This window comes from Arsenicicoccus bolidensis DSM 15745 (assembly GCF_000426385.1).
Taxonomy (GTDB): domain Bacteria; phylum Actinomycetota; class Actinomycetes; order Actinomycetales; family Dermatophilaceae; genus Arsenicicoccus; species Arsenicicoccus bolidensis.
Genome location: NZ_AUFG01000016.1, coordinates 1 through 57,671, shown reverse-complemented (window position 1 = coordinate 57,671; position 57,671 = coordinate 1). Strand labels below are relative to the sequence as shown.

52 protein-coding genes (1 of these 52 running past the window's edge) are annotated in these 57,671 nt (G+C 72.6%); 39 read left to right on the top strand and 13 right to left on the bottom strand.

Annotation, left to right across the window (positions count from 1 at the left end; genetic code table 11):
* From K313_RS0110515 to secA, 12 genes are all read left to right on the top strand, one after another.
* Window positions 1–1,321 carry the 3' portion of a phosphomannomutase/phosphoglucomutase gene (locus tag K313_RS0110515; RefSeq protein WP_029211586.1) on the top strand. 140 nt of this gene lie to the left of the window's left edge, so the window shows 1,321 of its 1,461 coding nt (coding positions 141–1,461); its start codon lies beyond the left edge, outside the window; the stop codon is at window positions 1,319–1,321.
* Window positions 1,322–1,326: 5 nt separating this feature from the next.
* Window positions 1,327–1,521: a Trm112 family protein gene (locus tag K313_RS0110510; protein WP_029211585.1), complete on the top strand. Its 195-nt coding sequence runs from the start codon at window positions 1,327–1,329 to the stop codon at window positions 1,519–1,521.
* 47 nt (window positions 1,522–1,568) lie between these two features.
* Window positions 1,569–2,765, top strand: a complete 1,197-nt coding sequence (locus K313_RS0110505) for an SIS domain-containing protein (protein ID WP_029211584.1) — start codon at window positions 1,569–1,571, stop codon at window positions 2,763–2,765.
* Between the two features lie 106 nt (window positions 2,766–2,871).
* A complete protein-coding gene (gene ahcY / locus K313_RS0110500) occupies window positions 2,872–4,344 on the top strand; it encodes an adenosylhomocysteinase (RefSeq protein WP_029211583.1) in 1,473 nt (490 codons plus the stop codon).
* 191 nt (window positions 4,345–4,535) lie between these two features.
* Complete coding sequence (gene mtrA / locus K313_RS0110495) at window positions 4,536–5,216, top strand: MtrAB system response regulator MtrA (RefSeq protein ID WP_029211582.1); 681 nt, start codon at window positions 4,536–4,538, stop codon at window positions 5,214–5,216.
* 3 nt (window positions 5,217–5,219) lie between these two features.
* Window positions 5,220–7,016, top strand: coding sequence for an MtrAB system histidine kinase MtrB (gene mtrB, locus K313_RS24220; protein WP_029211581.1), 1,797 nt, complete (start codon window positions 5,220–5,222; stop codon window positions 7,014–7,016).
* Window positions 7,013–8,785 (top strand): LpqB family beta-propeller domain-containing protein, encoded by a 1,773-nt coding sequence (locus tag K313_RS0110485; protein WP_156911302.1) that lies wholly within the window; start codon window positions 7,013–7,015, stop codon window positions 8,783–8,785. The genes mtrB and K313_RS0110485 overlap by 4 nt, the downstream gene beginning before the upstream one ends.
* 97 nt (window positions 8,786–8,882) lie before the next feature.
* Entirely contained in the window at window positions 8,883–9,734 is an 852-nt protein-coding gene (locus tag K313_RS20800) for a ComF family protein (protein ID WP_156911300.1), read from the top strand.
* Between the two features lie 10 nt (window positions 9,735–9,744).
* The gene (hpf, locus tag K313_RS0110475; RefSeq protein ID WP_019287651.1) at window positions 9,745–10,446 is read left to right on the top strand and encodes a ribosome hibernation-promoting factor, HPF/YfiA family; all 702 of its coding nucleotides are present in this window, start codon (window positions 9,745–9,747) and stop codon (window positions 10,444–10,446) included.
* A gap of 117 nt (window positions 10,447–10,563) precedes the next feature.
* Window positions 10,564–11,286, top strand: coding sequence for a response regulator (locus K313_RS0110470; protein WP_029211578.1), 723 nt, complete (start codon window positions 10,564–10,566; stop codon window positions 11,284–11,286).
* Complete coding sequence (locus K313_RS0110465) at window positions 11,283–12,638, top strand: winged helix-turn-helix domain-containing protein (RefSeq protein ID WP_029211577.1); 1,356 nt, start codon at window positions 11,283–11,285, stop codon at window positions 12,636–12,638. The genes K313_RS0110470 and K313_RS0110465 overlap by 4 nt, the downstream gene beginning before the upstream one ends.
* A 105-nt stretch (window positions 12,639–12,743) precedes the next feature.
* Window positions 12,744–15,476: a preprotein translocase subunit SecA gene (secA, locus tag K313_RS0110460; protein ID WP_029211576.1), complete on the top strand. Its 2,733-nt coding sequence runs from the start codon at window positions 12,744–12,746 to the stop codon at window positions 15,474–15,476.
* Between the two features lie 65 nt (window positions 15,477–15,541).
* Here secA and K313_RS20795 read toward each other — a convergent pair whose 3' ends face one another.
* Together K313_RS20795 and K313_RS24215 are read right to left on the bottom strand one after the other, a co-directional pair.
* Window positions 15,542–16,057 carry an Rv3235 family protein gene (locus tag K313_RS20795; protein ID WP_019287655.1) on the bottom strand — a complete coding sequence of 172 codons (516 nt, stop codon included), beginning with the start codon at window positions 16,055–16,057 and terminating at the stop codon, window positions 15,542–15,544.
* Complete coding sequence (locus K313_RS24215; protein WP_029211575.1) at window positions 16,054–16,920, bottom strand: LysM peptidoglycan-binding domain-containing protein; 867 nt, start codon at window positions 16,918–16,920, stop codon at window positions 16,054–16,056. The genes K313_RS20795 and K313_RS24215 overlap by 4 nt, the downstream gene beginning before the upstream one ends.
* A gap of 161 nt (window positions 16,921–17,081) precedes the next feature.
* Between K313_RS24215 and K313_RS0110445 the strand changes: the two genes are divergently transcribed.
* On the top strand, window positions 17,082–17,624 hold the full coding sequence (locus K313_RS0110445; RefSeq protein ID WP_019287657.1) for a hypothetical protein: 543 nt from the start codon (window positions 17,082–17,084) through the stop codon (window positions 17,622–17,624).
* Here K313_RS0110445 and K313_RS0110440 read toward each other — a convergent pair.
* Complete coding sequence (locus tag K313_RS0110440) at window positions 17,615–17,857, bottom strand: helix-turn-helix domain-containing protein (protein ID WP_019287658.1); 243 nt, start codon at window positions 17,855–17,857, stop codon at window positions 17,615–17,617. The genes K313_RS0110445 and K313_RS0110440 overlap by 10 nt on opposite strands.
* A gap of 220 nt (window positions 17,858–18,077) precedes the next feature.
* On the opposite strand from K313_RS0110440, the gene K313_RS0110435 reads away from it, so the two are divergent.
* The 5 genes from K313_RS0110435 to K313_RS20780 all read left to right on the top strand — a co-directional run bounded on the left by K313_RS0110435 (window position 18,078) and on the right by K313_RS20780 (window position 23,720).
* Complete coding sequence (locus tag K313_RS0110435) at window positions 18,078–18,806, top strand: SAF domain-containing protein (protein ID WP_029211574.1); 729 nt, start codon at window positions 18,078–18,080, stop codon at window positions 18,804–18,806.
* Window positions 18,807–18,889: 83 nt separating this feature from the next.
* Entirely contained in the window at window positions 18,890–20,008 is a 1,119-nt protein-coding gene (locus K313_RS20790; protein ID WP_239265318.1) for a CpaE/TadZ family protein, read from the top strand.
* A 182-nt stretch (window positions 20,009–20,190) separates the two neighbouring features.
* Entirely contained in the window at window positions 20,191–21,795 is a 1,605-nt protein-coding gene (locus tag K313_RS20785; protein ID WP_029211573.1) for a sugar transferase, read from the top strand.
* A gap of 58 nt (window positions 21,796–21,853) precedes the next feature.
* Window positions 21,854–23,272, top strand: a complete 1,419-nt coding sequence (locus K313_RS0110420; RefSeq protein ID WP_029211572.1) for a WS/DGAT/MGAT family O-acyltransferase — start codon at window positions 21,854–21,856, stop codon at window positions 23,270–23,272.
* A gap of 31 nt (window positions 23,273–23,303) precedes the next feature.
* Entirely contained in the window at window positions 23,304–23,720 is a 417-nt protein-coding gene (locus K313_RS20780) for a DUF6912 family protein (RefSeq protein WP_029211571.1), read from the top strand.
* Window positions 23,721–23,735: 15 nt separating this feature from the next.
* Here K313_RS20780 and K313_RS23495 read toward each other — a convergent pair whose 3' ends face one another.
* Together K313_RS23495 and K313_RS0110405 are read right to left on the bottom strand one after the other, a co-directional pair.
* On the bottom strand, window positions 23,736–24,074 hold the full coding sequence (locus K313_RS23495; RefSeq protein WP_029211570.1) for a hypothetical protein: 339 nt from the start codon (window positions 24,072–24,074) through the stop codon (window positions 23,736–23,738).
* Window positions 24,071–24,280, bottom strand: a complete 210-nt coding sequence (locus tag K313_RS0110405) for a hypothetical protein (RefSeq protein ID WP_156911297.1) — start codon at window positions 24,278–24,280, stop codon at window positions 24,071–24,073. The genes K313_RS23495 and K313_RS0110405 overlap by 4 nt, the downstream gene beginning before the upstream one ends.
* A 254-nt stretch (window positions 24,281–24,534) precedes the next feature.
* Between K313_RS0110405 and K313_RS0110400 the strand changes: the two genes are divergently transcribed.
* Entirely contained in the window at window positions 24,535–29,409 is a 4,875-nt protein-coding gene (locus K313_RS0110400; RefSeq protein WP_029211569.1) for an NAD-glutamate dehydrogenase, read from the top strand.
* Window positions 29,410–29,495: 86 nt separating this feature from the next.
* Complete coding sequence (locus tag K313_RS0110395) at window positions 29,496–31,007, top strand: sensor histidine kinase (RefSeq protein WP_029211568.1); 1,512 nt, start codon at window positions 29,496–29,498, stop codon at window positions 31,005–31,007.
* Between the two features lie 199 nt (window positions 31,008–31,206).
* Here K313_RS0110395 and K313_RS0110390 read toward each other — a convergent pair whose 3' ends face one another.
* The gene (locus K313_RS0110390; RefSeq protein ID WP_029211567.1) at window positions 31,207–31,455 is read right to left on the bottom strand and encodes a WhiB family transcriptional regulator; all 249 of its coding nucleotides are present in this window, start codon (window positions 31,453–31,455) and stop codon (window positions 31,207–31,209) included.
* Between the two features lie 346 nt (window positions 31,456–31,801).
* On the opposite strand from K313_RS0110390, the gene K313_RS23490 reads away from it, so the two are divergent.
* Window positions 31,802–32,206, top strand: coding sequence for a hypothetical protein (locus tag K313_RS23490; protein ID WP_156911295.1), 405 nt, complete (start codon window positions 31,802–31,804; stop codon window positions 32,204–32,206).
* Window positions 32,207–32,314: 108 nt separating this feature from the next.
* On the opposite strand, the gene K313_RS0110380 is transcribed toward K313_RS23490, so the two are convergent.
* Genes K313_RS0110380 through K313_RS0110370 form a run of 3 tightly spaced genes read right to left on the bottom strand, consistent with a single transcriptional unit; the run spans window position 32,315 to window position 37,379 of the window.
* The gene (locus K313_RS0110380; RefSeq protein WP_029211565.1) at window positions 32,315–32,692 is read right to left on the bottom strand and encodes a fluoride efflux transporter FluC; all 378 of its coding nucleotides are present in this window, start codon (window positions 32,690–32,692) and stop codon (window positions 32,315–32,317) included.
* Complete coding sequence (locus K313_RS23940; protein WP_029211564.1) at window positions 32,689–33,225, bottom strand: fluoride efflux transporter FluC; 537 nt, start codon at window positions 33,223–33,225, stop codon at window positions 32,689–32,691. The genes K313_RS0110380 and K313_RS23940 overlap by 4 nt, the downstream gene beginning before the upstream one ends.
* Window positions 33,222–37,379: an FtsK/SpoIIIE domain-containing protein gene (locus K313_RS0110370; protein WP_169516835.1), complete on the bottom strand. Its 4,158-nt coding sequence runs from the start codon at window positions 37,377–37,379 to the stop codon at window positions 33,222–33,224. The genes K313_RS23940 and K313_RS0110370 overlap by 4 nt, the downstream gene beginning before the upstream one ends.
* 177 nt (window positions 37,380–37,556) lie before the next feature.
* Between K313_RS0110370 and K313_RS0110365 the strand changes: the two genes are divergently transcribed.
* Genes K313_RS0110365 through K313_RS0110335 form a run of 7 tightly spaced genes read left to right on the top strand, consistent with a single transcriptional unit; the run spans window position 37,557 to window position 42,298 of the window.
* Window positions 37,557–38,789 (top strand): TadA family conjugal transfer-associated ATPase, encoded by a 1,233-nt coding sequence (locus K313_RS0110365; RefSeq protein ID WP_029211562.1) that lies wholly within the window; start codon window positions 37,557–37,559, stop codon window positions 38,787–38,789.
* Entirely contained in the window at window positions 38,786–39,652 is an 867-nt protein-coding gene (locus K313_RS0110360; RefSeq protein ID WP_029211561.1) for a type II secretion system F family protein, read from the top strand. Before K313_RS0110365 ends, K313_RS0110360 begins: the two co-directional genes overlap by 4 nt.
* Window positions 39,649–40,587 carry a type II secretion system F family protein gene (locus tag K313_RS0110355; RefSeq protein ID WP_034252781.1) on the top strand — a complete coding sequence of 313 codons (939 nt, stop codon included), beginning with the start codon at window positions 39,649–39,651 and terminating at the stop codon, window positions 40,585–40,587. The genes K313_RS0110360 and K313_RS0110355 overlap by 4 nt, the downstream gene beginning before the upstream one ends.
* Before the next feature lie 27 nt (window positions 40,588–40,614).
* Window positions 40,615–40,842: a hypothetical protein gene (locus K313_RS0110350; RefSeq protein WP_019287675.1), complete on the top strand. Its 228-nt coding sequence runs from the start codon at window positions 40,615–40,617 to the stop codon at window positions 40,840–40,842.
* 3 nt (window positions 40,843–40,845) lie between these two features.
* Window positions 40,846–41,292, top strand: coding sequence for a TadE/TadG family type IV pilus assembly protein (locus K313_RS0110345; protein ID WP_019287676.1), 447 nt, complete (start codon window positions 40,846–40,848; stop codon window positions 41,290–41,292).
* Window positions 41,289–41,795, top strand: a complete 507-nt coding sequence (locus K313_RS0110340) for a hypothetical protein (protein WP_029211558.1) — start codon at window positions 41,289–41,291, stop codon at window positions 41,793–41,795. The genes K313_RS0110345 and K313_RS0110340 overlap by 4 nt, the downstream gene beginning before the upstream one ends.
* A gap of 53 nt (window positions 41,796–41,848) precedes the next feature.
* On the top strand, window positions 41,849–42,298 hold the full coding sequence (locus K313_RS0110335; protein WP_034252802.1) for a pilus assembly protein TadG-related protein: 450 nt from the start codon (window positions 41,849–41,851) through the stop codon (window positions 42,296–42,298).
* Window positions 42,299–42,305: 7 nt separating this feature from the next.
* Here the strand turns inward: K313_RS0110335 and K313_RS0110330 are convergent, their stop codons facing one another.
* Window positions 42,306–42,632, bottom strand: coding sequence for an MFS transporter (locus tag K313_RS0110330; protein WP_240483969.1), 327 nt, complete (start codon window positions 42,630–42,632; stop codon window positions 42,306–42,308).
* Window positions 42,633–42,802: 170 nt separating this feature from the next.
* Window positions 42,803–43,519: a FadR/GntR family transcriptional regulator gene (locus K313_RS0110325; RefSeq protein WP_029211555.1), complete on the bottom strand. Its 717-nt coding sequence runs from the start codon at window positions 43,517–43,519 to the stop codon at window positions 42,803–42,805.
* A gap of 155 nt (window positions 43,520–43,674) precedes the next feature.
* Here K313_RS0110325 and K313_RS20765 point away from each other — a divergent pair, with 155 nt between their 5' ends.
* Both K313_RS20765 and K313_RS0110315 read left to right on the top strand, forming a co-directional pair.
* The gene (locus K313_RS20765) at window positions 43,675–44,247 is read left to right on the top strand and encodes a gluconokinase (RefSeq protein ID WP_051274095.1); all 573 of its coding nucleotides are present in this window, start codon (window positions 43,675–43,677) and stop codon (window positions 44,245–44,247) included.
* Between the two features lie 151 nt (window positions 44,248–44,398).
* Window positions 44,399–45,784, top strand: a complete 1,386-nt coding sequence (locus K313_RS0110315) for a GntP family permease (protein ID WP_029211553.1) — start codon at window positions 44,399–44,401, stop codon at window positions 45,782–45,784.
* Window positions 45,785–45,942: 158 nt separating this feature from the next.
* Here K313_RS0110315 and K313_RS0110310 read toward each other — a convergent pair whose 3' ends face one another.
* Window positions 45,943–46,914, bottom strand: coding sequence for an NAD-dependent epimerase/dehydratase family protein (locus K313_RS0110310; protein WP_029211552.1), 972 nt, complete (start codon window positions 46,912–46,914; stop codon window positions 45,943–45,945).
* 60 nt (window positions 46,915–46,974) lie between these two features.
* On the opposite strand from K313_RS0110310, the gene K313_RS20760 reads away from it, so the two are divergent.
* The 9 genes from K313_RS20760 to K313_RS20755 all read left to right on the top strand — a co-directional run bounded on the left by K313_RS20760 (window position 46,975) and on the right by K313_RS20755 (window position 57,019).
* Window positions 46,975–47,733, top strand: coding sequence for an AAA family ATPase (locus K313_RS20760; RefSeq protein WP_051274094.1), 759 nt, complete (start codon window positions 46,975–46,977; stop codon window positions 47,731–47,733).
* 37 nt (window positions 47,734–47,770) lie between these two features.
* The gene (gene prfB, locus K313_RS0110300) at window positions 47,771–48,886 is read left to right on the top strand and encodes a peptide chain release factor 2 (RefSeq protein WP_019287684.1); all 1,116 of its coding nucleotides are present in this window, start codon (window positions 47,771–47,773) and stop codon (window positions 48,884–48,886) included.
* Between the two features lie 121 nt (window positions 48,887–49,007).
* Window positions 49,008–49,298: a hypothetical protein gene (locus tag K313_RS0110295; RefSeq protein ID WP_019287685.1), complete on the top strand. Its 291-nt coding sequence runs from the start codon at window positions 49,008–49,010 to the stop codon at window positions 49,296–49,298.
* Between the two features lie 173 nt (window positions 49,299–49,471).
* The gene (gene ftsE / locus K313_RS0110290; RefSeq protein WP_029211550.1) at window positions 49,472–50,251 is read left to right on the top strand and encodes a cell division ATP-binding protein FtsE; all 780 of its coding nucleotides are present in this window, start codon (window positions 49,472–49,474) and stop codon (window positions 50,249–50,251) included.
* Window positions 50,248–51,159 (top strand): permease-like cell division protein FtsX, encoded by a 912-nt coding sequence (gene ftsX, locus K313_RS0110285; protein WP_019287687.1) that lies wholly within the window; start codon window positions 50,248–50,250, stop codon window positions 51,157–51,159. The genes ftsE and ftsX overlap by 4 nt, the downstream gene beginning before the upstream one ends.
* 201 nt (window positions 51,160–51,360) lie before the next feature.
* Window positions 51,361–52,767, top strand: a complete 1,407-nt coding sequence (locus tag K313_RS24705) for a peptidoglycan DD-metalloendopeptidase family protein (protein WP_029211549.1) — start codon at window positions 51,361–51,363, stop codon at window positions 52,765–52,767.
* Between the two features lie 131 nt (window positions 52,768–52,898).
* Window positions 52,899–53,378 carry an SsrA-binding protein SmpB gene (smpB, locus tag K313_RS0110270; RefSeq protein ID WP_019287690.1) on the top strand — a complete coding sequence of 160 codons (480 nt, stop codon included), beginning with the start codon at window positions 52,899–52,901 and terminating at the stop codon, window positions 53,376–53,378.
* Between the two features lie 91 nt (window positions 53,379–53,469).
* A complete protein-coding gene (locus tag K313_RS24210) occupies window positions 53,470–55,518 on the top strand; it encodes a DUF2207 domain-containing protein (protein WP_205621849.1) in 2,049 nt (682 codons plus the stop codon).
* Window positions 55,519–55,678: 160 nt separating this feature from the next.
* Complete coding sequence (locus K313_RS20755; protein ID WP_029211547.1) at window positions 55,679–57,019, top strand: DUF2207 domain-containing protein; 1,341 nt, start codon at window positions 55,679–55,681, stop codon at window positions 57,017–57,019.
* Between the two features lie 88 nt (window positions 57,020–57,107).
* On the opposite strand, the gene K313_RS0110255 is transcribed toward K313_RS20755, so the two are convergent.
* The coding region (locus K313_RS0110255; protein WP_029211546.1) for a DDE-type integrase/transposase/recombinase at window positions 57,108–57,671 on the bottom strand (564 nt) is incomplete at its 5' end.

Below are 57,671 nucleotides of genomic sequence, written 5' to 3'. Positions count from 1 at the left end.
CAGCCTGGTGATCGGCTATGACATGCGCCCGTCGTCGCCGGAGCTGTCGCGGGCCTTCGCGGAGGGGGCCGCCCAGCACGGCGTGGACGTGACCATCATCGGCCTGTGCTCCACGGACGGGCTCTACTTCGCCGCCGGGCACCTCGACGTGCCGGGGGCGATGTTCACCGCGAGCCACAACCCCGCGGCCTACAACGGCATCAAGCTGTGCCGGGCAGGGGCGCGCCCGGTGGGCCAGGAGTCCGGTCTCGCGGAGGTGCGCGACCTGGCGCAGGCGATCCTCGACGGCGACGACGCCTCGGACGACAGGGAGGGCGAGCAGCGGACCGGTGCCATCGTCGAGCGTGACCTGCTGGGCGAGTACGCCGCGTTCCTGCGCTCTCTCGTGGACCTCTCGTCGCCGCGCCGCAGCCGCCCCATCAAGGTCGTGGTCGACGCCGGCAACGGCATGGGTGGCCTCACGGTCCCCGCGGTCCTCGGCGACGCGGCCGGTCTGCCCGCCCTGCCGCTCGAGGTGGTCCCGCTCTACTTCGAGCTCGACGGCACCTTCCCCAACCACGAGGCCAACCCGCTCGAGCCCGCCAACCTCGTCGACCTGCAGCGCGCCGTCGTGGAGCACGGGGCCGACGTGGGCCTGGCCTTCGACGGCGACGCCGACCGCTGCTTCGCGGTCGACGAGCGTGGCGAGGCGGTCAGCCCCTCCGCGATCACCGGGCTGATCGTGTCCCGCGAGACGGCCCGTATGACGCAGAACGGCGCCTCGGCCGCCGACCTCACGTTCGTGCACAACGTCATCACCTCGCGGGCCGTCCCGGAGGTCGTGGCCGAGGTCGGGGCGAGGGCCGTGCGCACCCGGGTGGGGCACTCCTTCATCAAGGCGACCATGGCCGAGCACGGCGCGGTCTTCGGTGGGGAGCACTCGGCGCACTACTACTTCAAGGACTTCTGGTACGCCGACACCGGCATGCTCGCGGCGATGCACGTGCTGGCGGCGCTCGGCGAGCAGGATGGTCCGCTCAGCGCGCTCGTGGCCCGCTTCGACCGCTACGCCGCGAGCGGCGAGATCAACTCCACCGTCGACGACCAGGCAGCCCGCAGCGCCGAGGTCACCGCCTGGGCGCGTGAGCGCGGGCTGGACGTCGACGAGCTGGACGGCCTGACGGCGACCCACGAGGCGGACGGCGACGGCCCGCTGTGGTGGATCAACGTCCGCCCGAGCAACACCGAGCCCCTGCTGCGACTCAACGTCGAGGCAGCCGACCGGCCCACCATGGAGCGGGTCCGCGACGAGGTCCTGACGATCATCCGAGGAAAGGCGTGACCGACATGTCCGAGCCCACCACCAGCAGCACGATCCAGCCCTGGCTGCGGGAGATCCTGCGGTCCCCGGGCGGCGAGCACGAGCTCGTCGACGCCGAGGGCCCGGACGGCCCCGAGCTGCGCTGCGCCGAGCTCGGCGTGGCCTTCCCGATCGTCGACGGCATCCCCGTCCTGCTCATGGACGAGGCGCGCACCCTCTGACCCACCCGCACGAGCACCTGCACCGCACCACCCGAGGAGGGCCGGCGATGCCGCAGCTGGACGAAGCACTGGTCGACGACCTCGACGAGGTGCAGCGCCTCGACTCGCGCGGACACCTCCGGGCGCTCGCCACGGCAGGGGCTCAGGTGCGGGAGGCGACGCACCTGGCGGTCGAGGCCGGCGTCGACCGGCTCGATCGCGAGGAGCGTCCCCGGGCCGTGCTCGTGGCCGCGCTCGGCGGCTCGGCCGTGGTGGGGGAGGTCCTCACCGTGCTCGCCGAGGCCCACAGCCCGGTGCCCGTCTCCCAGCGTGCCGCAGGACCCCTGCCCGCCTGGGTCGGACCCATGGACCTCGTCGTGGCCGTCTCGCTGTCGGGACGCGCTCCCGGCCCGCTGGGCCTCGCCGCCGAGGCCGGCCGACGAGGGGCCCAGCTGGTGACGGTCGGGGCGGCCGAGTCGCCCCTCGCGGACGTCACCGCCCGGGCGCGAGGGCTGCACGTCCCGGTCCCGCGAGGCGTCGTGTCCTCCCGGACCTCGCTGTGGTCCCTGCTGACGCCCGTCCTGGTCGCCAGCGCCACCCTCGGCGTCGTCGACCTGCCGACGCCCGTCCTCGACGACCTGGCCGACCGCCTCGACGCCCAGGCCGAGGCCTGCCGCCCCTCGTCCGAGTGCTTCGTCAACCCCGCCAAGATCGCCGCGCAGACGCTCGTCGAGACGGTCCCCGTCGTGCTGGGGGACGGCCCCCTCATGGGGGTGGCCGCCCACCGCGCGGTCGCCGGCCTGGCGCGCACGGCCCGCATCCCCGCGATGTGCGGCTCCCTGCCGGACGCGGCGTCCCAGGTCGTCGCGACCTTCGGCGGGCCCTACACCGCCGCCGGGGGACAGGGCGTCAGCGCCCCGTCCGGCGGGCGTGGCGGGCGCGTCGGCGCCGCCGGGCGGGACATCTTCGCCGATCCCTTCCTCGACGCCCCCGAGGAGCCGCCGCTCGGGCTGCTCATGCTGCGCGAGGGCGGCCGCGACATACCGCCGGCGCAGTCCTCGCTGGCCGACCTGGTGCTCCAGGAGGCGCACGACGTCGGGGTCCGGGTGCACGAGGTCTCGAGCGAGGCCGGCCACCCGGCCGTGCGGCTCGCCGAGGTCATGGCGCTCACGGACTTCCTCAGCACCTATGCCGCCCTCGGCCTGGGGCTCGACCCCTCCACCAACCCGCACGTGGCCAACCTGCGCGCGGCCGGCCACCCCTGACCCGTCACCTAGACTGGCCGACGGTCGGCGCAGGTGAAACCGTGCAGCCCAGATGGGCGGCGCCGGGCCCAGACTGTCGTCATACCAACCGAAGGGACTGTCCATCGTGACGTTCGACCACCAGGTCCGCGACCTCTCGCTCGCCGAGGCGGGCCGCCACCAGATCCGGCTCGCCGAGCACGAGATGCCCGGCCTCATGTCGCTCCGCGAGGAGTACGCCGAGGCCCAGCCGCTCGCCGGCGCCCGCATCGCCGGCTCGCTGCACATGACCGTGCAGACCGCCGTGCTCATCGAGACCCTCACGGCGCTCGGCGCCGAGGTCCGCTGGGCCAGCTGCAACATCTACTCCACGCAGGACGAGGCGGCCGCCGCCATCGTCGTCGGGCAGGGCACCCCCGAGGACCCGCAGGGCGTCCCCGTCTTCGCCTGGAAGGGCGAGACGCTCGAGGAGTACTGGGACTGCACCAACCAGATCCTGACGTGGGGCCAGGACGCATCCGGCGAGCAGGTCTACGCCAACATGATCCTCGACGACGGCGGCGACGCCACGATGCTCGTCCACAAGGGCAAGGAGTGGGAGGCCGCCGGCCAGGTGCCCCCCACGACCGAGGAGGACTCCGAGGAGTTCGGCGTCTTCAAGGCACTCGTGCGCCGCACCCTCGCGGAGGACCCCCAGAAGTGGACCCGCGTGGCCGCCGAGATCAAGGGCGTCACCGAGGAGACCACCACCGGCGTCCACCGCCTCTACGAGCTGGCCCGCGACGGCGAGCTGCTCTTCCCGGCGATCAACGTCAACGACTCGGTCACCAAGAGCAAGTTCGACAACAAGTACGGCTGCCGCCACTCGCTGATCGACGGGCTCAACCGCGCCACGGACACCCTCATCGGCGGCAAGGTCGCGGTCGTCTGCGGCTTCGGCGACGTCGGCAAGGGCTGCGCGGACTCGCTGCGCGGCCAGGGCGCGCGCGTCATCGTCACCGAGATCGACCCGATCTGCGCGCTGCAGGCCGCGATGGAGGGCTACCAGGTCGCCACGCTCGAGGACGTCGTGGAGTCCGCGGACATCTTCATCACGACCACCGGCTGCTACGACGTCATCCGCACCGAGCACATGGTCGCGATGAAGGACAAGGCGATCGTCGGCAACATCGGCCACTTCGACAACGAGATCGACATGGCCGGCCTGGCCAAGGTCCCCGGCATCACCAAGACCGAGATCAAGCCGCAGGTGCACGAGTGGACCTTCGCCGAGACCGGCGAGAACGGCCAGCCCGCGGGCCGCTCGATCATCGTGCTGTCCGAGGGGCGCCTGCTCAACCTCGGCAACGCGACCGGGCACCCGTCGTTCGTGATGTCCAACTCCTTCGCCAACCAGACGATCGCCCAGATCGAGCTGTTCACCAAGCCGGGGGAGTACTCCACGGACGTGTACGTCCTGCCCAAGCACCTCGACGAGAAGGTCGCCCGCCTGCACCTCGACGCGCTGGGCGTGCGGCTCACCGAGCTGACCAAGCCGCAGGCGCAGTACCTCGGCGTCGACGTCGCCGGCCCCTACAAGCCGGAGCACTACCGCTACTGAGCGGGTCCGCTGCCTGACCGCGCACCTGCCGTATGCCGCGGGCCGACGCCTCCACCCCGGAGGCGTCGGCCCGCTGCGGCATACGGCCTGGTCACCCCGGGACACGCCGTCGGGCCGTGACCCTTCCGTTATCCCGGGCCCACTGTGTGTGAAGATGACGCAGGACGTCCCGCAGCGAAGGAGCACCCCCCGTGAAGAGCCGGATCCTGGTTGTCGACGACGACCTCGCGCTCGCCGAGATGCTGGGCATCGTGCTGACCAACGAAGGCTTCGACGTGACGCACGTGGCCACCGGCACGGCCGCCGTGCCCGCCTTCCGCGAGGTCAAGCCGGACCTGGTGCTGCTCGACGTGATGCTGCCGGGCATGGACGGCGTCGAGGTGTGTCGTCGCATCCGCGCGGAGTCGGGCGTGCCGATCGTGATGCTCAGCGCCCGCACCGACACGACCGACGTGGTCGTCGGGCTGGAGTCCGGCGCCGACGACTACATCGTCAAGCCGTTCAAGCCGGCCGAGCTGATCGCGCGCATGCGGGTCCGGCTGCGGCGTGGCGAGGAGGTCGAGCAGGAGCACCTGACCATCGGTGATCTGTCGATCGACGTGGCGGGGCACGCCGTCAAGCGCGGCGACGAGGCGCTGTCCCTCACGCCGCTGGAGTTCGACCTGCTCGTCGCCCTGGCGCGCAAGCCGTGGCAGGTCTTCACGCGCGAGGTGCTGCTGGAGCAGGTGTGGGGCTACCGCCACGCCGGGGACACCCGCCTGGTCAACGTCCACGTGCAGCGGCTGCGGTCCAAGATCGAGCACGACCCCGAGCACCCGGAGATCGTGCTGACGGTCCGCGGGGTGGGCTACAAGGCCGGCGGACCGGCCTAGGCCATGGCCCGCACCCTCAAGTCCGACCTCGCGGCCCTGCGAGGTCGGATCGCTCGTCTCGGGGGTGGTGCTCTGTCACGCTCCTGGCCGTGGCTGCGGCACGGCGTCAACCGGCTGGTCGAGCTGTGGAGCCGGTCCCTGCTGCTGCGCACGGTCGCGAGCACCATGGTCCTGGGGACGGCGATGCTGCTCATCGTCGGGTCCTACCTGCACGGCCGGGTGGCCGACGGCCTCACCGAGGAGAAGCTGCGGACCGCCTCCAACGACGCCGCCGCCCGGGTGCGCTCGGCGCAGGCGAGGTTCGACGACGCCGACAAGACCGACGACGCCGCGCTGCGCCAGATGGCCACCGACATCGTGCAGCAGGACAAGGCCCCCGACCTGTCGCGCGACGTGATCTTCACGCCCGCGCAGGACAACACGCGCAAGCCGCTGCCGACCGTCGCGGCGGGGGACCTCACCCTCGGCGAGATCCCGGCGACCCTGCAGGGCCGGGTGCAGGCGGACCGCGGGCACCAGCAGATCCAGGTGGTAACCCTGGCGCGCGACGACGGAGAGCTGCCCACCGTGGTCGTGGGGGCGCGGGTCCAGCTGCCGCCCGGGGTGGGTGGCTACGACCTCTACTACGCCTATCCCATGCGGGCCGAGTCCAAGGCCCTCGACATCGTGACCCGCAACCTGCTGCTGGCCGGGGGCCTGCTGATCGTCCTCATCGGCGGCGTGGCGTTCGTCGTCACCCGGCTCGTCGTGGATCCCGTGCGACGGGCCGCGCAGGTGGCCGAGCGGCTCGCCTCGGGTCGGCTGGACCAGCGGATGGCGGTCAAGGGCACCGACGACATTGCCGTCCTCGGCCGGTCCTTCAACCGGATGGCGTCCAGCCTGCAGACCCAGATCGTCCAGCTCGAGGGGCTGTCCCGGCTGCAGCAGCAGTTCGTCTCGGACGTGTCGCACGAGCTGCGCACGCCCCTCACCACGGTGCGCATGGCGGCCGACGTGCTGTACGACGCCCGGGGCGACTTCTCCGCCGGCGCGGCTCGCAGCGCCGAGCTCCTCACCGGTCAGCTGGAGAGGTTCGAGAACCTCCTGACCGACCTGCTCGAGATCAGCCGCATCGACGCCGGGGCCGCGACGATCGAGCCGGCGCCCGGCGACCTGCGCGAGATCGCGCAGGAGGTCGTCGACGACGCGGCGGCCCTGGCCGAGCGTCGTGGCAGCACCGTCAGCGTCGTCGCACCCACCCAGCCGGTGGTCGCCGAGATGGACCGGCGGCGGATCACGCGCGTCCTGCGCAACCTCGTCGTCAACGCCATCGAGCACGGCGAGGGGGAGCCCATCTACGTCGAGATCGGGCGCAACGCCCAGGCCGCCGCCGTCGCGGTCCGCGACAGCGGGGTCGGGCTGCGGCCGGGGGAGGCGTCGCTCGTCTTCACCCGGTTCTGGCGCGCGGACCCGGCTCGGGCGCGCACCACCGGTGGGACGGGTCTCGGGCTGTCCATCTCGATGGAGGACGCCCACCTGCACCACGGCTGGCTCGAGGCCTGGGGCCAGCCCGGCGTCGGCTCGTGCTTCCGCCTCACGCTGCCGCTGACCTTCGGCGAGGACGTGACCGAGTCCCCGCTGCCCATGCAGCCCCTCGGCCTGCGCGTCAACCCGCCGGTCCCCACCCAGTCGACCAACGAGGTCCTCGACCCGGTCCCGGGCACCTCGCTCGACGTCGGGACGGCGGGGGTCCTCGCGCTGCTGCCCGACCAGCTCGCGGCGGCGCCGCACAAGGACCCGACCGGGGTGAACCACCCGTGAGGCCGGGCCGGGCACGTCATACGGCCCGTGCCTGGGGCCTCGCGCTCGCGGCCGCGGTCCTGGCGGCGGGCTGCTCCGGGCTGCCGAGATCGACGCCGGTGGTCCAGGGGCAGGCGGTCGGCGGCGCGCAGGACGCGGGGGTGCGGATCATCCCGCGCGGACCGGTGTCCGGGTCGGACGCCGACGACCTGGTGACGGACTTCCTGCGGCAGGGCCTGGGGGCGGACGACGACAGCAGCGTGGCGCGGGAGTACCTCACCCCCAGGGCGTCGGGCCAGTGGCAGCCGGACGGCTCGGCCTGGATCTACGACGGCCCCGAGGCGCTCACGGTCAAGGTCACCGCGCCCGGCACGGTGACGGTGACGGGGCGCATCAGCGCCCAGCTGGACCGCGAGGGGCACTACGCCGAGCTGCCGCCCGGCCAGACGCGATCGGTCGCGCTGCGCCTGGTCAAGGTCGGTGACCAGTGGCGCATCGACGGCGGCCTGGACGGACGGCCGACGGTGTGGATCAGCCGCGCGGACTTCGGCCTCTACACCAGCTTCCCCATCACCTATGTCACGCCGGATGGCACGGGCGTGACCGACCGGCGCTGGTTCCTGCAGGGCCCGGGGCTCGTGACCCGGCTCGCGCGGGCCCAGCTCGCGCCGCCCCCGACCTACCTGCAGGGCGCGGTCCTGACGGGGGTGCCGGAGTACACCGAGCTGGCCCACGGCTCGGTGTCGGTCGAGGGCGGCACGGCCCGCGTGGTCCTCAGCAGCCGGGCCCTCAACGCGGACGACCTCAACCGGCGGCGCATGTGGCAGCAGATCACGACGACCCTGACCGCCGTCGGAGGCGTCGACGCGGTGCAGCTGGAGGCGGACGGCGCCCGGCTCAGCGTGCCCGGGCTGCCGGACCGCGCCCTCGGGGCGGAGGACGTGGACCTGCGCGACGCCGAGGCGCCGACCGGCCCGGTCCTGCTGCGCAGCGGCGCCAGCCTGGAGCGGGTCGACCCGCGCCAGCTCACCGAGAACCGGTCGCGCAAGGAGGCGCGCGCGGACGGCCCCCCGCTGCCCGACGTCGGCCCGGAGTGGTATCGCCTCGCCGCATCCGCCGACGGGCACGAGATCGCGGGCCTCGACGGCGACGAGGAGGAGCTGGCCCGCTGGCGGGACGGCCGGCTGGTGCGGGTGCGCGGGTTCGCCACCGACCTCACCCGCCCGGCCTACGACCCCGCGGGCTACCTCTGGCTGGCCGGTCGGACCACCGCGGGCACCCGCGTGCTCGTCCAGCCGACCTCCGACCTGAGCGGTCGCCCACCGGTCGCGATCAACGTGCCGTGGCTGGCCGACCGGAGGGTGGTCGCCCTGCGGCCCTCCGCGGAGGGGCAGCGCGTCCTCGTCGTGTCCGAGCCGATCGGTGGCGGGCCGTCCACCGTGGGGGTCGCCGGCGTGCTACGCCGCGACGGTCGCCCCGTGGGGCTGGCCACGCCGATCGCCGTGGGCGGTGCCTCGACGGACGTGACCGACGCGACCTGGCTCGACGCCGAGACGATCGGCGTGGTCGGCGCCGTCGACACCAAGAGCGAGCAGCGGGTGGTGATCGCCCCGATCAGCGGACCCAGCCAGGTGCTGGGGACGGTCCGCAACCCCACGGGCATCACGACCTTCGGCGGCAGCCGCAGCATCGTGGTCACCACGCGCCGCGGCGCCGCGCTGGTCCGGTCCGGCAACGGCCTGACCCCGATCGTGTCCAGCACCAGCGACTTCGTGGTCCCCGGCCACTGAGCTGGCGCACGTCGACCTGTGGACGGCCGACGGGCCCCATCCACAGGCCGGCCGTATGCCGTCCGCCCGCTGCCACGCGGGTGGGACGCTGGGGCGCGTGACTCCCACGCTCGCCTCCGCCCTGGTCGACCTGGCGCTCCCGGTGGTGTGCGGCGCGTGCGGCCGTCCAGGCGGCCGGGTGTGCCCGGCCTGCCGATCGGCCCTGTGGGGGTGGTGCTACCCCGGCGGTCCCCGCGTCGTGCTGCCCGACCCCTGCCCGCCGGGTCTGCCGGCCGTCGTGGCCACGGCGGTCAACGACGGCGTCGTCCGCCGGGTGCTGCACGCCTACAAGGACGAGGGGCGGCGCGACCTGCGCGGCACCCTGCTCGAGCTGCTCGTCCCGGCGCTCGACCTGGCGGTCGGGGCGCTGCGCCCGCCCCCGCGGCGGGGCGTGGCGGTGGTTCCGGTCCCCACGTCCCCGGCCGCCCGCCGGCGGCGGGGCGACCGCCCGCTCGAGCAGCTCGTCGCGGCCGCGTCCGGCGAGGTGGCCGGGGCGTCATACCGCTCCGTCCTCACGACGCGGGGCCGTCCCGCCGACCAGGCGCTGCTGGGTCAGGAGGCACGCGCGGTCAACCTGCGTGGAGCCATGCGCGTGACCTCGCGAGGTGCGTGCGAGCACCTGCGTGGGCGGCCGGTGCTGCTGGTGGACGACCTGCTGACCACCGGCGCCACGCTCGTCGAGGCCGCCCGGGCGCTGCGCTCCGAGGGGGTGGAGGTGGCCGGTGCCGTGGTGGTCGCCGCGACCCGCCGCAACCCGCCACGGGGCGCGCTGGGCAATCACCGACGGCGTGCGCTAACGTCGGGTAACGGCTCGATGACGAGCGTGGTCCTCCCAGATGGACGGGGGTGGTTCGACACAGTTCTCCGCAGGCCCGACGGGCCTGAGTATGTCGAGCAGGTCACTCCCTAGGAGGGAATTCATGGACATCCAGATCACCGGCCGTCACGTCCCCGTCACCGACCGGTTCCGAGACCACGCGCAGGAGAAGCTCGACAAGATCGAGCTGCTCGCCAACCGCGATCCTCGTCTGGACATCGTCGTCTCCAAGCACGGCAGCGCCAACGGCGTGGGCACCATGACCGTCGAGATCACGTGCCGCGTCAAGGGCCCGGTCATCCGGGCCGAGGCGACCTCGGACGACAAGTACGCCGCCTTCGACGTCGCGGCGGACAAGCTCCTGGACCGGCTCAAGAAGGCCAACGACCGCCGTCGCGGCAAGCGCCGCAAGGTCACCACGTCCACCGACGTGCCGCCCCCCGCCCAGCTGGTCGACGCCGGACCCGGTGCCGCCGCCACGCCGCAGCTCACCGCCACCGACGCGGGCTCCGGCGCAGGAGCCGGGGAGAGCCCCTCCGCCACCCCGGAGGACGACGGCCCCGAGGTGGTCGAGGTCGCGGACTCACCGATCGAGGTCCGCGTCAAGCACCACAGCTCCGCTCCCATGAACCTCGAGCAGGCGCTCTACGAGATGGAGATGGTCGGGCACGACTTCTTCCTGTTCACCGACGCCGACTCGGGCACGCCCAGCGTGCTCTACCGCCGGCGCGGCTGGTCCTACGGCGTGCTGCACCTCGACAGCGAGGTGCAGCCCGAGTCCGACCTCGAGAGTCGTTCGACCTGACCGCCGCTCGCACCACCGCCCAGGGGCGGCCCACCACGGGTGGGCCGCCCCTCGGCACGCGGGCGTGACCGGCACGCCAGACCGGGCTGGGGCCCACCACCGTGGCATCATGCGGGCATGACGGGCATCCAGGACATCCACCCCCGATCCCACGCCCCCGGCGACCGGACGCGGCCAGAGCGGATCCGGGTGCTGGTCGCCGACGACCACGTGCTCTATCGCCGGGGTCTGGAGATGGTGCTCGCCCAGGAGCCCGACATCGAGATCGTGGGGGAGGCCAGCGACGGCGCCGACGCGGTCGCGCAGGCCGAGGAGCTCATCCCGGACGTCGTCCTCATGGACGTGCGCATGCCCCGGCTGTCCGGCCCCGAGGCCACGGCCCGGGTGCGGGAGGTCGTCCCGTCGAGCAAGGTGATCATGCTGACGATCTCCGACGAGGAGCAGGACCTGTACGACGCCGTGCGGGCCGGCGCGACGGGCTACCTGCTCAAGGACGTGCCCGGCGAGGACATCGCGGTCGGGATCCGCCAGGTCCACGCGGGTCAGTCGCTGATCTCCCCGCCCATGGCCTCCAAGCTGCTCGCCGAGTTCGCGCTGATGATGAAGCGGCAGGAGGAGGGGCAGCAGATGCCCGTGCCCCGCCTCACGGACCGCGAGCTGCAGGTCCTCAAGCTGGTGGCGCGTGGGATGGCCAACAAGGACATCGCCACGGACCTGTTCATCTCGGAGAACACCGTCAAGAACCACGTCCGCAACATCCTCGAGAAGCTCCAGCTGCACTCGAGGATGGAGGCCGTGATGTACGCCGTCCGCCAGAAGATCCTCGAACTGCCCGAATGACCGCGCGACGGGACGATCTCGGGACCGCCACCGGGCCGGCCTCCCCGGTGCGTCGGCTCACCTTGTCGCAGGCCCGTCGTATGGCGCTCGGGGCCCAGGGCTTCACCCGCCCCCACCCGGAGGTGGTGACGGCACGCGACCTCGTGCGGGTCCTGTCCACCGTCCAGGTCGTCCAGATCGACTCGGTCAACGTCCTCACCCGCAGCCACTACCTCCCGTTCTTCTCCCGCGTCGGCGCCTACGACACGGCCCTGCTGGACCGGCTGCGTGACCGTGCCCCCCGCCGCATGGTGGAGTACTGGGCCCACGAGGCCAGCCTGGTCCCGCCCACCACCTGGCCGCTGCTCGACGTGCGGATGCGCCGGGCCGAGGACGACGCCTGGGGCGGCATGCGCCGGGTCGCCCAGGAGCACCCCGAGCTCGTGGCCGCGGTGCTGGCAGAGGTCGTCACGCGCGGTCCGCTGACCTCGCGCGAGGTCGAGCGCGCCCTGGCCCACGACCTGCCCCGGCAGCGGGACGACTGGGGCTGGAACTGGTCCATGGTCAAGAACGCCCTCGAGCACCTCTTCTGGGCCGGGCGGATCACCAGCGCCGGGCGGACGGCCGGCTTCGAGCGGCGGTATGCCGCCCTGGAGCGCGTCCTGCCCCGCACCGTCCTGGACGACGTGGCCGCCGCACGCGCCGCGCGGGCCGCCGCCGAGGTGTCGTCCTCGACATCGCCGACATCGCCGACATCGTCCGCCGAGCCCTACGCCAAGCCCCAGGCCGAGCCCCACGCCACGCTCGACGCCGAGCACGTCCGGCGGCTGGTCGAGCTGTCCGCCCGCGCGCTGGGGGTCGGCACGCTGCGCTGCCTGCGGGACTTCTTCCGCCTCTCGCCCCAGCAGGTCGGCCCCGCGGTCGCCGACCTCGTGGCGGCGGGAGCGCTCGTCCCGGTGACCGTCGAGGGGTGGCGCGCGGCGGCATACGTGCACCGGGACGCCAGGGTGCCTCGCACGGTGACGGCGAGCGCCCTGCTCAGCCCGTTCGACTCGCTGGTCTGGCAGCGGGACCGGACCCGGGCGCTGTTCGGCTTCGACTTCCGACTCGAGATCTATGTGCCCGCCGAGCTGCGGGTGCACGGCTACTACGTCCTGCCGTTCCTGCACGGCGAGCGGCTCGTGGCGCGCGTGGACCTCAAGGCGGACCGGCCCACCGGCCGGTTGCTCGTCCGCGGGCTGCACTGGGAGGACGGCGCCGCGTCGGAGGAGGCCGTGGTCGCGCTGCAGCAGGAGCTGTCCACGCTCGGGCACTGGCTCGGCGTCCCCGACGTTGTCCATGACGGCGTGCGTGCGGACCGACCAGCTCGCTGACGCCGGGTTGCCACCCAGCGCCCGCAGGACGGACTACCCTGGGCCAGGTGTGCGCCGACCAGGGGGTCGGCCCCCACGCGTCATCCATCATCGAGGGAGCTCAACGTGTCAGTGATCGAGCGTCTGCTGCGCGCCGGTGAGGGCAAGACCCTCCGCCGGCTGCAGGGCATCGCGGCCCAGGTCAACGCCGTCGAGGAGGACTTCGAGCGCCTCACCGACGCCGAGCTGCGGGCCGAGACGGACACCTTCCGGGCGCGACTCGCGGACGGCGAGACCCTCGACGACATCCTCCCCGAGGCCTTCGCCGTCGTCCGCGAGGCCAGCAAGCGCACCCTCGGCAAGCGGCACTTCGACGTGCAGCTGATGGGCGGGGCAGCGCTGCACCAGGGCAACGTCGCCGAGATGAAGACCGGTGAGGGCAAGACCCTGGTCGCGACCCTGCCGGCCTATCTCAACGCCCTCGAGGGCAAGGGCGTCCACATCGTCACGGTCAACGACTACCTCGCGTCCACGCAGGCCGAGCAGATGGGCCGCGTGCACCGCTTCCTCGGGCTGGAGACCGGGTGCATCCTCGCCTCGATGACGCCCGAGCAGCGGCGGGCCGAGTACGCCAAAGACATCACCTACGGCACCAACAACGAGTTCGGCTTCGACTACCTGCGCGACAACATGGCCTGGTCGACCGAGGAGCTCGTGCAGCGCCCCCACAACTTCGCGATCGTCGACGAGGTCGACTCGATCCTCATCGACGAGGCGCGCACCCCGCTCATCATCTCCGGGCCCGCCGACCAGGCGACCAAGTGGTACGTCGAGTTCGCCCGCCTGGTGAAGCGGCTCGAGCGCGGGACCGACGGCGCCGGCGACTACGAGGTCGACGAGAAGAAGCGCACCGTCGGCATCCTGGAGGCAGGCATCGCCAAGGTCGAGGACTTCCTCGGGATCGACAACCTCTACGAGTCGGTCAACACCCCGCTCATCGGCTACGTCAACAACGCCATCAAGGCCAAGGAGCTGTTCAAGCGCGACAAGGACTACGTCGTGATGAACGGCGAGGTCCTGATCGTCGACGAGCACACCGGCCGCATGCTGCCGGGCCGTCGCTACAACGAGGGCATGCACCAGGCGATCGAGGCCAAGGAAGGCGTCGAGATCCAGAACGAGAACCAGACGCTCGCCACGATCACGCTGCAGAACTACTTCCGGCTCTACAAGGTGCTGTCCGGCATGACCGGCACCGCCCAGACCGAGGCCGCCGAGCTGCACCAGATCTACAAGGTCGGCGTGGTGCCGATCCCGACCAACCGCCCGATGATCCGCAAGGACCAGCCGGACCTCGTCTACCGCACCGAGGCGGCCAAGTTCGAGGCCGTCGCCGACGACCTGCAGGAGCGGCACGCCAAGGGCCAGCCGGTCCTCGTCGGCACCACCTCCGTGGAGAAGTCGGAGTACCTCTCCGAGCTGCTGCGTCGTCGTGGGGTGCCGCACGAGGTCCTCAACGCCAAGCACCACGAGCGCGAGGCCGCGATCGTCGCGGAGGCCGGGCGCAAGGGCGCCGTCACCGTCGCCACCAACATGGCCGGTCGAGGCACCGACATCATCCTCGGCGGAAACCCCGAGTTCCGCGCCATGGCCGACCTCAAGGCCCGCGGGCTGGACCCCGACGAGACGCCGGAGGAGTACGAAGCGGCCTGGGACGAGGCGCTCGCGGCGGCGGAGCGGGCCACCGCGACCGCGCACGAGGAGGTCGTCGGCTACGGCGGGCTCTACGTCCTCGGCACCGAGCGGCACGAGTCCCGCCGCATCGACAACCAGCTCCGCGGCCGGTCCGGTCGCCAGGGCGATCCCGGCGAGAGCCGGTTCTACCTGTCGCTGCAGGACGACCTCATGCGGATGTTCAACGGCGCGATGGTCGAGACCTTCATGGCCCGGGCCAACATCGAGGAGTCGGTCCCGATCGAGTCCAAGATGGTGAGCCGCTCCATCCAGAGCGCGCAGACCCAGGTCGAGGGCCGCAACTTCGAGATCCGCAAGAACGTCCTCAAGTACGACGACGTCCTCAACCGCCAGCGCACCGTCATCTACGACGAGCGACGCAGCGTCCTCGAGGGCGAGAACCTCCAGGACCAGATCCGGCTGTTCATCAACGACGTCGTCGACGGCTACGTCACGGCCGAGACCGGTGAGGCCTTCCCGGAGCAGTGGGACCTCGACCGGCTGTGGACGGCGCTGCGCCAGGTCTGGCCGGTCGCGGTGACCTGGCAGGAGCTCGAGGCGGACGCTGGCGGCCGGTCGGCGTTGCGGAGCGAGGACCTCGCCCTGGAGCTCAAGTCGGACGCCCAGCACGCCTACGACCAGCGCGAGGCGGAGCTCGGCGAGCCCGTCATGCGCGAGGTCGAGCGCCGGGTCCTGCTCTCCGTGCTCGACCGCAAGTGGCGCGAGCACCTCTTCGAGATGGACTACCTCCAGGAGGGCATCGGCCTGCGTGCGATGGCCCAGCGCGACCCGCTGGTCGAGTACCAGCGCGAGGGGTTCATGCTCTTCGAGGCCATGATGGACGGGATCAAGGAGGAGTCGGTCGCCTACCTGTTCAACCTCGAGGTGGAGATCGGCGAGGAGGAGGCTCAGCGCCTCTCCGACGCGGCCGAGGCCAAGGCCGAGGCCAAGGCACAGTTCAAGGCCAAGGGCCTGGAGCCCGAGCGTCATCAGGAGCGGCTGCACTACAGCGCGCCCGGCGAGGACGGTGGCGTCGAGGAGCACGACGAGGGCGCACCCGACTCGTCCGCCGGCTCCCGCAAGGAGCGTCGCGCCGCCAAGCGCAGCCAGCGCAAGGGACGCTGACCAGCCTGTATGACGAACGCCCCCGCACCGGGTAGCCGGGTGCGGGGGCGTTCGTGCTGGTGGGGTCAGCCCACCACGAGCTCGTCGATGACCCAGCGGCCGTCGCGACCGACCATCCGGAAGGCCAGCGCACGGACCCGCTCGCCCACGACGACGACCGCCGTCACCTCGGCGAGGCCGTCGCGGTCGCCCGAGACGTGGACGCTGCGCACGACCGGGCGTCGGCCACGACGTGCGTGCCGGTTGCCGACGGCCTGCGACCCGCGCGCCAGCCGGGCGTAGACGTCGGTGGTGGTCCAGCGCACCAGCTGGCTGACCGGCCGATGCGCTCCGAGCACCTCCACGAGGGCCTGACTGACCTGCTGGGCCCAGACCCGGGCGGACGGCAGGTCCGCGCTGGCGGTCGGCTGGGGCCCGAAGAAGGCGTCCCGCTCGTGGAAGTCGAGCGCGAGCACCGGCTGGCGGTCGTGGTCGGGCTCGTCGTCGAGCGGCAGGGTGACGACGCCGCCGGCGGTGTCCAGCGGCTCCGGGGCGATCACCGGCGCGGGGCGCAGGTGCGGACGGGTCGCGATGACGGTCATGGGTTCCCCTGGAGCTGGTTCACGGTGGGTGCGGCCACCGGGGCGGTCAGGACCTGTCCCGGCAGGATCAGGTCACGGTCCGGGCCGATGGTGTCGCGGTTGCGGTCGTGCCAGGCGGCGCAGGCCCGCGCCACGGTCTCGGCGTCGGCGTCGGGCGGCAGGTGTCGAGCCGCGATCCTCCACAGCGTGTCCCCACGCACCACGACGTGGGTAGCCGCCGGTGCGGGGCGACCGGTCTGGGCCTGGCGGGCCGGTCGCAGCTCGGGGTCGACGGGGGAGGGCTGGGGAGGAGCAGGCGCTCGGAGCTCCGGTGACACGGGGCCGGCCGGGGCACCAGCGCGGTCGCCCTGCCTGGAGCCCGGGGACGAGGACGTCGTCCAGCCCGCGGTGGACCGAGCCCGGGAGCCGTCGGACGGGGTCGCGGGTGCCGCCGCGGTGGTCCCGGCCGTCGACGCGACGGTGGCCGCGGGCGACCGGGGCGCGGCCTGGGCCGGGAGGGCCGTGGCCCCGAGGCTGACGCCCAGGAGCAGGGCGGCGACCCGAGCGCGCCCGGTGGGGAGCATCAGGTGGGAGGGCGAGCCGGGCCCGGCGTCCGACCTCGCGGCCTCCTGGGAGAGGGACCAGACGTCGGTCGAGGTCCGTGCCAGCCAGGCGCCGGCCCCGAGCGCCAGCGCGAGCTCGACCGCCGAGACGAGGACGTCCGGCAGGCCCAACGAGCCGGTGCCGGCCTCGACCAGCTGCCGGCCGAGCAGGACGGCCACGACGACGCAGGCCGCGGCGCCCAGGGCCGTCCCGGCGATGACGAGTGCTGCGCGGGCACGACGCGGACGGGTGGCGTGCACGGGCAGGGGTCGGCTGGACATGGCAGCGACTGTAGGAAGTTTGCGATCGTTTGCCTATGGGTGATGCTGAAAGAGTCGTTCCTGGAACTCAGGGTGAGGAGGCCTCGACGGTTCGTGTCTCTGTGTTGACGATGACAGTCACGCAGGGCCACTGGACGTACCCTGAGTGCAGGAGGCGCGACATGGATCGGTGGGACGGCTTCTTCGACGACCTCGAGGGTCGGGTCGAGGAGCAGCGGCGTGCGGACGAGCTGGCCGGGCTCGCCGACCGGGTTCGTCGGGATCGGGCGGGGATCACCCTTGCTGCCCGGCTCGCCGGAGTCGCCCGCTCCGGGGTGCGCGTGCACGTCCTGGGAGGGGAGCAGGTGTCAGGCCAGGTCGACGAGGTGATGGTCGACTGCGTGGTGCTGGAGGACGGCGGTCGACGAGCGGTGGTGCCGCTGGCGTCCGTGGTGCGCGTGGATCGGCTGGGGGACCGTCCGGGCCCGCTCTCGCTGGGGGACCGGCCGGGGCTCGGCCGAGCGGTGCGAGACCTGGCCCGGGACCGACGCCCGGTGCGAGCGCACGACGTCACCGGGGTGGTCAACGAGGGCGTCCTGGACCGGGTGGGTCAGGATCACCTGGACCTGCTCGTCGTGCCTGCCGACCTGACCGTGCGCGCGGCGGAGGGGCGCTCGCGGACGACCGTGCCCTTCAGCGCCCTCGCGGTGGTGCGTCAGCTCTGAGCGCCGGCGTCGGGGTCGACCGAGCCGAAGGGATGGGCCGCGACGAAAGCCTTGGTCTCGGAGTACATCCGCTCGATGTAGTCCTCGAGCTCGCTGGTCTCCACCCGCCACTGTCCTCGTCCGCCGACCTTGATGGCCGGGAGCTCGCCCGAGCGCACCAGCGCATAGGCCTGCGCGGAGGAGATGTCGAGGATCTCGGCGACCTCGGCGAGCTGGATGAAACGCTTGGCCATGGAGTGCTGCTCCTCATGAGGCGGTTGTCGGGCAGGTGGGCCACGTCGGTGCCCGGCGAGGACGAGTCTAGGGCGGGCGGGCCCTTCGTGCGTTCGCCGAGCGGCGAGGGTGTGGACAACTCGGCGGCCTGTGGATGACGGGCGACGCGTCCGCTGCGGATTGACGACGATGGAGCCACGGCTCGCCTCGACGTGCGGCCGTCCAGCAGCAGGAGGTCTCATGCGTCGTTCTCGTCCGACCGCCACCGGCACCACGTCGTCAGGCTCGTCGGCCTCATCAGGTTCGTCGGCCTCGCCGCGGCCCACCGCCCGGCGGCTGCGCCAACCGTCCTGGCGGGACGCCCGGCTCGTGGTGGGGGTGCTCCTCGTCCTGGCCTCGGTGGTGCTCGGCGCTCGCGTCGTCGCCGCGGCCAAGGACACGACCCACGCGCTCGTCGCCACCCGAGACCTGAGCCCGGGGGAGGCGGTGGCCCCGGCCGACCTGAGGGATGTCGAGGTCCGCCTCGGCGACCTCACCGGGGTGTACGTCGCTCCGGGGGCCGTCGGCTCGTCCGGGATGCACGTGGTGCAGGCGGTGCGCGCCGGAGAGCTGGTGCCGGCAGACGCGCTCGGCACCCGCGAGCAGGTGGGGCAGCGGCAGGTCGCGCTCCCTGCGCCCAGCGGGTCCGTGGGGGCGCTGGTCCGCGGAACGGCCGTCGAGGTGTGGGTCAGCAAGCGCAGCGCCGTCGGTGGCACGGACGTGTATGCCGCCCCGCGCAAGGTCGTCGGTGGCGCCACGATCGCGCGGGACCCCCAGGAGGGGGCGAGCCTGATGGGTGGTGGCTCGACGGTGACGCTGCAGGTGTGGGTCCCGGCCACCGTGGTCCCTGAGCTGCTGGCGGCCGTCGACGCGCGCGACCGGATCACCGCCGTGCCGCTGCCCGGCGCCGCGCTGCGGGTGGACTCGTGACGGCGCGGCGGCCCTCGGTCCTCACGGCGCTCCCGGATGTCTGGGACGGCGCGGTGGTCGGGCGTCTCGGGTCCCGTGTGACGGTGGGTCGACGGTGCGTCGACCTGCCCGACCTGCTCGCCGCGGCCCACGCCCGGCTGGGGGACGTGGCGCTGGTCTCGCCCCGCCTGCGGGGGCTGGACCTGAGTGCCGTCCGCGACCTGCGCCTGGGCTCGGTGGGTGTCCTCGGGGTCGTCGACCCGGACGACGAGGCTGGCGAGGCGATGCTGCGCCAGCTGGGCGTCCGGACGTTCGTCGCCCCCGACGCGCCGGCGGCCGACCTCTACGGCGCGGTGGTGGGAGCCCTCGCCGTCCCGTCCGTGCCCTCGGACGGGGACGGGGACGACCTGACGGAGGAGGACGAGATCACCCGTCGTGGACAGGTGGTCGCGGTGTGGGGGCCTGCGGGCGCTCCCGGCCGCACGACCGTGGCGGTCAACCTGGCCGCCGAGCTCGCCCTCGGCGGCCGCGAGGTCGTCCTCGTCGACGTCGACACGCAGGCCGCCTCGGTCGCCCAGCACCTCGCGATCCTCGACGAGGCGCCCGGCGTCGCCGCCGCCTGCCGGGCCGCCGAGCACGGCACCCTCGACGTCACCTCCTTCGGCCGGCTGGCGCCGGAGGTCCTGCCCCGCCTGCGGGTGCTCACGGGTCTGCCCAGCCCCGACCGGTGGCCCGAGCTGCGGTCGGGCGCGATCGAGCGGATGCTCGAGGTGGCGCGCCTGGACTGCGACGTCGTGGTGGTCGACTGCGCGTCGTGCCTCGAGGACGACGACGAGCTGAGCTATGACACCGTGGCGCCCCGTCGCAACATGGCGGCGCTGACGGCGCTGGACGTCGCCGACCAGGTGGTGGTCGTGGGTGCCGGCGACCCCGTCGGCCTGCAGCGGCTGGTCCGGGGTCTGCAGGACCTGGCCGGGCGTGACGTGGAGATCGGGGGGGTCGTGGTCAACCGCCTCCGGGCCAGCGCCGTGGGCGCGCGGCCGATGTCGCGCGTCCAGTCGCTCCTCGAGAGGTTCGGGGGTGTCGAGGCACCCGTCCTGGTGCCCTTGGACGTGGAGCGGGTGGACGCGGCACTCCTCGCCGGGACCGTCCTGCACGACGTCGCGGCGGATGCCCCCGTGCGTCACGCCATCGCGTCGGTGGCCACGGCCCTCGTCGGGTGAACGGCAGGGCCGACCGCCGGGCACCACCGAGCGAGCACGCTGAGTAATCGAAAATCACGGACGGTTCGCCTGCGGGACCAGTCGTGCGGAGATGTTGCAACGGCTCACAGGACCGACATGCGTCACCGTAGTGTGATGGTGAACCGTGGCGTGCACGACACCAGCTTTGCAGGGGGGGGTAGATGACGATCCAGCACGAGCGGATGGGTGAGGATCAGGCGGAGCAGGGGGACGACCGCCGCGAGCCCACCACCCGCACCAGGATCTCGTGGGCAGCCGAGCGGCCGTACGTCGTGCCGGCCGCTGTCGACGACACCAAGGTCGGGCGCGAGCTCGACCATGACTTCGACCCGGTGGCGCGCGCCCACACGCGACGCGCTCGCTGGGAACGACCCGTGATGCTCCAGGCGGTGTCCGGGGACGTGCTCATCGCCATCGGCATCACCTTCGTCCTGATGATCAACGACTGGCGCTCCTTCGGGGAGTCCGTCGCCGGGGCCCTCGTGACGGGCCTCCTCTGGGGCGCGCTGCTGCTCATCCGTCGCGGCTACGACCTGCGGCGCATGAGCGAGAGCACCGCTGCCGTCCAGGCCGTCCTCGGTGCGGCCTTCGGGGCCATCGCCGTGCTGGGATTCATGTCCTACGCCGTCAAGGTCGAGCTGCCGCGACGCTACGTCCTGGTCGGGGTCCCGGCTATCGCGCTGCTCACCATCGTGCACCGGCTCGTGGTGAGGCACACGCTCAAGCGGCGCCGCACCTCGGGCGACGCCATGCTCCGCACCCTGGTGGCGGGGGACGGCCTGACGGCCGGAGCCTTCGCCCGCGAGCTCGCGAGCACCAAGGACCACGGCATGCACGTGGTCGGTATGGCGTTGTCCAGCCTCGACGTCGTCCCCATGACGCGGGGCGCGCAGGTGCCGGTCTGGGGCGTCCTGTCGGAGATCCCGCAGATGGTCGTGGACCACGACATCGACACGGTCGTCGTGACCGGTGGGGGGCTGTCCGGCACCTCGCTGCGACGCCTGTCGTGGGCCCTCGAGCGCACCGGCGCCGACCTCGTGGTCTCGCCCGGCATGGTCGACACCACCCCGTCGCTGGTCACGATGCAGCCCACGTCGGGCCTGCAGCTCCTGCACTGGGAGCGACCGTCCGACAAGCTGGGCCGAGGTCTGGTCAAGAACATCCAGGACCGCACCATCGCGTGCCTGGCCATCCTGGCGGTCTCGCCGATCCTCATCGCGACCGCGCTGGCCATCAAGCTCACGAGCAAGGGCCCGATCTTCTACACCCAGCAGCGGCTGGGGCAGGACGCCGAGCCGTTCACCATGATCAAGTTCCGCAGCATGGTGACCGACTCCGACGAGCTGCGCGCACAGCTGGTCAAGCAGCAGCAGGCGGCCTCGTCCGAGGGCAGCTCCGGTGGCAACAAGGTCTTGTTCAAGATGGCCGACGACCCCCGGGTCACCAAGGTCGGCAAGATCATCCGCCGCTACAGCATCGACGAGCTGCCGCAGCTCATCAACGTCCTGCGCGGCGACATGGCCCTGATCGGTCCGCGGCCTCCGCTGGCCGAGGAGGCGGAGAAGTACCACGACAAGGACAACCGTCGTCTGCGGGTCAAGCCCGGCCTCACCGGCCTGTGGCAGGTCAGCGGTCGCTCGGACCTCGACTGGGACCAGTCGGTCAACCTGGACCTGCGCTACGTCGACAACTGGTCGGTCGGGATGGACATGCAGATCCTGTGGAAGACCGCACGCGCGGTCATCAAGGGCGACGGGGCCTACTGACTAGGGCCCGTCCGTGCACGGGACGGCGACCCCGCCAGAGGTCTGCGAGCATGGTGCCGTGACCACCCGACTGACCCCGCTGGACGCCTCCTTCCTCTATCTCGAGCGGCCCAACGCCGTGATGCACGTGGGTGCGGTCCTGGTCTTCGACGGGGACCAGGCGGCCCCCAGCCACGAGGCGCTCCTGCAGCGCGTCAGCGGTCGGATCGCCCAGTACCCTCGCTACCGCCAGCGGGTGCGGGCCGTCCCGGGCGGCGTCGCCAACCCGGTCTGGGTCACGGACGAGGCGTTCGACGTCACCTATCACGTGCGGCGGTCCGCCCTGCCGAGACCCGGCACGCGCGAGCAGCTCGACGAGTTCGTCGCGCGGGTCCTGGCCCGGCCCCTCGACCGGGCGCGCCCCCTGTGGGAGCTCTACCTCGTGGAGGGCCTGGAGGGTGGGGGCTTCGCGCTCGTCACCAAGACGCACCAGGCGCTCGTGGACGGGGTGGAGGCCGTCGACATCGCCGAGGTCGTCCTCGACGACGAGCCGGTCGAGCAGGAGCCCCCGGCAGCGCCGTGGGCTCCCAGCCGCGAGCCCAGCGACGTCGAGCTCGTGGTCGGTGCCCTCGTGGGCGCCGTGCGTCGTCCGAGCCGTCTGCTCGACGTGGCGCGGAGCGGTGCCGTCGAGCTGAAGGACGCGGGGGAGCGCGTCACCGCCGGGGTCGGCCAGGTCGTGTCCGCGCTCGCCAGCACCTCGCGGAGCACGAACCGCAGCCCGCTCAACGGTCACACGGGGTCGGCCCGTCGGTTCGTCACCGTCGACACCGACCTCGAGGACTACCGGGTCGTGCGCAGCGGTGCCGACCGCGGCGACGTCGGGCTCCAGCCGAGCGTCAACGACGTCATCCTGGCGGTGATCGCGGGCGCGCTCCGCGCCTGGCTGGAGTCGCGCGGCGAGCACGTCACCCGCAGCACGTCCGTGCGCGTCCTGGTCCCCGTCAGCGTCCACGACGGCACCGACGGCGGCACCGACGACGGCAGCGGCGACCGGCTGACGGCCTGCTTCATCGACCTCCCCGTCGGCGAGCCGACGCCCCTGGTCCGCCTGCACCAGATCGCCTACGCCATGTGGCGCCAGGTCGACCGGGGTCGCGCGCTGGGTGCGGCCACCCTGGCGGGCCTGGCGGGGTTCGCGTCCCCCACCCTGCACTCCCTGGGGTCCAGGCTGGGGGCGGCGGCGTCGCGCAGCCTGTTCAACCTCGTGGTGACCAACGTGCCGGGACCCCAGACCCCACGCTTCCTCGGCGTCGCGACCATGACCGACACCTATCCCGTGATGCCGGTGGCCGAGGGGCAGGCGCTCGCGATCGGGGTCACGTCCTACGACGGTCAGGTCCACTACGGCATCAACGCCGATCGCGACCTCGTGCCGGACCTGGACGTGCTCGCGGCCGCGATCACCGAGAGCCTCGGCGAGCTGCTCGACCACGCCTGACCGCATCGACCGCCACCACCAGAGGAGCCCCATGTCCCTGCGCCGCGTCTACGTCGCCCTCGATCCGTCCGACCTGCACCAGCTCGCCGACGAGGGCCGGGTGGAGGTCGACGGGAGGCCTGCGCGGGCCGTGACGGCAGCCGTCCGCCGCGAGCTCGCCGAGGTCGACGAGGAGGAGCAGGAGTATGACGCCCTGCTGGAGTGCGCGGCCGCCGCCTCGGAGCGCGCCGGCTCGTCGCGACGCGTCGTGGCCGCGGCGGACCTGCCCGAGGCTGCGGTGCACGACGTCGCCGACGGCTACGCCGAGGTGACGCTCGACGGCCCGCTGCCGCGCGAGCGGCTGGTGTCCTTCCACGTCGACGAGACGACCGAGCACCAGGACGCCGACCTGCTGTGGCACGACGTCACGGAGCTCGAGCAGGTGATCTCCCTGGCCGAGGGCCGCTGAGCGACGCTCGCTCGGCTAGGCCGGCAGGTCGTGCAGGCGCGCGTCGACGGCGGCCAGCACGCGCCGCATCCGGACGACCTCGGCGCGGTGCCGTGCGGTGGCGAGCACGCGCTCGTCGTCCCCCGCCGGTGGGTGGGACTGCAGGTCGGACAGGTGCGTGGCGTGCGCCTGCAGACCTGAGGCGAGCCGGTCCATCGCCTCCAGCAGGCCACGCTCCTCGTCCGTCGTGGATGACCCGCCAGGCTCGCGCGCAACGGCCAGCGCGTCGGCGACCCGGCCGTGGTGGCGGCGCAGGGCGGCGGCCAGCGCCGAGCAGGACGCCGGGTCGCCGGCGGGCGCGGCATACGGGCTCATGACCCGACCAGCTCGGTCGAGCGGTCCTGCAGGGTCGCCAGGCGGGAGGCGAGCCGCACGAGCGTGTCCGACAGGGCCTCCTGCAGCTCCGGCGCCGGCTCGGGTGCCGACCAGGTCAGGTCCTCGACCGCGTCGTCCAGCACCTGCGCGAGGTGACGCCAGGCGTCCCCGGCGCCGGGGGAGGAGGTCGCGGTGGGGGCGGGCACGCGCACGACTCTAGCGGGCCCCGGGAGGCCTGACGGCGGTGTCCACAGGCCCCTGACGCGATCGCAAGGATGAGGGTCCAGGGCCGGACCGACCGGAGGATAGGTGGCCCGCCCGCCACCCTGGTCCACATCCTGCGGGTGCGGAGCCGGGCGAGGCGCAGGGGTCGCCTGCGCGGCACGGCGTCGGGAGGCTAGTCTCGGGGTGGTGCACACCGTCGTGCACGACGTCGAGATCGATGAGGTACCCACAGGCCATGTCTGCATCCTTCGACCAGACCCGCACGGAGCTGCTGACCGCAGCCGCGGAGGTGGCAGGTCGCTCCCGGGACGGCACAACCGCCCAGCTCCTGCCCCGCTACTACCGACACACCGTCGACGAGGACCTGCGGGCGCGCGCGCCCGAGGACCTGCTCGGCGCGGCGCTGTCGCACCGAGAGCTGGCGCGACGCCGAGCGCCGGGGCGAGCGAGCGTGAGGGTCTTCACCCCCACGGTCGCGGAGAACAAGTGGTCCTGCGGGCACACGGTCGTGCAGACCGTCACCGACGACATGCCCTTCCTCGTCGACTCGGTCACCGCCGCGATCATGGCCGGGGGGCGCACGATCCACCACGTGGTGCACCCGCAGCTCGTCGTGCGGCGCGACGCCGTGGGCGAGCTCGTCGAGGTGCTGGACGTCGACCCCGAGGACGCGCCAACGGGCGAGTTCGGCATCCACGTCGAGTCGTGGATGCACGTGGAGATCGACCGTGAGTCCGACGCGCCCGACCTGCGGGAGGTCCAGGAGCGGCTCGAGCAGGTGCTCGGGGACGTGCGCGAGTCGGTCGAGGACTGGTCCAAGATGCGTGACCGGGCTCGTCAGACCGCGGACGCCTTGCGCGAGGACCCGCCCGGTCCGGTGAGCGACGGCGAGGTCGACCAGGCGGTCCGGCTGCTCGACTGGCTCGCCGCGGACAACTTCACCTTCGTCGGGTGCCGCGACTACGCCCTGCAGGAGGACGGCGATGACTTGTCGCTGCACGCCGTGCCGGGCACCGGGCTCGGGATCCTGCGCTACGACGAGCGGCAGGCCTCGGTCCCGCACCTCGTCGGCGCCGTGCGTGACAAGGCCCGCGAGCCGCACCTGCTCATCCTGACCAAGGCCAACTCGCGCTCCACCGTGCACCGCTCCGGCTACCTCGACTACATCGGGGTCAAGACCTTCGACGCCGACGGCGTGGTGACGGGGGAGCGCCGCTTCCTGGGGCTGTTCACGTCGGGGGCCTACACCGAGTCGGTGATGCGGGTGCCCGTCGCGAGCGACAAGGTCCGCGAGGCGCTGCGCCTGTCCGGCTACGCCCCGGAGAGCCACGACGGCCGCGACCTCGTCAGCGTGCTGCAGACCTTCCCCCGGGACGAGATCTTCCAGTCCGAGCCGACCGAGCTCGCCGAGACCGCGAAGTCCATCATCCACGCCAAGGTGCGCCGCCAGCTGCGGGTGTTCCTGCGCAAGGACGTCTACGGCCGCTTCACCTCCTGCCTCGTCTACCTCCCGCGCGACCGCTACAACACGACGGCCCGCCTGCGGATCGAGGCGCTGCTGCGCGACACCTTCGGCAGCGACCAGATCGACTACACCACCCGCGTCAACGAGTCGACGCTGGCCCGCCTGCACTTCGTCGTGCGCGTGCCGCGAGGCGTCTCCCTGCCCGACGTCGACCGAGAAGCCTTGGAGCGCAAGATGATGGAGATCACCCGGGCCTGGGGCGACGACCTCGCCGAGGCCGTCACCCAGGAGCACGGCGAGGAGGACGCGGCCCGGATCCTGAAGTCCTATGGCCAGGCCTTCTCCGAGTCCTACAAGGAGGAGTTCTCCGCCCGCGTCGCCGTCGTCGACCTGGACCACCTGGACTCCGTGCCCGGCGACGGCCTGGGCCTCAACCTCTACCACTCCCTCGGGGCGCCGGGCGACGAGCGCCGGATGAAGGTTTACACCGAGCAGGAGCTCTCGCTGTCGCGACTGCTGCCGATCTTCACCCACCTCGGGGTCGAGGTCACCGACGAGCGGCCCTACACCGTGGACCGCGCCGGTCGTGCGCCCGCCTTCGTCTACGACTTCGGGCTCAAGGCCGACTCCGCCGGCGTGTGGGAGGACCACGGCGGTGACGTGCGTCAGCACGTCCAGGAGGTCTTTGCCCAGGCCTGGTCCGGCGAGATCGAGTCGGACTCGCTCAACGCGCTGGTGCTGCGCGCCGGCCTCACGTCCCGCCAGGTCGTGATCCTGCGCTCGATCGCCAAGTACCTCCGCCAGGCCGGCACCACCTTCACGGCGGGCTACATCGAGTCCGTCCTCACCGGCAACCCCGAGATCAGCCGCATGCTCGTCGAGCTGTTCGAGACGCGCTTCGCCGTCGGCACCTACGCCGACGACGAGCGAGGGATCCAGGAGCGGCACGGCGCCGAGCAGGCCGTGGCCGACCGCATCACCGACGCGCTCGAGGAGGTCGCGTCGCTGGACGCCGACCGGATCCTGCGGTCCTTCCTCGGCACGATCCAGGGCGTGCTGCGCACGAACTTCTACCAGCACCAGGACGACGGCACGCCCAAGACCTACCTGTCGATGAAGCTCGACCCCCACGCCGTCCCCGGCCTCCCGGCCCCGAAGCCGAAGTTCGAGGTCTGGGTCTACAGCCCCCGCGTGGAGGGCGTCCACCTGAGGTTCGGCAACGTCGCGCGCGGTGGCCTGCGCTGGAGCGACCGGCGCGAGGACTTCCGCACCGAGGTCCTCGGGCTGGTCAAGGCGCAGATGGTCAAGAACGCCGTCATCGTCCCCACCGGGTCCAAGGGCGGCTTCTTCGCCAAGCAGCTGCCCGACCCGGCGGCCGATCGTGACGCCTGGCTGGCCGAGGGGATCGCGGCATACAAGCTGTTCATCTCCGGGCTGCTGGACCTCACCGACAACCGGGTGGGTCAGGAGATCGTGCCGCCGCGCGACGTCGTCCGGCACGACCCCGACGACCCCTACCTCGTGGTCGCGGCGGACAAGGGCACGGCGAGCTTCAGCGACACCGCCAACGGCGTGGCCCAGTCCTACGGCTTCTGGCTGGACGACGCGTTCGCCTCGGGCGGCTCGGCGGGCTACGACCACAAGGGCATGGGCATCACCGCCCGCGGTGCCTGGGAGTCGGTCAAGCGCCACTTCCGCGAGCTCGGCCTGGACACCCAGACCGAGGACTTCACGGTCGTCGGCGTCGGCGACATGAGCGGCGACGTCTTCGGCAACGGCATGCTCCTGTCGGAGCACATCCGCCTGGTCGCGGCCTTCGACCACCGGCACATCTTCGTGGACCCCTCGCCGGTGGCCGACAGCTCGTATGCCGAGCGCCGGCGCCTGTTCGACCTGCCGCGATCCTCGTGGGCGGACTACGACGCCTCGCTGATCAGCGAGGGCGGCGGCATCTTCCCCCGGTCCGCCAAGTCCGTGCCGGTCTCGCCGCAGCTGGCCGAGGCGCTCGGGATCGCCGACGCGCCCGCGTCGATGACCCCGGCCGAGCTGATGCGGGCGATCCTGCAGGCGCCGGTCGACCTCGTGTGGAACGGCGGCATCGGCACCTACATCAAGGCGTCGACCGAGGTGCACGCCCAGGTCGGTGACCGCGCCAACGACGCGATCCGCGTCGACGGCCGCGACCTGCGCTGCCGGGTCGTCGGCGAGGGCGGCAACCTCGGCGCGACCCAGCTCGGCCGCATCGAGGCCGCCAAGGCCGGCATCCACGTCAACACCGACGCGGTCGACAACTCGGCGGGCGTGGACACCTCGGACCACGAGGTCAACATCAAGATCCTGCTCACCGGCCTGATGAAGGACGGCGACCTCACCCTCAAGCAGCGCAACGAGCTGCTGGCGTCCATGACCGACGAGGTCGCCTACCAGGTGCTCCGCGACAACTACGAGCAGAACGTCCTGCTCGGCAACGCGCGCTACCAGGAGCACGCGATGCTCCCCACGCACCGGCGGCTCATCGCCTGGCTGGAGGAGCGCGGCGAGCTCGACCGCACGCTGGAGTTCCTGCCCGGGGACGCCGAGCTGGACGAGCGCGGCGAGGCCGGCCACGGCCTGACCTCGCCCGAGGCCTCCGTCCTGATGGCCTACGCCAAGCTGGCGCTCAAGGCGGACCTGCAGTCGAGCGGCCTGGCCGACGAGCCGTTCTTCACCCGGACGCTCGCCGAGTACTTCCCGGAGCCGGTGCGGGGACGCTATGCCGAGGAGCTGCAGCAGCACCCGCTGCGACGCGAGATCATCGTCAACTCGGTGGTGAACTCCCTGGTCAACCGCGGCGGCATCACCTTCGCGTTCCGCGCGGTGGAGGAGACGGCGGCCAGCCCCGAGCAGATCACCAAGGCCTTCGTCGTGGCCCGCGAGGTGTTCGGCCTGCGGGACTTCGTCGAGCAGGTCGAGGCGCTGGACACCAAGGTCCCCACCGACACGCAGACGTGGATGTATCTCGAGTTCCGTCGCCTGCTGGACCGCGCCACCCGGTGGTTCCTGCAGAACCGCCCGGCCAACCTCGACGTCGAGGCCGAGATCGAGCGGTTCGCCGACACGGTGCGGCGCGTGCAGCCCCAGGTGGCGGGCCTGCTCCAGGGCAGCGAGCACGAGCGGCTGCGCGAGCAGGCCGACCGGCTCGTCGACCAGGGCGTGCCGGAGGAGCTCGCGGTGCGGGCCGCCGGGCTGCTCGACCTCTACTCCGTCCTCGACATCGTCGAGATCGCCCGTGAGACCGAGCGCCCCGGCGACGCCGTGGCCCGGCTCTACTTCCTGCTCTCGGAGCACTTCGGCGTCGACAGCCTGCTGACGCGGGTCTCGGCCCTCCCTCGCGAGGACCGGTGGGACGCCCTGGCCCGCGGCTCGATGCGGGACGACCTGTATGCCGCCCTCGGCGCCCTCACGATGGCGGTGCTGGGATCGGCCGGGGACCTGCAGGACCCCGGCGAGCAGATCGAGCGGTGGGAGCAGCTCCACGCCGACCAGCTGGGTCGCGCGCAGACGTCGCTCACCGGCATCGCGCGGATCGAGCGTCCCGGGATCGCGCCGCTCTCGGTGGCGCTGCGCACGCTGCGCAGCGTGATCCGCAGCGGAGCGGCGGACTGACGGCGACCCCGCTCGCGGCGGGCCCCGGCATACGGCTCGCAAGGGTCGTGCGCCGGGGCTCGCCTCCGGTCACCTAGGGTGAGGACGTGGCGACCCTCACCGACATCCTGCGTGCCGAGACCGACCTGGACGACGTCGACCTCAACTGGCTCCGCCTGCTGGTGGGCGACTGGCAGATCATCTCGGACCTAACCTTCGCCGACCTGGTGCTGTGGGTGCCGACGCGGTCGGGGGAGTGGCTGGTCGTGGCGCACGCGCGCCCGACGACCGGGCGCATGGTGTTTGCCGAGGACATCGTGGGGACGCGCACCCCGCGCAGCCGCCGACCGCTCCTCAACGAGTCGTTCGCATCCAGGCGGACCGTTCGCGACCAGGACCCGGGCTGGATCGACGACGACGGGATCCGGCAGGACGCCGTCCCGGTCGTGCACAACGGCCGGGCGGTCGCGGTGATGAGCCGCTGCACCAATCCCGCCTACCTGCGGGTGCCGAGCCGGCTCGAGCTGACCTACATGTCCACCGGCGACGCCATGTGCCGGATGATCGCGTCGGGCGCGTTCCCCAGCAGCGAGGTCCCGACGGGGCAGCGGCGCGGGGCTCCCCGCGTGGGCGACGGCATCGTGCGTCTCGACGTCGACGGCGTCATCACCTATGCCAGCCCCAACGCCATCTCGGGCCTGCACCGCATCGGGCACGTCGGGGCCGTGATCGGGGTGACGCTCGCCGAGATCACGACGGGCGTGCTCCGGGACCACGCACCGGTCGACGAGACCCTCGCCCTGGTCGTGACGGGGCGCGCGCCGTGGAGCACCGAGGTCGAGACCCGCGCCGGCCACGTGACGATGCGCGCGATCCCCCTGGTCGAGCGCGAGCAGCGGGTCGGCGCGGTCATCATCATGCGCGACGTCAGCGAGCTGCGGCGCCGCGAGCGGGAGCTCATGACCAAGGACGCGACGATCCGCGAGATCCACCACCGGGTCAAGAACAACCTGCAGACCGTCGCGGCGGTGCTGCGCCTCCAGGCCCGTCGGATGCCGTCAGAGGACGCTCGCGTGGCCCTGCAGGAGGCGGTGCGGCGGGTGGGCACGATCGCGCTGGTGCACCAGACCCTCAGCCAGGCGCTGGACGAGACCGTGGACTTCGACGACATCGTCCGGCGGTCCAGCAGCTCGGTCGTCGAGGTGGCACGCACGGAGGAGCCCGTGCGCACGCAGCTCGTCGGGTCGTTCGGGCGGCTGCGGGCCGAGGATGCCACGTCGTTGTCGATGGTGATGGCCGAGCTCGTGTCCAACGCCGTCGAGCACGGCCTGGCCTCGACCGGTGGCGAGCTCGTCATCGAGGCGCGCCGCGACGCCGACCCGAACGACCCGTCGGACGACGCGGGGGAGCTGCTGACGGTGACCGTCTCCGACGACGGGGTCGGGCTGCCGGAGGGCTTCACGCCGCAAGGGGACAGCCTGGGCACCCAGATCGTGTCGAGCCTGGTCCAGGACCTGCGGGGTCACATCCGCTGGGAGCGCCGCGAACCCCGCGGGACGACCGTGACGTTCACCGCCAAGCTGCGTCCCGAGGGCAAGCCGACCGACGACCTGGTCTGACCGCCGTCGCGTGGGGTCGGGGGCGTGCGGGTCGGCGCTGCGAGCGCTGAGCAGCCACGGTGCGGGGCTCGAGAGCGTGCCAGGTCCGCGCTGCGAGCGCTGACGCGGCACGGGACCCCATCACGGTTGTGGGCGCACGACGACGGCGCCGCCACCCGGGGGTGGCGACGCCGTCGTTGGTGTGATGTGCCTGCGGGAGTCAGCTCGCGCGGCGGGCCCGGGCGTTGCGGCGCTTGAGAGCGCGTCGCTCGTCCTCGGACATGCCGCCCCAGACGCCGGCATCCTGACCGGACTCGATGGCCCACTTGAGGCAGGTGTCCATGACCGGGCACCGTCGGCACACGGCCTTGGCCTCCTCGATCTGCATGATTGCCGGGCCCGTGTTGCCGATCGGGAAGAAGAGCTCAGGGTCCTCCTCAAGGCAGGCCGCGCGGTCGCGCCAGTCCATCTTGATCATGCTCCTTGCATTGACGATGCGGCCTGGGTGCGTGAGGGCATCCAGGGTTCCGTACCCTTGTGGGGTGTGGGAGATGTTGGGTCCAACGATGGACATGCCCAGCGTGTTCCGCCCCGCTCTCGTCCACCATCACATCTGCCGCATCTGTGGCACAAGGGGTGGGCGTCAGAAGCTGTCGCCTACGCTTGTGGGTACCGTTTGATCGAGCAAAGCTCGTCGCACGCCGACTAGCAACCTTAGTAAGAACATGCCTCGTTGACTAGAGGCTGGGACGAATTCAGGGCCGATCGTGCGATCGGACCTGACCTTTGGTCACGATTGAAGAGGATTGGTCACGTTGAGTAGCAGCAAACCAGCGCGAGGCGCGGCCACGAGCGCCGGGGCCGCACTCTGGTCGGCCCTCGTCCTGGCGATCCAGGCGGTCGTGGCCGTGGTGGCCGCGGGCTACTGGGCAGTGCAGATCGGGTCCGGTGGCACCGACGAGGTGGCGCGGAGCGTGGTCGAGCTCGTGCTGTTCCTCCTGGCCGCGGCGGGCTTCGTGGCGCTGGCGCGGGGACTGTGGCGCGGGAGCAGGTGGCCGCGCACCCCGACGGTGCTGTGGCACGTGCTGCTCGTGCCGGTGGGGATCAGCCTGTGGCAGAGCGGCGAGGTCGTGCTGGCCGCGCTGGTGCTGCTGGGCGTCACCGTGGCGATCGCCGGGATCGTGCTCTCCCGTCCCCACGGCTCGGGCGTCGACGCCTGAGGCGGCGACCCCGACCTCGACCCCCGCGCCGACCCGGACCCCGAGCCGGCGTCGGCCCCCTGCCTGCGTCTCCGAGGCGAGCACCAGCCGTATGACGGTCCGCCGGCGTCAGGCGCCGGCGACGGCCCAGCCCAGGGTGGCGGCCAGCACCCCACCGAGCACGTTGCCGCCGAGGTAGGTACCGAGCAACGTCCACTCCCGGCGGTGCACGAGCTCGGCGCACCCGACGGCCAGCGGCGACCAGCTGCCGAGGCTGCCGGCGAAGCCCATCCCGACGAGGGCATAGAGCGGCTGCGCGAGGCCGCCGGCGACGAACCAGTGCAGCATCATGCCGATGAGCAGCGACGCCGTGACGTTGACCGCGGTCGTCGCGACGGCGCCGCGGGGGAGGTCCTCTCGGGATGGGGCGCGCAGCGCGACGGCATACCGGACCATGGAGCCGAGCCCGGCCCCGACGGCGAGGCACAGGGTGTCGACGAGCCTCATCGGCGCCACCTCGGACGGGCGGCGCGGACGGGCGAGGTGTGCTCGCGCGGGTCGCGGGACTGGACGGGGTGGGTGCCGGTGGAGGCCTGCCGGCGCACGGCCGAGCGTGGCCCCCCGGAACCGCCCGGACGGTCGGAGCGGTCGGGGCGCTCGATCAGCCTCATCGCGAGGTGCAGGCCTGCGACGGCGGCGGCGACGCCGACCAGGACGGTGGCGAGGAGGTAGACGACGGCGGTCGCGAGTCGCTGCGGGGCGAGCAGGATGACCTGGCCGGTGAACAGGCCGAAGGTCGTGAAGGACGCGAGCGCCCCGGTGAGAAAGGCGAGTGACCACAGGGGTCCGCGGCGCAGCAGGTAGGGCGTGAGGAAGCCGGCCAGCCCGCAGCCGATCGCCTGGGTGAGCAGGAGCGAGGTGGGGAAGTGGCCCGCGTCGTAGGGGACGAGCTCGCTGATGCCTGCTCGCAGGAGCGCTCCGCCGATCCCGCCCGCGGCGACCACGGCGAAGCGCGTCGTCGGGCTCAGGCGGGTGGTCACCCGTCGATTGTGCCCTGTCCCTGCAGGCGGTGGGTCAGCGCGACCTGCACGACGAGGGTGCGGCCACGATCGACCAGGACGCCGCGACCAGGTGGGGGTCCGTGCAGGCGGGGGAGGGCGACGCCGAGGAGGTCGCCGTCGGAGGCGTGGCGTGGCTGCAGGACGATGCCGGTGGCGGCGCGGCGGAGCTCCGTGGCGAGGCCGCGGTAGGTCGCAGCGAGGTGCTGGGTGGTGCCCGCGGCGACGACGGCGGCCCCACCGGGGTGGCTGACGGCGTGCCGCGCGAGCTCGACCAGGACCTGCTCGACGGGGCTGTCCAGCAGGCGCTCGACATCGTCGACGAGGACCAGCGTCGCGGGCTGCTGGGCGAGGTGCCGGCGCAGCGCTTCGTCGTCGCTCGGGCCCAGGACGCTGGCTGCGGAGCCCGAGACGGCCCACGCGGCCACCGGAGAGGGGCCGACAGCGATGACGAGCACCTGCTCGGTCGGCCGCCCGGATGCCTGCGCCAGGGTGATCAGGGTGGTGCTGCGTCCGCTGCCCGGTGGGCCGCACACGGTGACGACCGGCCGGAGGGCCAGGTCCAGCGCGACGGGGGTGGCGGTGTCCCCGCCGAGCCCGAAGGCGCGCGGATCTGCTTGCCGCAGAGCGTCGTCGGTGACCATGGCCGGCAGCGGTCGCAGGGCCAGCGGTGGTCGCCGACGGGCCGGCACCAGGTCACGGGCGAGCTGCCGCACGTCGTTCGGCTCGGTGAGGACGACCTGGACCTCGGCGTGGTCCGTGGCCCGGATGCCGCGCCCGGGAGGCTGGTGGTCCGGGCGGGCCGAGGCCGGGACGCCGCACAGGGCCAGGTCCGTCGCGTCGGCGAGCCGCAGCAGCAGACGCTCTCCCAGGTGGGTCGCGATCGACGAGGTCAGCAACGAGCGATCACCGGCGAGCACCACGACGAGGCCGTGCCCGGGCCCGTCGCGCAGGAGGCCGGTCAGGGCGTCCTGCAGGGCGGCACCGGTGAGAGGGTCCGCGCCGGCGAGGACGGCGTCCCACCGATCGACGAGGACCAGGACGGTCGGGTGCGCGTCGTCGGAGGCAACCTCGGAGGGCACGGTGGGGTGCAGCCCGGCGGCGAGCAGCTGCAGGAGACGCAGGACGCGACCCGGGTCGGCACGCGTCACGCGAGTGCCGCAGTGGGGCAGGGTCTCGAGGTCGCCGAGCCCGCCGTCTCCGTCGACGACGTGCAGGTGCAGCTGGTCTGCGGTGTGTCGCGAGACCGCCTCGACCGCGACGCTCCGCAGCAGGCTCGTGCGGCCGGTCCGGTGGGTCCCGACCACGGCGAGGTGACGACCGGCCTGCAGGTCGTAGTGCCAGACCGCTTGCTGCTGCTCGTGCGGGAGGTCCACCAGGCCCAGGGGCAGGGCGCCGTGGCCGTCGCTCGGGCCGGGGTCGGGCGGGAGGTCGGCGGGGTGGACGAGATCAGGCAACGGCGCGAGCCAGGGACTGGCCGGTCGGGACCGTCCCACGGCCGCCTCGCAGGTGGCGCGAACGAGGGCCGCGAGCTGGGTGTCTGGTCCGTTCCGGGCGGAGGACACGCGTCGCCCGTCCTCGAGCTCCACCGTTACGTCGCCGGTCGTGACGAGGGCCGGTGCTCCGGCCCACGCGGTCTGGAAGGCTCGAAGGCTTCCGTCGCCGGTCCGCCAGAGCGCGCGACCGGCCAGCCGGTCGCTGATCCGGGCCGCGTCGGGTGCCTCGATGACGTCCTCGGAGTCGGCGCGGTCACGCATGCGCAGGGCGATGCGAGCGTTGACGTTGGCACGGATGTCGGGCGTGACGACACCTGCCGGTCGCTGCGTCGCGAGCACGAGGTGGACGCCCAGGGAGCGACCGATCGTGGCGACGGTGAGCAGCCCCGGCACGAAGTCCGGGAGCTCCTGCGCCAGGACCCGGAACTCGTCGACGACGATCACCAGCCGGGGCACGAGCGGGTCGCCGGGCCGGCGGACCCGCTGGTAGGCCTCCAGGTCGACCGCGCCGGCAGCACGCAGGGCACGCTCGCGGCGGGTCAGCTCGGCGCGCAGCGAGGTGAGGGCTCGACGGGCGAGGTGGGGGTCGAGGTCCGTGACGAGTCCTGTGGTGTGCGGCAGGGCGGCGCACTCGGCGAAGGCCGCCCCACCCTTGTAGTCGAGCAGCACGAGGGTGAGCTCGTCCGGCGGCAGCGCGAGAGCCAGCCCCGCGACGAGGGTCTGCAGCAGCTCGGACTTGCCGGCCCCGGTGGTGCCGCCGACGAGCACGTGCGGGCCGTCGGCGGCGAGGTCGAGGGTGATCGGGCCGCCTGCCGAGCGGCCGAGCGCTGCGAGGGGGTGCCGGGTGGGCCGGGTCCAGGCCGCGGCCACGTCGGTCGGGCTGTCCAGCCCGACGGGGCTGACGTCGGCCAGGGTCACCAGGTCGGGGGTGATGGCCGCCGCGCCCGAGGTGGACGCCCGCAAGGGCGCGAGCGCTCGCGCCAGCTCCCACGACACGTTGGGTCCGACCGCGTCGGGGACGGCGCCCGAGACCAGACCTCCGCCCGGCATACCGACTGAGGCCCGGCCATCGGGATCGAGTCGCAACCAGGCCCCGGCCGACGCCGGGAGCCGGTCCGGTTGCTCCGCGACGGTCAGGACCAGCACCGACTCACCTCCCACCCCGGACAGGAGCCGAGCGAGCAGCTCGTCCAGCCCGGCCGAGTCGAGCCCGGCGACCACCACCAGGTGCCGGGGTGATCCAGCCGCGTGCGGGCTGCCGAGGACGTCGTTCCCGAGCAGCTCCTCGATCAGGTCGGAGGCCGCCTGGGTGCCGACGACGGGCACGGGCGTCGTCGGCCGCTGCGAACGGTGCGGCAGCCAGCGGCTCCACTCCCACGACCGGGCCTGGCGGGGCGAGCCGGCCACCACGTCGATGGTCAGCGAATCTGGAGGGCACTCGACGGTGAGGGCGCCCACGACGGCCCGCGCGACGCCGATCGCGCCGGGTCCGCTCAGGCCGATGATGCGGGCCTCCGCCAGGTCCACGTCGACCGGGACGTCGTCCAGGGAGGGCCGGGTCAGGGCGCCGTCCGGCTCGCGGACGGCCGCGCGGGCCGGCAGCCGGGCGCGGCCGAGCCGGACGACCAGCGGCACCGTCGCCCCGGCGGGTCGGGACCACAGCCCGGGCGCCTCGAGCCGGGCGGTCATCAGGACCGCCGCCGGATCCCGCGACGCCTGCTCGCGTCTCACGCGTTCGTCAGCCAGGACCTCGGCCAGACGCCGGTCGAGGTCCGCACCGGCGGCCCGGTGGTCCTCGCGCTCGGCTCGAGCCCGACGACCCCGGGCCGAACGGTCCGTGAGATAGGTGCCGAGCACCATCACCGGGCCCAGCAGGCCGAAGAGCAGGAGGTAGGGCGAGTGCATCACCCAGGCGAGCACCCCCGAGGCGATCAACGGGAGCAGCAGGGTCAACCACGGAAAGCTCCGGCCCTCTGCCCCGGCGGGGGGCCTGGGACGTTCCAGGACGACGTCCTCGGGACGCGGCACGACCGTCGGGAGCGGGTGGACGACGAGGTGGCCCTCCCCGTCAGGCTCGGCACGCTGACGGCGGGCGCTGCGACGGACCGACACGACGGAGCTCCCGAGGCGCACCCGGGTGCCCACCGTCAGGGCCACCGACCCCTCGACCGCCTCCCCGTCGACGTGAGACCCGTTGGTCGAGCCGCAGTCCGTCAGGAGCACGCCGTCGTCGTCCACCGAGACGACGGCATGACGGCGGGACAGCTCCGGGTCGTCGAGGGTGATGTCGGACGTCGGGTCGCGGCCGACGACGTGCGGTCCTGCGGGCAGCGGCACCACGCGCCCGGCATCCGGCCCGCCCACGGTGACGAGGTGCAACGCCGACGGCGGTCTCGCGGGGGCGGACGCGTCCCCGACGTCGGGCCGGTCGCTCACCCGGGCTCCCCGCACCAGGGGCGGCCGACCCACCACGGCGCCGTCCGGGATCACGGCGGGGCCGAGGCGCCATACGGTCCCTGGGTCGCCTCCGACGGCCGTCGCCAGGAGCGGCCGCACCGTCGACCAGGGCGTGCCTGGCGGGGCCGTGACGGCCACGACCGACTCCACCCCGGCCGACTGCACCCTCAGCTCCACTCGCACTGCGTCCTCCTCCCGCGTCGGGCCCACTGTGCAGGCCGCCACCGACAGGCCCTGGGCGTCATCCACAGGACCGGAGGAACGGTGACGCGCACTCCGTGACATCCACAGCCATTCAGGTGGACGGAGCCTGTGACGCCCGGAATCTCCCTAGATTCGAGGGACCCGGAGCAAGGAGCCATGGTGCAGACGAGCACGACCCTCGAGGCAGAGGTCAGGGACGCGATCAGGCGCGACGGCGTCGACCCCGTGGCCGATCGCGCCCGCGTGACCGCTCTCGTCGCCCGGGCCATCGACGACTACGAGGAGCGGGCGATCGCCGCCGGGCTGCCGCCGCTCGAGGACGTCGACCTCACCGCCAAGCGCATCGTGGACGAGGTGGCCGGGTTCGGTCCGCTGCAGCCGTACTTCGACGACCCTCTGGTGGAGGAGATCTGGATCAACGAGCCGGGCAAGGTGTTCGTCGCCCGGGACGGGGTGAGCGAGCTGACCCCGACGATCCTCACCGCCGACGGCGTCCGCGACCTCGTGGAGCGCATGCTCAAGTCCTCCGGGCGACGTGTGGACCTCTCGTCCCCGTTCGTCGACGCGTCCCTGCCGGACGGCTCGCGCCTGCACGTCGTGATCCCCGACGTGTCCCGCGAGCACTGGCAGGTCAACGTCCGCCGGTTCGTGGCCAAGGCGACCCACCTGGACGACCTCGTGCGGCTGGGCACCCTGACCCGGCACGCGGCCGACTTCCTGGCCGCCGCGGTCGCCTCCGGGCTCAACGTCCTGGTCAGTGGCGGCACCCAGGCCGGCAAGACCACCATGCTCAACTGCCTGGCCTCGGCGATCCCGCCGCGGGAGCGGGTGGTCAGCTGCGAGGAGGTGTTCGAGCTCCAGCTGCCGCTCCGCGACGTGGCGGCCATGCAGTGCCGCCAGTCCTCGCTGGAGGGCACCGGCGAGATCCCGCTGCGGCGTCTCGTCAAGGAGGCCCTGCGCATGCGGCCCTCGCGGATCGTCGTGGGGGAGGTCCGCCAGGCCGAGAGCCTCGACCTGCTGATCGCCCTCAACAGCGGCCTGCCCGGCATGGCGACCATCCACGCCAACTCCGCCCGCGAGGCCATCACCAAGATGTGCACCCTGCCGCTGCTGGCCGGGGAGAACGTCGGCTCCCGCTTCGTCGTCCCCACCGTCGCCGGCAGCATCGACGTCGTCGTGCAGGTCGCCCTGGAGCGTGACGGGACGCGGCGGGTGCGCGAGATCGTCGCCGTGCCCGGCCGGGTCGAGGACGACGTCATCGAGGTCGCCGACCTGTTCACCCGGCGCGGTGACGAGCTCGTGCGCAGCGACGGGTTCCCGCCCCACCTGGACCGGTTCGAGCGGGCGGGGCACGACGTCACCGCCATCCTCGGAGCACCGCGATCATGAGCGGCCTCGCGGTGGGGCTCCTCCTCGGCCTCGGGCTGTTCTGCATCTGGTGGTCCTGCTGGGTGCCGTCCGAGGACCGGGTCGAGCAGGTGCGTGGGCCTCGGCTGGCCCGCCTGGGCGACGAGCTGGTGCAGGCCGACCTGCGCTCGGTGACACCTGCCCAGGTCGTGACGGGCTGCGCCCTCCTCGGCCTCATCACCTTCGTGGCGTCCTGGGCGACCACGGGCGTGGTCCCCGTCGCCGTGTGCTTCGCGGTGATCGCCGGCTACGCCCCGCTGGCGGTGGTCCGCGGGCGGGCACGCCGGCACCGCATGCTCCTGCGCGACCTGTGGCCGGACGCCGTCGACAACATCGCTTCGGGCGTGCGCGCGGGGCTGGCGCTGCCCGAGGCCCTGGCTCAGCTGGCGGTCCGCGGCCCGGAGCCGCTGCGGCCGGCGTTCGCGGCGTTCGCCGACGACTACCGCGTGACCGGACGGTTCGGCGACTGCCTGGACCGCCTCAAGGCACAGCTCGCGGATCCGGTCGGTGACCGGCTGGTCGAGTCGATGCGGCTCGCCCGTGAGGTCGGCGGCAGCGACCTGGGGCGCCTGCTGCGGACTCTCTCTTCGTTCCTGCGCGAGGACGCCCGCACCCGCGCCGAGATGGAGACCCGCCAGAGCTGGACCGTCAACGCGGCCCGGCTCGCCGTGGCCGCACCCTGGGTCGTCCTGGCCACGATGGCCACCCGCCCTGCGTCGCTGCAGCCCTTCGGCACCCCGCTCGGGGCCGTCGTCCTGGCCTCCGGCGCCGTCGTCACGGTGATCGCCTACCAGCTGATGATGCGCATCGGGCGCCTCCCCGAGGAGCGGAGGGTGCTGCGATGAGCTGGTTGGCCGACTGGTCGTGGGCCGGCGCCGCCCTCGGGCTCACCTGGGCCACGGGTGTCCTGCTCGTATGGCGCCGCCTCCCCGCACGGCGCCGACCCACGATCGACGACCGGGTGGCGCCATACCTGCAGGACGTGGCGCTCCCACCCCCTGCGGTGGGCCGAGAGCTCGACGACCGTGGGTTGCTGGCACTCCTGCAGCCCTGGCTCGTGCGCGCCGGGGCCTGGCTGGACCTCGCGCTCGGCGGGCAGGAGTCGGTGCGGCGACGGCTGCAGCGCTCCGGCCAGGTGCCCGACGTCGAGGGCTTTCGCGCCCAGCAGGTGCTGTGGGGCGCCGGGGGAGCCGTCCTGGGCGCGGTCGGGGCCACCGTCGCCGTCTCTCGCGACCGGGGCGCGTTGGTGCCGGCCGTGGTGCTCGTCGTCGTGGCGACCGCGGCCGGGGTCGTCCTGCGCGACCACCTGCTCAGCCGCGCCGTCCGCAGCCGTGAGGAACGCATCCTGCAGGAGTTCCCTACGGTCGCAGAGCTGCTCGCCCTGTCCGTGAGCGCGGGGGAGGGTGCCTCCGGCGCCCTGGACCGCGTCTGCCGGCTCTCCGGCGGGGACCTCGCCGAGGAGCTGCGCCACTGCCTCGCCGACGCCCGCGCGGGGTCGTCGCTGCCCGCCGCCCTGCAGTCCCTGGCCGACCGCACCGGGCTCCCGGGCCTCGCCCGCTTCGTCGACGGCATCGTCATCGCCGTCGAGCGCGGCACCCCGCTCGCCGATGTCATGCGCTCGCAGGCGCAGGACGTGCGCGAGCAGGGCCGTCGCGCCGTCATGGAGGAGGGCGGCCGGCGCGAGATCGCCATGATGACGCCCGTCGTCTTCCTCATCCTGCCGGTGACCGTGCTCTTCGCGGTCTTCCCCGGTCTCCAGCTCCTGACCCTCACCGTCTGACCCATCCACACCCTCACGGAGGACGACATGCACCACCTCACCGACGCCGGGCTCGCCCTGCTGACCCGGACCACCGCCACCCTGCACGTCCTCGGTGCGCGGCTGCACGACGACCGTGACCGCGAGCGGGGCGACGTGCCCGGCTGGGTCATGATCACGCTGATGACGGCGGGTCTGGTCGCGGCCCTCGCGCTCGTGGCCAAGCCCGCCCTGACGGGGTTGTTCGAGAAGGCCATGGCCACCATCGGCGGCTGACCGGTGACCCCTGCCCTCCTGCGGGTCGCCGAGCGCGACCACCCCGAGCGCGACCACCCCGTGCGCGACGACCCCGAGCGCGGCTCGGCCGTGGCGGAGTACGCCATGGTCACCGTCCTGCTCATGGTCCTCGTGCTCGGCGTGGTCCAGGTCGCCGTCGCGCTGCACGTGCGCAACACCCTCGTGCAGTGCGCGGTCGAGGGCGCCCGCTACGGCGCCCGCGCGGACGTGGATCCCGGGGCGGCGGTCGGACGGGCGCAGGAGCTCGTGCGGGGGTTCACCACGGACCGCTACGCCCAGGACGTCTCGTCCCGCGTCACCTCCTCCGGTGGTGCCGAGGTCGTCGAGGTGACGATCCGGGCGCCGCTGCCGGTCATCGGCACCCTGGGGCCGGCCGGGCAGCTGACCGTGTCGGGACGGGCCTATCGGGAAGGGCAGGAACCGTCGTGACCTCGCTCGACCGGCCGCAGCAGCACAACCGGCCGAGCCGGCTGCCGGGGCTGCGCCGCCGTCTCGGCCGGGACGTGCGCGAGCAGGGCGACCGCGGGTCGGCGAGCCTGGAGCTGATCGGCGTCTCGGTGCTCCTGCTCGTCCCGCTCTTCTACCTCGTCATGACCCTGGCCCAGCTCCAGGCCGGTGCGTATGCCGTGTCCGGGGCCGCCCGCGACGCGGGCCGCGTGTTCGCCGAGTCCCGCGACGTGGACGCCGCGCAGGGACGGGCGCAGGCGGCGGCGCGCATCATCTTCGAGGACTACGGCTTCGCGGCCGGAGAGGTCCAGGTCGCGTGCCTGGACGATCCCTGCCTCGGGCCGGACGCCCGGGTGCGGGCGACCACGACGCTGCGCGTCCCGCTGCCGCTGGTGCCTGACTTCGTGCGGGGCGTGGTGCCGTCGGAGGTCGTGGTGCACGGTGAGCACCTGGCGACCGTCGAGCGTTTCCGGGGCGAGTCGTGAGGTGGTCCGCGCCCGGGGCGACCGGTGCTCGTGAGAACGCCTCCAGCCCGGGCGTGGGCACCGACGAGGAGGACCGCGGGTCGATCTCGCTGCTGTCCCTCGGGATGATGCTGGTCGCCGCCATGCTCATCGTGGTGGGTGTGGACATCACGGCCGTGCAGCTGGCCCGCACCCAGCTGTGGGACGCCGCGGACTCGGCTGCGCTGGACGCGGCCGACCGCATCGACGAGGACCGCGTCTACACCCAGGGCCTGCCCTCGATGGTCCCCGTCACGAGCGCGGGCGTCGCCGAGGTCGCCGGTGAGCACCTGTCGGCGGAGCGGCGACCCCACCTGGTGCGGTCCTGGTCGTTGGGTGGGCGGACGGGCAGCCCGGACGGGGAGACCGCGGTGGTCGAGGTGACCGGTCACGTGGACCTGCCGATCGTCGGCAGCGTGGTCGAGGCCTTCGGCGGGGGAGTGGACGTGACCGTCGTGTCCCGCGCTCGCTCGGCGGTGCGCTGACCTGCGGTCAGGCGGTCGCGAGCTCCCGCGTTCGCGGCCCGAAGAAGGCGAGGACCAGCGCTCCGACGAACCAGGTGGCGGCGATGAAGAAGAACACCGAGCGATAGCCGGACGAGGTGTAGATCGAGGTGATGACCAACGGGCCCGCGGCGTTCGACAGTCGACCGAGTCCGTAGCTGAATCCCGTCCCGAGCGAGCGGGCGTCGGTGTCGAACAGCTCGGGCGAGTAGGCGTAGGCCAGGGACGTGTAGCCGCGCTCGAAGAGGTTGACCAGGAACCCGAAGGCCACGATCAGGACCGGCGTGAACATCAGGCCGTAGAAGAGGCCGCTCACCCCGATGATCACGAGCTCGGGCGGCCCTCACGGTGACACGCGCAGCCCGGCCGTCTCGGGCCATTCCACCTCACGGAATCCACGGATGGGCCTGGCCGCAGACTCAGTGCCCAGCGTCGCGCCGGCCGTGCGCCTGGTCGTGCCCACTGGCCGTATGCCGGCGCCCGCCGTCAGGATCCGACGACGGCGGCGACCGCGGCGGCGGCCTCGTCGATGATCTCCTGCATCGCCCGCGTCGCCGCGAGCGCGTCGCCGGACTGGATCGACTGGGCGACGTCGCCGTGCAGGCGGATCGCCTCGGGGTTGGGGTCGACGGGCATCAGGTCGTGGTGGGTGCGCCCGGCGAGGACCTCGGCGACCACGCCGTCCAGTGCCGCGAGCATCTCGTTGCCGCTGGCCCGCAGCAAGGTGGTGTGGAAGACGACGTCCGCCTCGAGATAGGCCTCGAGGTCCTGGGCCTTGGCCCAGCGGGCCATCTCCATGACCGAGCCGACCAGCGTGCCCGCCTGCTCGGGGGTCGCGTGCTGCGCCGCGAGGCCGGCCGCGATGGGCTCGATTCCGGCGCGGAGCTGGTTGAGGGAGCGCAGCTGCTCGGCGCGGTCCTGCTCGGTGCCGTCGAGGCGCCACCGGATGATGCGGGGGTCGAAGACCTGCCACGCCGCCCGCGGCTGCACCGTGATCCCCACCCGGCGGCGGGTCGCGATCAGGCCCATGGCCTCCAGGACGCGGGCTGCCTCACGGACGACCGACCGCGAGGTGCCGAAGCTCTCCTCGAGCAGGTCGGCCCGCAGGACCGTGCCCGGCGCGTGCTCCCCGGAGACGATGGAGCGACCGAGGCGCTCCACCACGATGTCGTGCAGGCTGGATCGGGAGGGTGCGGGGGGCATGGCTCGATCGTCCCACACAGTGACGTTTGGCAGCCCATACGGGTCAATCGTCATACATATTTTGCCCAAGGTCTTGAAATCGTCTGCCAAGAGGTTGCATGCTGGTGCTCTCGACGCGCGACGAGGCGTGTCCCCAAGACCTGGAGGCTTCGACGATGAGCTCCTCCGACATCGGCACGGACGGCGCGCGGACCCGCGCCCCACGTGTCGTCGTCATGGGCGTCACCGGCTGCGGCAAGACCACCGCCGGTGCGGCCCTCGCGCAGCGGCTGCGCGTCCCGTTCGCCGACGCGGACGACTTCCACCCCGAGGCCAACGTCACGAAGATGGCGGCCGGCATCCCCCTCGACGACGACGACCGCAGCCCCTGGCTGTTCCGCCTCGCGACCTGGCTGCGCGACCACGAGGAGACCGGTGCCGTCATCGGCTGCTCCGCCCTCAAGGTCAAGTACCGCGACATCCTGCGCAGCGGCGCCCCCGAGCTGACCTTCCTCCACCTGCACGGCGACCGCGAGGTCGTGGCCGCGCGGGTCGCCGGACGCCCGGGTCACTTCATGCCCGCCTCCCTCGTCGACTCGCAGTACGACACGCTCGAGCCGCTCCGCGAGGGCGAGGCGGGCGTGGCGATCGACTTCGCCCTGCCCGTGGACGTCATCATCGACGACTACGTCCGCGCCTTCCCGGCTCAGGCACTGCCCGGCGACCCCGTCGTGCCCGCCGCCTCCTGAGGCACCCGCCCCCGAGGCCCACGCCCACGAGGCGCCCGCCCCCGAGGCCCCCACCACTACGTCATACGGACCGCTCCAGCACCACCCGACCCACCCTCTCGATCGCCCCCGCGACGACGAAGAGCCCTGACAGACAAGGATGTCGCCCAGCATGACCACCACCCTGATCTCCCTGGCCCAGGCCGGGGAAGCAGCCGCCGCGATCCCCGCGGGCCGCCTCATCCCGGCCGCGCTGATCGGCATGGCGCTGATCGTCCTGCTCATCACCAAGTTCAAGATGCACCCCTTCCTCGGCCTGACCATCGGGTCGCTGGCCGTGGCCGCCGTCGCCGGGCTCAACATGAACACCGCCGTCGAGTCCTTCACCAAGGGCTTCGGCTCGACCGCGGCCAGCGTCGGCACCCTGATCGCCCTCGGTGCGATCTTCGGCAAGCTGATGGCCGACTCCGGCGCCGCCGACGAGATCGTCGACACCATCGTCGGCAAGGCCTCCCCGGCCGCGCTGCCGTGGGCGATGGCCGGCGTCGGGGCCCTCATCGGTCTGCCGATGTTCTTCGAGATCGGCCTCGTCCTGCTGATGCCGGTCATCTACCTCGTGGCCCGCCGCTCCGGCCAGTCGCTGATCAGGATCGGCATCCCGACCCTGGCCGGCCTGTCGGTCATGCACGGCTTCGTGCCGCCGCACCCCGGCCCGCTCGCCGCCATCGGCGTCCTCAAGGCCGACCTCGGCCTGACCCTGGCCCTCGGCGTCCTGCTCGCGATCCCCGCCCTGATCGTCGCCGGCCCCGTCTTCGGCACCATCGCCGGCCGCTGGGTCGACGTGCCCGCGCCGGACCTGTTCGAGTCCCGCGAGGACACCACCGGTCGTCGCCCGGGCTTCGGCATCACGCTGTTCACCGTGCTGCTGCCCGTCGTCCTCATGATGGGCAAGGCGCTCGCCGACATCCTGATCAGCGACAAGAAGAACCTGATCCGCGTCAGCCTCGACTTCCTCGGCACCCCGCTGATCGCGCTGCTCATCGCGGCGCTCGTCGCCATGTGGACCTTCTCCCGCGGCGCCGGCTGGACCCGCGCCGAGCTCACCAAGAGCGTCGAGTCCTCGCTGCCCCCCATCGCGGGCATCATCCTGATCGTCGCCGCCGGTGGTGGCTTCAAGCAGGTGCTGGTCGACACCGGCATCGGCAAGCTCCTCGCCGACGGGATGGCGAGCTCCGGCCTGTCCGTGCTGCTCCTCGCCTGGCTCGTCGCCGTGGTCATCCGCCTCGCGACCGGCTCCGCGACCGTCGCCACGGTCACCACCTCCGGCATCGTCGCCCCGCTGGTCGCCGGCATGGGCAGCGGCGAGACCTCGCTGCTGGTCCTCGCGATCGGCTCGGGCTCGCTGTTCTTCTCGCACGTCAACGACGCCGGCTTCTGGCTGGTCAAGGAGTACTTCGGCCTCAAGGTCTCCGAGACCATCAAGACCTGGTCGATCATGGAGACCCTGATCTCCGTGATGGGTCTGCTCTCGGTCCTGGTCGCCTCGCTGTTCGTCTGACCTGCTGACCCGGTCTGCCGCGGCAGGCCATCACGACCCGTGTGGCGTGGCTGTTCCCCTGAGACGGCCACGCCACACGCATGTCGGGGACCGGGGCCGTATGCCGGGCGCCGGCGCCTCGGCGGGAACCGCCTGGGCGCGGGCCGCCCGCCGAGCGGTCACGTCAGCCGGCGCCGCAGGGCCAGCTCCTCGTCGTCGGTCAGGCCGGTGGCGCGGGGCTCACGACGCTGGTTCTCGTGGTCCAGGGCCGCCGCGAGCGTGGCCGCCAGGGGGCGCGTGCGGAGGCCCGCGCGGCGCGCCGCCGTCGAGTCGAGCGTCGCGAACCACCGCCACCCCGGGTCGTCGATCCACAGGGGGAGCGACGAGGGCCCCATCCAGGCGCTGACGCCGGCCTCGCGGAGCGTCTCGGCCGGGACGGGGCGCGCGGCGGCATCGCTGCCGGTCACCGTCCGCGACGCCTCGAGGACGTCCTGCAGGGTCGTGGTCGGCCCGGTCGCGTTGAACACGCCCTGCGTGCGCCGCTCGGCGCAGTCGACGAGCCAGGAGGCGAGATCCTCCACGTCGACGAGGGCCACGGGAAAGGTGAGGTCGGGCGGCACGAGGACGTCGGGACCGGTGGGGTGGGCGAAGCGCCAGGGGTAGTAGCCTGAGCGGCCGGACGTGTCCCCCGCGCCGCCGATGAGACCCGCGCGGACGATCGTCCAGCTGTCGTGGCCCTCGCTCACCGCGCGCTCGCAGGCCACCTTGGCGGGGCCGTACTGGCTCATGTCGGCCATCACGTCACCCTCGAGCGCGTCGAGCAGCTCGGCCTCCTCGCCCTGCTCCGGCTGGTCGAAGCGGGCGTAGACGTTGCCCGTCGACACCAGGACCCAGTGCCGCGCCCGGAGGTCGCGGACGGCCCGGCGGGCCTGGCCCGGCTGGCGCGTGACGTCGACGACCGCGTCCCAGAGGTCCTCACGGAGGGGGACCAGCGCGTCCTCGTGATCGCGATCCGCCCGAACCAGGTGGGCGCCCTCGGCGACGGCGTCGGTGCCGCGGGCGAGGCAGGTCACGTCGTGCCCACGGCCGACGGCCGCTCGAGCGACGGCGCGGCCGAGGAAGGCGGTCCCGCCGAGGATCAGGAGTCTCATCGCCCCAGCATCCCCGATCCCACCCCGGCCGACGACCTGGCGATGGGGGAGCATGGCCGTATGACGCCGCGCCGCCCCACCGCCGAGGCCTGGCACGACGTCCGGCTACCCCTGCGCAGGGTCGAGGCGCGGGTCACCGGCGAGGTGCCGGAGCGCCGCGACGACGTCTGGCCGTTCGACATACCGGCCGTCGCCCAGCTGCTGCGGGAGGGGCTGGACCTGGGTCCGGCCACCGTGCTGGTGGGGGAGAACGGCGCGGGCAAGTCGACGCTGGTCGAGGGGATCGCGATGGCCTACGGCCTCAACCCCGAGGGCGGGTCGACCGGCGCGCAGCACACGACGCGGCCCAGCGAGTCGCCGCTGCACCAGCACCTGCAGCTGGTGCGGCACGCGGGGTCGGCGACGCGGTGGGGGTTCTTCCTGCGGGCCGAGACGATGCACTCCTTCTACACCTACGTCGACGGGATGTTCGGCGAGGACTTCCACGGTCGCTCGCACGGCGAGGGCTTCCTCGACCTGTTCACCGGGCACCGGTTCACCGACAAGTTCGGGCTCTACGTCTTCGACGAGCCGGAGTCTGCGCTGTCGTTCACGAGCCAGCTGCACCTGCTGGCGGTGCTGCTCGGGCTGATGGAGCGCGGCGACAGCCAGGTGCTCCTGGCGACGCACTCGCCGGTCCTCGCCAGCCTGCCCGGGGCGACGCTGCTGCAGCTCGACGAGGACGGCTACCGTCCCGCGGCGTGGGAGGACCTCGACCTCGTCGACCACTACCGCCGATTCCTCGACGGCCCCGAGCGCTACCTGCGTCACCTGCGCTGAGCGGGCGGTTTGCACCCGGGCGGTAGGCTGTTGCTTTGTGGCTGTCGACTTCTCCGAAGAGATCAAGAACCTCCGCGCGACCATGGCGTCGGTGCGCGAGGTGACCAACCTGGACGCGCTGGCGGGTCAGATCGCCGAGCTCGAGAAGCAGGCCAGCGCCCCCGACCTGTGGGACGACCCCGACGCCGCGCAGAAGGTCACGAGCGCCCTGTCCCGCGCCAACACCGAGCGCGACCGGGTCGTCGAGATGGACCAGCGCATCGAGGACCTCGAGGTGCTCGTCGAGATGGCGACCGAGGACGGCGGCGACGCCGACACCCTCGCCGAGTGCGAGCGCGAGCTGGTCTCCATCACCAAGGCCGTCGGCGAGCTCGAGGTCCGCACCCTGCTGTCGGGGGAGTATGACGAGCGCGAGGCCGTCGTCACGATCCGCTCGGGCGCCGGTGGCGTCGACGCGGCCGACTTCGCCGAGATGCTCATGCGGATGTACCTGCGCTGGGCCGAGCGCCACGGCTACCCGACCAAGGTCATGGACACGTCCTACGCCGAGGAGGCGGGCCTGAAGTCCGCGACCTTCGAGGTCAACGTGCCCTATGCCTTCGGCAACCTGTCCGTCGAGGCCGGCACGCACCGCCTCGTGCGGATCAGCCCGTTCGACAACCAGGGACGCCGCCAGACGAGCTTCGCCGCCGTCGAGGTGATCCCGCTGATCGAGACCACGGACACCGTCGAGATCCCCGAGAACGAGCTCAAGGTCGACGTCTTCCGCTCCTCGGGCCCCGGTGGTCAGTCGGTCAACACCACGGACTCCGCGGTCCGGATGACGCACATCCCCACCGGCATCGTCGTGTCGATGCAGAACGAGAAGTCCCAGATCCAGAACCGCGCGGCTGCGCTGCGCGTCCTGCAGTCCCGCCTGCTCCTGCAGAAGAAGCAGGAGGAGGACGCCAAGAAGAAGGAGCTCGCCGGCGACGTCAAGGCGAGCTGGGGCGACCAGATGCGGTCCTACGTCCTGCACCCCTACCAGATGGTCAAGGACCTGCGCACCGAGCATGAGGTCGGCAACACCTCGGGCGTGCTGGACGGCGACATCGACGGCTTCCTCGAGGCCGGGATCCGCTGGCGCCGCAACAAGGCCAACGACACCGAGTAGTCGACGCTGGGTAGTCGTCGTGGAGCACCGCGTCACCCGTGCGTCGTCCATCAGGCGGCATCCGGGTGGTGAGGCCCAGTATTCACTCCGACGTGACCTGACCGTGACCTAGGCTGACCCCATGGCACTGCTGTGGGGGGACTCGTCGGGTCGTGAGGTCGCGTTGCTGCGCCGCCGCGTCGAGCTGCTCGAGGAGCAGGTCGCCATGCTGGCCAAGTTCGCCGGCATGGACCCCAACCACCTGCCGCAGGCGCGCCCGGTGCTCGACGAGCAGGCCCAGCAGCTCGCCCTGCGCGGCCAGCGCATCGCGGCCATCAAGGTCCACCGCGAGACGCGCCACCTCGACCTCGTCACCGCCAAGGACGACGTCGAGGCCTTCCTCGCCGAGCACTCGCGGGCCAGCACCTCCTGACCCTCCTCCGCCGGCAGGTCCTGACGCATCGTCACCGCCGGTCGCCGTCCGCAACGCCGAGTCGGCAAGACGTGCGGCGCTCGTCCCCCCGGTCGGCCTAGGCTCGTCCTGTGCCGTGGGTCGCGACCTGACCCGGCGGCGGCCGACGGGACGAGGACGGGGCGCGCCACGCGATGATCAGGTTCGACCACGTGTCCAAGGTCTACCCGCGCACCACGCGGCCCGCCCTGGACGACGTCAGCGCCAGCATCGAGCGGGGACAGTTCGCCTTCGTCGTGGGCTCGTCCGGCTCCGGGAAGTCCACGCTGCTGCGCTTGGTGCTCAAGGAGGAGACCGCCACCTCGGGCCGGGTCCAGGTCGCCGGCCGTGAGCTCGAGCGGCTGCCACGCCGGGACGTGCCCGCCCTGCGCCGCGAGATCGGCTGCGTCTTCCAGGACTTCCGGCTGCTGCCGGCCAAGACCGTCACCGACAACGTGGCCTTCGCCCTGCAGGTGATCGGCGGTCGCCGCCGCGACATCCGGCGCCAGGTGGGGGAGACCCTCGAGATGGTCGGCCTGCAGGACCTCGGCCGCCGCCTGCCGCACGAGATGTCGGGCGGCGAGCAGCAGCGCGTCGCCATCGCCCGCGCCATCGTCAACCGGCCCTCGATCCTGCTGGCCGACGAGCCCACCGGCAACCTCGACCCCGCGACGAGCCTGGACATCATCAACCTGCTCGACCAGATCAACCGCCGTGGCACGACCGTGCTGATGGCCACCCACGACGACGAGATCGTCAACGCCATGCGCCGGCGGGTGCTCGAGCTGGACGAAGGGCGGCTGGTCCGCGACGACGAGCGGGGCGAGTACGCCCTCACTCGCGCGACCGGGCTCCGCGGACCTGACGGCGGCGCGTCCCGGCATACGGCCCGGTCCACGGGCTCGCTCGAGCCCACAGAGGAGGGGGACCGATGAGGCTCGGCTTCATCCTCGGCGAGGCCTGGACCGGCCTGCGCCGCAACCTGTCGATGACCGTGTCGGTCGCCCTGGTCACCATGGTCAGCCTGCTGTTCCTCGGCATCGGCCTGCTGAGCTACCAGCAGGTCCAGACGATGAAGGGCTACTGGTACGACAAGATCCAGGTCTCGATCATCCTGTGCAACGCCACGTCCGCCGAGGCCGCGTGCTCCAAGGGCGCCGCCACCGACGCCGACCGCACCGCCCTCGAGAAGCAGCTCGACGCGATGCCGATCGTGCAGGAGCGCTACTTCGAGAGCCAGCAGGAGGCCTACGACCGGTTCAAGGAGCAGTTCCGCGATAACCCGCTGGTCCAGAGCACGCGTCCCGAGCAGCTCAAGGCGTCCTACCGCGTCCGGCTCAAGGACCCGCAGCAGTACCCCCAGATCACCAGCACCTTCCAGGGCTCCCCGGGCGTCGAGAAGGTCGAGGACCAGCGCAAGGTCGTCGAGCCGCTCATCGACCTGCTCAGCACGCTGACCGTCGCGACGATCGCGCTCGCGGGCGTCATGCTCCTCTGCGCCACGCTCCTCGTGGCGACCACGATCCGGCAGTCCGCCTACAGCCGGCGGCGCGAGACCGGCATCATGCGCCTCGTCGGGGCGGGCGCGGCCACGATCCAGGCGCCGTTCGTGATCGAGACGGTCGTCGCCTCGCTGCTCGGCGCGGCCCTGGCCACCGGTCTGCTGTGGGGGGTCCTCGCGTGGTTCGTCGGGCAGAAGGCCGGCCAGCTCACGATCCTCGGCGGCATCGCCGTCGTCGACCAGGGTGACCTGTGGCGCGTCGCGCCCTGGCTGTTCCTGACCGCCCTGGTCGTGGCCCTCCTGACCTCGCTGGTCACGCTGCGTCGTTATCTGCGCGTATGACGGACGGGGCCGCCGTCATTCTTAGGCCATTCGCATGGTCAGAGGTCGCGGACGGGTGACAAAAGCGTCTCGGGGAGGTTCCGTGCGAGGTCGGTGGTCGTGCGACTGCTGGTGCTGGTGGTACCAACGTGGAGGCGGTGTCGCTCGGCACCGACCTCGTGCTCGACCGCCATCGCCCCCGGAACCCCCAGGACGTCAGACATGAGCGTGCTCCACCGAGGCCGTCTCCATCGCGGCTCCGTCGCCCTGGCCTGTGCCCTCGCCGCCGCCCTCCCGGTGCTGCCGTCGGTCCTCCTCGCGGCGCCGGCGCACGCCGCCCAGGTGCGTGGCGACTCCGACGACGACCTGCGCGACCGCCGGTCCGCCCTGGAGCGGGACATGGGAACGCTCCGGGGGACGCTCGAGGTCACCTCCTCCGCCCTCGCCGACGCCTACGCCGAGCTCGTGACGGCGGAGCGCCAGCTGCCCGGGGCGCGTGCCGCCGAGGCGGCCGCCACGTCCGCCCTGGAGGCGGCCCGTCGTCGCGACGCCGAGCTGGCCGCCCAGCTCGAGCAGGCGCGCGCCGACGAGACGACTGCCCGTGACGACCTGGCCCGCACACGCGCCTCCATGGTGTCCGCGACCGAGGCGATCGGCCAGGTCGCCAGCGAGATGCAGGACCCCGGCGCCGAGCTGCGCGACCTGTCCCTGCTCGTCGAGGCCCAGACCCCCGACGACCTCTACACCCGCTACTCCGTCCTCGAGGCCGTCGGGTCCGTGCGTGCCTCGGCGGCCCGCGACCTCGCCACGGTGCGCGCCGCCGAGACCTCCAAGCAGGCCCGCCTCAAGGCCGTCCGCGCACGCGTCGCCGAGCTCAAGACCGAGTCCGCCGACAACGTCCGCGGCCGCGAGAACGCCCAGGCCGACGCCGCCGCCGCCCGCACCCGCGTGGAGCAGCTCGTCGCCACCACCGCCCGCGCCAAGGCCGCCGTCGAGGCCCGCAAGGCAGACGAGACCGCCAGGCTGGCCCAGCTGGACCGGGAGGCCGACGCCGTCCGCACCGAGCTGGCCGACCGGGCCGCCCGCGCCCGGGCGGCGGCCGCCGCCGAGGCCGCCGAGCGCGCTCGACGCGCCGCCACCGACGCGGACCGCGCCCGCCAGGCCGCCGACGCCGCCCGCCGCGGCCGCCCCGCACCGCCACCCGTCGAAGCGCCGGCCGCCAACCCCGCACCGGGGGGCGGGATCCTCGGCCGCCCCGCGACCGGAGGCATCACGTCGCCGTACGGCATGCGCCAGCACCCCGTCCTGCACGTCTACAAGCTGCACACGGGCACCGACTTCTCCACCGGGTGCGGGGCACCGATCTACGCCGCCGCCGACGGCCGGATCATCTCCGCCGGGTTCAACACCGGCTACGGCAACCGGATCATGGTCGAGCACGGCACCGTTCGAGGACGCGATCTGGTGACGACCTACAACCACCTGACGTCCTTCGCCGTGCAGGGCGGCGCGGTCCGCAAGGGGCAGCTGCTCGGCTACTCGGGCACGACGGGCTACTCCACCGGCTGCCACCTGCACTTCGAGACGATCGTGGACGGGCGCTTCACCAACCCGATGGAGTGGCTCTGACCCTCGGCCGGGCGGGCGGCCACGCCTGGCGGCGGCCGCGGTCGGCATACGGTCTCTGCAGCCGGTCTGTCGCGGGGCGCCTCGAGAACTCGCTCCAGGGACCAGGTGACCGGCAGGTAGACTGGGACGCTATGGCCAAGGAGCAGGGCACCAAGGTGATCGCGCGCAACAAGAAGGCGCGCCACGACTACCACATCGAGGAGACGTGGGAGGCGGGCATCGTGCTGTCCGGGACCGAGGTGAAGTCGCTGCGGCAGGGGCGCGCCAGCCTCGTCGACGGCTTCGCGCAGGAGTACAACGGCGAGCTCTACCTCGAGGGCGTGCACATCCCCGAGTACTCCCAGGGCACCTGGACCAACCACGCCGCCCGCCGCCGTCGCAAGCTGCTCCTGCACCGCGACGAGCTCCGCAAGATTTTTGCCTCCTCGCAGGAGAGCGGCCACACCATCGTGCCGCTCGAGCTGTACTTCAAGGACGGCCGCGCCAAGGTCGAGATCGCGGTCGCCAAGGGCAAGAAGCTCTACGACAAGCGCCAGACGCTGCGCGAGCGGCAGGACAACCGTGAGGCGGCACGGGCGATGTCCAACGCGTTCAAGCGCGGGCGCGGCTGACACATCGACGGGCCGTCGGCGGATCCGGGGGAGCGGTTCGGATAGATTCGCCGTCAGAGGTCCGTCCAGCCAATTCCCGAGGGGGTACGACGTGACGCGTCCGGCGAGCACGATCCGACCAGGGGGAGCACCCCCGAGCTCGCGCGTCCGGCGCGTCCCGGCCCGCTCGCTGCCCCGGGTGCTCGCGGTCCTCGCGATCACCGTCTGGGCCCTCCTGCTCGGGGCCGGGCCGTCGTTCGCCGCCTCGGGCGGTGACCGGGTCACCCGTCTCGTCGTCGACTACGTCGTGGACGCCCAGGGCGGCGTCTCGGTGACGGAGACCTATGACTACCAGTTCAACACCAGCGGCCGGCACGGCATCGAGCGGACGGTCGCGACGGCACAGGGCTACACCCCGGCCGAGGAGACGTCTGCCGGCTCGGAGGGTTCTGGCGGGGCGACCTCGCAGGAGCGGCACTACGAGATCAGCGACATCTCGGCCAGCAGCCCGAGCGGCGCCCCGGCCCAGCTGAGCGTCCGCGACCAGGGCGACGCCACCGTCATACGGGTCGGGTCGCCCAACCGCACCGTCTCCGGGGCCGAGCGCTACGTCCTCAAGTACCACCTCGCCCACGTCGTCAACGAGCAGAAGGACGGCGTCGAGCTCTACTACAACGTCCTCGGCAACTCCTGGCGCGTGCCCTTCGACGCCGTCGAGGTGACGGTCCGCGGGCCCGGCTCCAGCGCCGTCAGCAAGACCGCCTGCTACTACGGCACCTTCAAGAGCGACACGCCCTGCCAGTCGACGCCGGGCAACCCGGCCCGGTTCAGCGCGCAGAACCTCGAGATCATGCAGAACATGAGCATCGTCGCGCTCCTGCCGCGCAGCGCCTTCACCGACGTCAGCAAGGACGTCCGGGACGCCGGGTCCGCCGGCTCGGGCGGCCCCTACATCTCGCCGGAGTCGGCGCGGGTGCGGACCCTCAGCCAGCTCGGCATCGGTGTCGGCGCGCCCCTCCTGGCACTGGCCGGCATGGGCGCCCTGGTCTGGCGACGAGGGCGGGACGAGCGGTATGTCGGGCTGGCCCCCGACACGCTCCCGGCCCCGGGGCAGGAGGTGCCGACGACGCGTGGCGGCAAGGCGCCGGTGACGGCGGTGCGGTTCAACCCGCCGGACAACGCGACCCCGGGACTCATCGGCACGATCTACGACGAGCACGCGGACACCATCGACGTCTCGGCCACCGTCATCGACCTGGCGGTGCGCGGCTACCTGCGGATCGAGCAGACCCAGGACGGCGGCCGGTTCCAGACCTCCGACTGGCGGCTCGAGTACCTCGGCACCCCCAAGGTGGGCGATCGCGGGCTGCTCAAGTACGAGCGCACCGTGCTCGACGGGATCTTCGCCTACGGCACCCCCGTGATGATGTCCGAGCTCAAGAACCACTTCTCCGGCACGCTGGCCATCGCCAAGCAGGAGATGTACTCCGAGACCGTACAGCGCGGCTGGTTCCGGCAGTCGCCGGAGCGGGTGCGCCAGGGCTTCGGCTGCCTGACCTGGTTGCCGTTCGCGCTGATCTTCGGATGGATGTTCTTCGGGGCCGGCTCCTTCGCGGGCGCCCTGACCAGCGACAGCATCGCGGGCTTCGACCTGCCCGTGCCCTCGGTCATGGTCGCCGCGGCCGGCCTGTTCTCGGTGCCGTTCATCATGCGCTGGCTCATCAAGAAGCTCCCGGCCCGCACGGCCGACGGCTCCGCGGTGCTCGAGCAGACCAAGGGCTTCCGCGAGTACCTCCTGACCGCCGAGGCCGAGCAGATCAAGTACGACGAGGCCCTCGACATCTTCAGCCGCTACCTGCCCTACGCGGTGGTGTTCGGCGTGGCCGATCGCTGGGCGCAGATCTTCGCCAAGGTCGCCGAGATGGCCCGGATGGACGGCTATGACGTGGGTGTGCCGACCTTCTACATCTGGTACGGCGGCGGCTTCGGCGGGTTCGGTGACTTCGGGCACGCGGTCGACTCGTTCTCGACGTCGGCGGCGGGCACCTTCACGTCCACGCCGGGCTCCTCGGGGGGCAGCGGCTTCGGCGGGGGCGGCTTCGGCGGGGGCGGGGGCTTCTCCGGTGGCGGCGTCGGCGACGGCGGCGGCGGCTCCTGGTGACCTACCCCCGGTAACGGCATCGACCGGCCTTCGTTCGCCAGGCTGATGGACCTACCGCCGGTAGAGGCATCGACCGGCCTTCGTCCGCCAGGCTGATGGACCTGCCGCCGGTAGGTCCAAGGAGGCGACGACAGATGCAGGCAGCCAGGGGGAGAGAGCGATGAGCTGGACGACCAGGATCGCGAGCGTCGGCAGGGTGGGCGGTCTCGACAGCGCCGCCAGCATCGACATCGGGTTCCTCGTCCTCGGGGTGGCCCCGCTCCTGCTCGTCGCCGTCGTGCTCGTGTGGTTCCGGCGGCGCCGCCGCGACGAGATGTTCGTCGGCGTGACACCCGGCGAGCTGCCGGCGACCGGGGACGGCATACGGACCCGACGGCTCGCGGGCCCGGGAGAGTGGCGCGGCACGGTCGCCGTGAGGTTCGCCCCGCCCGACGACGTCACGCCCGGCATCGCGGGGACGGTCGTGGACGGGCGCGCCGACCAGGTCGACATCAGCGCCACGATCATCGACCTCGCCGTCCGCGGCCACCTCACCATCACGGCCGTCCACCCGCAGGGCGCCACCCGGGGAGCCAGCCCGACGGCCACCCCGCCCGGCACGGACGAGCCCTCGACCGCCGTCGACTGGGAGCTGACCCGCGCCCCCTCGCCATCCGGCCGGCTGCGCCCGTTCGAGGCCGAGCTGCTCGGCGAGCTCTTCGCGAGCGGCCCCGTGGTGCGGCTGTCGGCGCTCAAGGGGTCCTTCGGGATGACCTTGCGGCGGGCGCAGATCGGGCTCTACCGCGAGGTCGTCGATCGCGGGTGGTACGCCAAGCACCCCCAGGACCGCAACAAGCGCCTCTGGTGGCTGGGCATCCCCATGCTCCTGCTCGGCCTGCTGGTGCTCGGGGTGATGCTGATCGACCTGGTGACGGTGCGGCGGTTCGGGCCGCTCGAGGTCGTGCCCGGGCTGGGGCTCGTGGCGTCGGCGGCGCTGCTGCTGTGGGGCGGTCGTGGGCGCACGCCCCGCACGGCGGCAGGCACGGCGGTGCGGGTGCAGACCCTCGGCTTCCGCGAGTACCTCACCACCGCCGAGGCCGACCAGATCCGCTTCGAGGAGGCGCGGGACGTCTTCTCGCGCTATTTGCCCTACGCGATCGTGTTCGGCTGCGCCGAGCGGTGGTCGCGGATCTTCGGCGAGGTGGCGGCGCGGGCGCACCTCGCAGGGGTGGCCGACGTGGCGTTCGACCTCGACTGGATCCACGGCGTGGGGCTGCTCGCCGACGTGTCGCACCTGGGGCTCGACGTCGTGCGGGTCGTCGACGCGTTCGACGGGCCGGGGCTGGTCGACGTCGGCGCCGGGCTCGGCGGCCTCGGTGACCTCGACCTGGTCGACACCCTGTCCAACGGCCTCGGCGAGCTCGCCTCGGGGGTGGGGGAGTTCGTGTCCTCCGCGGGCGACCTCGTGGACGGGTTGCACGGGTGCGGCGACGGGTGCGACCTCGGTGGGTGCGACTTCTGAGCCGTATGCCGGACCGGGCGTGACGTCATACGGGCGAACCAGGATCCGCCCGGGTTGGTCACATCGGCCTGGCGTGCGACGGAAGTTGTCAACCTGTCTTGGACAGGTTGATGCCGACGGTGCCCGGTGGTGTCTTGGCGCGGGGTGGTTTGCGGTACCGCTCGGGGTGCTCGCGGTAGTTCTTGTCGAGCGTGGCTTGGCGCTGGGCGTGGATGGTCTCGACCTGGCCGGTGTAGACCTGCTCGGGCGTGAAGTTGGCCAGGCCACTGTGGTGGTGCTCGGCGGCGTAGCGACGCAGGTAGGCCTCGATCCAGGCGCGGGCCTCCTCGACGGTGGCGAAGAACTCGGGCATGTCCAGGTCGTACTTGATGGTCTTGAACAGGGCCTCGCTGAACGGATTGTCGTCCGATGCGTGCGGGCGACTGAACGAGGCCTGTACGACCTGCTCGACGTCGTCCAGCAGCTCGGCCAGGTCCCTCGAACGCATCTGTGCCCCGTTGTCCGAGTGCAGGACTTTCGGGCGCCCGAACGCGGTGAACGCCTGCGCGAACATGTCCACCGCGTGATGACGTGACCCGTCTAGCTCGACCCTGAACCCGATCGGGAACCGGGAGTACACGTCCATCACCAAGAACAGCTGGTAGCAGGACCG

Bases quoted from the DNA above. Each gene is read 5' to 3' on its own strand.
- K313_RS0110510 (WP_029211585.1), top strand. From the start codon at position 1,327: ATGTCCGAGCCCACCACCAGCAGCACGATCCAGCCCTGGCTGCGGGAG.
- K313_RS0110505 (WP_029211584.1), top strand. From the start codon at position 1,569: ATGCCGCAGCTGGACGAAGCACTGGTCGACGACCTCGACGAGGTGCAG.
- mtrB (WP_029211581.1), top strand. From the start codon at position 5,220: ATGGCCCGCACCCTCAAGTCCGACCTCGCGGCCCTGCGAGGTCGGATC.
- hpf (WP_019287651.1), top strand. From the start codon at position 9,745: ATGGACATCCAGATCACCGGCCGTCACGTCCCCGTCACCGACCGGTTC.
- K313_RS0110470 (WP_029211578.1), top strand. From the start codon at position 10,564: ATGACGGGCATCCAGGACATCCACCCCCGATCCCACGCCCCCGGCGAC.
- K313_RS0110465 (WP_029211577.1), top strand. From the start codon at position 11,283: ATGACCGCGCGACGGGACGATCTCGGGACCGCCACCGGGCCGGCCTCC.
- K313_RS20795 (WP_019287655.1), bottom strand. From the start codon at position 16,057: ATGACCGTCATCGCGACCCGTCCGCACCTGCGCCCCGCGCCGGTGATC.
- K313_RS24215 (WP_029211575.1), bottom strand. From the start codon at position 16,920: ATGTCCAGCCGACCCCTGCCCGTGCACGCCACCCGTCCGCGTCGTGCC.
- K313_RS0110445 (WP_019287657.1), top strand. From the start codon at position 17,082: ATGGATCGGTGGGACGGCTTCTTCGACGACCTCGAGGGTCGGGTCGAG.
- K313_RS0110440 (WP_019287658.1), bottom strand. From the start codon at position 17,857: ATGGCCAAGCGTTTCATCCAGCTCGCCGAGGTCGCCGAGATCCTCGAC.
- K313_RS0110435 (WP_029211574.1), top strand. From the start codon at position 18,078: ATGCGTCGTTCTCGTCCGACCGCCACCGGCACCACGTCGTCAGGCTCG.
- K313_RS20785 (WP_029211573.1), top strand. From the start codon at position 20,191: ATGACGATCCAGCACGAGCGGATGGGTGAGGATCAGGCGGAGCAGGGG.
- K313_RS20780 (WP_029211571.1), top strand. From the start codon at position 23,304: ATGTCCCTGCGCCGCGTCTACGTCGCCCTCGATCCGTCCGACCTGCAC.
- K313_RS23495 (WP_029211570.1), bottom strand. From the start codon at position 24,074: ATGAGCCCGTATGCCGCGCCCGCCGGCGACCCGGCGTCCTGCTCGGCG.
- K313_RS0110400 (WP_029211569.1), top strand. From the start codon at position 24,535: ATGTCTGCATCCTTCGACCAGACCCGCACGGAGCTGCTGACCGCAGCC.
- K313_RS0110390 (WP_029211567.1), bottom strand. From the start codon at position 31,455: ATGGACTGGCGCGACCGCGCGGCCTGCCTTGAGGAGGACCCTGAGCTC.
- K313_RS0110380 (WP_029211565.1), bottom strand. From the start codon at position 32,692: ATGAGGCTCGTCGACACCCTGTGCCTCGCCGTCGGGGCCGGGCTCGGC.
- K313_RS0110365 (WP_029211562.1), top strand. From the start codon at position 37,557: ATGGTGCAGACGAGCACGACCCTCGAGGCAGAGGTCAGGGACGCGATC.
- K313_RS0110360 (WP_029211561.1), top strand. From the start codon at position 38,786: ATGAGCGGCCTCGCGGTGGGGCTCCTCCTCGGCCTCGGGCTGTTCTGC.
- K313_RS0110355 (WP_034252781.1), top strand. From the start codon at position 39,649: ATGAGCTGGTTGGCCGACTGGTCGTGGGCCGGCGCCGCCCTCGGGCTC.
- K313_RS0110350 (WP_019287675.1), top strand. From the start codon at position 40,615: ATGCACCACCTCACCGACGCCGGGCTCGCCCTGCTGACCCGGACCACC.
- K313_RS0110325 (WP_029211555.1), bottom strand. From the start codon at position 43,519: ATGCCCCCCGCACCCTCCCGATCCAGCCTGCACGACATCGTGGTGGAG.
- K313_RS20765 (WP_051274095.1), top strand. From the start codon at position 43,675: ATGAGCTCCTCCGACATCGGCACGGACGGCGCGCGGACCCGCGCCCCA.
- K313_RS0110315 (WP_029211553.1), top strand. From the start codon at position 44,399: ATGACCACCACCCTGATCTCCCTGGCCCAGGCCGGGGAAGCAGCCGCC.
- K313_RS0110310 (WP_029211552.1), bottom strand. From the start codon at position 46,914: ATGAGACTCCTGATCCTCGGCGGGACCGCCTTCCTCGGCCGCGCCGTC.
- K313_RS20760 (WP_051274094.1), top strand. From the start codon at position 46,975: ATGACGCCGCGCCGCCCCACCGCCGAGGCCTGGCACGACGTCCGGCTA.
- K313_RS0110295 (WP_019287685.1), top strand. From the start codon at position 49,008: ATGGCACTGCTGTGGGGGGACTCGTCGGGTCGTGAGGTCGCGTTGCTG.
- ftsE (WP_029211550.1), top strand. From the start codon at position 49,472: ATGATCAGGTTCGACCACGTGTCCAAGGTCTACCCGCGCACCACGCGG.
- ftsX (WP_019287687.1), top strand. From the start codon at position 50,248: ATGAGGCTCGGCTTCATCCTCGGCGAGGCCTGGACCGGCCTGCGCCGC.
- K313_RS24705 (WP_029211549.1), top strand. From the start codon at position 51,361: ATGAGCGTGCTCCACCGAGGCCGTCTCCATCGCGGCTCCGTCGCCCTG.
- smpB (WP_019287690.1), top strand. From the start codon at position 52,899: ATGGCCAAGGAGCAGGGCACCAAGGTGATCGCGCGCAACAAGAAGGCG.
- K313_RS20755 (WP_029211547.1), top strand. From the start codon at position 55,679: ATGAGCTGGACGACCAGGATCGCGAGCGTCGGCAGGGTGGGCGGTCTC.